Source organism: Micromonospora sp. DT53, assembly GCF_049841535.1.
In the GTDB taxonomy this organism is placed as follows: Bacteria; Actinomycetota; Actinomycetes; order Mycobacteriales; family Micromonosporaceae; genus Micromonospora.
The window spans coordinates 1-57671 of record NZ_JBNCKM010000016.1; the positions used below are offsets into that span (position 1 = coordinate 1).

Consider the following 57671-nt stretch of genomic DNA (forward strand, 5'->3'; position numbering starts at 1 on the left):
CAGCTACGACGCCACGACGAAGCCGAGCAAGCCGCCCACCACGCCATCAACCAACGACCCGACTCACCGGACCTCCATCTTTTACTTTGCTACCTGTACGACGACCAGCACGAGCGCGCCCTGGCCGCCGCCGAGCAAGCCCTCACCATCGACCCAAAACACGAATGGGCCCTGGTCTGGCGCATCACCCAACTCCGACAGCTACGACGCCACGACGAAGCCGAGCAAGCCGCCCGCCACGCCATCGACCAACGACCCGAGTCACCGGACCTCCACCTTCAACTCTGCTACCTGTACGACGACCAACACGACTACCAACGCGCCCTCGCAGCCACCGAGCAAGCCCTCACCATCGACCCAAAACACGAATGGGCCCTGGTCTGGCGCATCACCCAACTCCGACAGCTACGACGCCACGACGAAGCCGAGCAAGCCGCCCACCACGCCATCGACCAACGACCCGAGTCACCAGCCTTGCGAGTAGAACTCAGCTCCGTGCACAACGACCAGCACGACTACGAGCGTGCCCTGGCAGCCGTCGAGCAAGCACTCATGATCGATACCAAGAACGAATGGGCTTTAGGCCGGTGGGTTGGTCAACTTCGACGGTTGCGGCGCCTTGACGAGGCCGAGCAAGCCGCCCGCGAGTCGATTGAGAAGAGGACTCACGCGCCCGCCCTATACCTGCAACTCAGCTATGTCCACGACGACCAGCACGATTACAAGCGAGCCCTCGCAGCCGTCGAGCAAGCACTCACCATCGATCCGAAACACGAATGGGCCCTGGTCTGGCGCATCACCCAGCTCCGACAGCTGCGACACCTCGACGAAGCCGAGCAAGCCGCCCGCCAAGCAATCAAACAACGACCCGACTCGCTAGCCCTGCGACTGGAATTGGCAAGCGCTTTCGAGGACAGGGGCAGGTACCAGTCGGCCCTCGGAGCCATACAGGATGCCCTTGCCCTCGACCCGCAAAATGAGACGGCGCTCGCGGCGCAAATCCGGATGCTGCGACTGTCGCACAATCTCTCAGGCGCGTTGATGACCGCTCGAGCGGCGGTCAACTTGCGTCCTGACAGTTTGGATGTGCTCAGTGAGTTCGGTCAGGTACACGCGGCCCGCAACGACCATCAGAAAGCTCTTGCCGTGTTTGACCGCGTCCTGGCTATGGATCCCGGTCATGTGCAGGTAGTCGAACGGAGGGTGGCCGCACTTCAGCGACTGCTTCGCCACGCCGACGCTGAGCTCTGCGTGCGCAAGGCCATGATGCTGTTGCCAACGGTTGAATCGCTGCACATTATTCTCGGGAGGGTCTTTGAGGACCGACTTCAGACGCGGGAGGCCCTCGCCTGCTACGAGGAGGCTGGACGTCGCAGCCCGTCTGACCCCCGCGTAATGGTGCGACAGTCGACCGCACTACGGACCTTGCATAGCTACGCCGAGGCCGAGCGGCTGATCGCCCCGCGAGTACGTCAACACCCCCACCTACGCGACCTCGAGATGGAGCTGGCGCGGATCCAACACGACTCAGAGAGGTTGCCCACATCTCGAACAACGTTCGCCCGTCTGGAGCGCACGGCCCAGTCGGATGAGGAACGCGCGGCGTCGATAGCTGGGCTCGGGTGGGTCGACTTCACCTGCGGCGACTATGTGGCCGCCGAGGAACATTTTGCACGGGCGGCCGCGCTAGTGCCTCAATACCCCGAACACCAGCTGGCAAGGGCATGGGCGCTCGTACGGCAGGATGAACGTGTCCAGTGGAATCAGGCGGAGCAGATCTGCCTCGAATTGCTCGGCGAGCAGCAGGACGCCACCGTGCTGGTGTGTCTAGGCGTGCTTGATTACCAGTTCGGCCGGCTGCCCGCTGCGGAGTACCACCTGACGAAGGCGCTAGAAATAGACCCGTATAAGGGTAGCCACACGGACCTCGCGGCGCTGTATACGCAGCTTGGCCGATACGACGAGGCAGAGTCACACCTGCGCCTCGCAATCGCGCAGGACCCATACAACGCTCCCGCACAGATCGAGCTTGGCCACCTGCGCCTACTCACGGAGGAGCCGCAGGAGGCGGCCCGCCTTTTCCGGGGCGTACTTCGAGTGGACCCGTCAATGCAGGAAGCGACACTTGGCCTGGCCGAGTCCCTTGCCGCCGTGAGGCAGCCACGGGAAGCGGAGGACGTGTTGCGGGAGGGCTTACGCAGGGCCACCATGCCATGGCGATTGCACCTAGCCTTAGCCCGTCTACTCTTCCACCAGGCCGACACTATGCAGAATGACGACATTTTCGCCGAAGCGTACGCAGAAGCGATCGAGTCGATCAAGAGTGTTCCGACCAGCGAGCCCGACCCGCACTACGTCGCGGCCGTATGCAAGGCTCGGCTCGGTGGGACTTCGTCCGTTGGTGGTGTCGGCGACGCACGCTCACGACGTCAAGCACTGCAACACCTACGCCGCTGTCTAAAGATCGATGAAGGCCACGTGGATGCCCAGCGTGTAGTCCAGCTGCTCGAACGGGAGAACCGAACCGCCCGCACCGCCGCCCTCGGTACAGCCACCGTAGCCACGGTCGCGCTGGGTCTACTCGCCGTGATGTGGACCGCGTTCTTCCTCTCGAACCGCGTCACCGTCGTCATGATCACCACAATTACGCCCATCCTTGTGGGGCTCGTCGCCGTCGCCGTGCTGCTGCCCTCGCTCATCCGGCTCAAACTGCCAGGCTTCGAGGCCGACCTTCAGGCAGGCCTAGGCCAAATCACATCAGGCCCGACCGGCGATGTAGTAATCCGACCAGGAAACCTCGCGATCAGCACTGGGCCAGTCGGCCACGCACCCAATCAGCGCCGATGGGAGGACAGAGAGCGCAGGTGACCCGTCCCGGGCGGCGGCAACTGCGACGTGACCAGCCACTCGGCCCCTGACATGATGCCTTCATGTCGACCACTTGCCTGAGAGCACTTTGATCCACACCTAATGACACCTTCGTACTTGCCCAGGACGCTGCACCCCCTCTGGCGTATGGACACGTGGGGCCGCAGCTAGGGGTGGGTGCAGCTGAGAGACGTTCGATGTCGTTGGGCGCAGCCTGAGGCCGTTCAGGGCGGCCTGCCGCTCCCGCCTGGCGTTGAACTGGTCGCCGGCGATTCGGCCACCGGCCAGCGTCGGGTAGCTAGACGCACAGTGGTGACCCCCTTGATGAAACCCATAGGGACACCCCCGGGTGCCCGGAACTGGCCACCCTGCCCGCACCGAACGGCGACGTCATCGGGACGTGCCCGAGAGGTAGACCCCGAGACCAGCCAGCAACAGGCTGATCAGGCTGGCACCGGCCCGTACCGAGTTCCACCACGTCCAGGCGGACGAGTAGGAAGCCCACACCCGGACCGCCTCCGCAGGATCGGTCGGCACGCCTGCGGCGTCGAGCGTCTCGTTCGACGGCACGTTAACGACCACCGTCGGGATGAACGCGCCCACCAGGTACACCCCCGCGGCCACCAGGAGCAGCACACCCGCAGACCGCTTCCCGAGGATCAACAGGAACACACCGGTCAACGTGGCGGCGACGAGCGGGCCGAAGAACGTGACGAAGAACAGCGGATTCTGGATCCTCTGGTTGATGCTCGTCATGGCCCGGATCGCGGTGCCAGCGTCGGCGGCGTTCAGACCGGGCATCACCGCCACCGAAAAGGCGTAGTACACACCGGTGATCGCACCCGTCACCACTAGGGTCACCGCCGCCGAACAGGCAGCCAGGGTGGCGTTCATGCCCAGTCTCCACCGGGTGACGTGTCCCATGCACCGGCGGCGGCGGCGTCCCGGGCATAGTCGGTGAAGTCGCGCGGCCTGCGGCCCAACGCCCGTTGCACACCATCGGCGAGCTGTGCGTTGCGGCCGTCCAACACCTTGCCGAACAGCTCGGTCAGCACCGCCGCGAGCTCCGCCGGCACGTCGTACCCGGCCATCACGGCGGCGTACTCCTCCGGCGAAACCGATCGGTAGCGGATCTCCCGCCCGAGCGCGTTGCCGATCTCCGACGTCGCCTCGGCGAAGGTGAGAAGCCGCGGGCCGGTCACCTCGTAGAGCTGCCCCGCGTGCCCGTCCTCGGTCAGCGCCGCGACCACGATGTCAGCGATGTCGTCGGCGTCGACGAACGGCTCCGGCACGTTCCCGGCCGGGAGGATGACCTCGCCGCCGCGAATCGAGTCGGTCAGGAAGTCCTCGCTGAAGTTCTGGCTGAACCAGCTCGCCCGCACTATCGTCCAGTCCACTCCGGAGTCCTGGACCACCCGCTCGCTGAGTTTGGCCTCCTCCTCGCCCCGGCCGGACAGCAGAACCAACCGTTCGATCCCGCCGGACACCGCCTGTTCGGTGAACGAGCGGATCGTCGCGAGGGCGTCCGGCGCGACCAGATCCGGGTAGTACACCAGGTAGACCGACGAAACCCCGTCCAGTACGGGTGCCCAGGTGCGCTGGTCGGTCCAGTCGAACGGCGGCTCGCCGGCGCGGGAGCCGACCCGCACCGGCCGGCCGAGTTTGGCGAGTCGGTCCACCACCCGGCGGCCGGTCTTGCCGGTGCCGCCCAGTACGAGGATTGGCTGCTCATCAACGTTCTTCGTCATGCCAACCAGTCAAGTCGAGGGCGAGCGCGCCGGGAATGGGCGAGACTCTCGATCGCATGTCCCGGCGTCTCGACCGCCGACGTCACGGGGCTAACCTCTGCGCATGGATGCGTTCGCGGGGCTGCTGGACGGGCCGAGGGCGCGCGGCGCGTTCCTGATGCGGTCGGTGTTCGACCCGCCCTGGTCGGTACGGATCCAGGATCGCGCGCCCCTCACCCTGGTCACCATGCTGCGCGGCACGGCGTGGGTGGTGCCGGACCGGGGTGCTCCGGTGCCGCTGCAACCCGGCGATGTCGCGATCATCCGTGGCCCGGAGCCATACACGATCGCCGACGACCCGGCCACGGCGCCGCAGGCAGTGATCCATCCCGGAGAGCAGAGCACCACGCCCACCGGGGACGAGTTGTGCGAAGTGATGGACTTGGGTATCCGGACCTGGGGCGAACGCGCTGACGGAACCGCGGTGCTGCTCAGTGGCACGTACCAGTTGCAGGACGAGGTCAGCCAACGGCTCCTGAGGGTCCTGCCCCACCTCCTGGTGCTGCCGGCCGGAGCACTGGACAGCCCGCTCATCCCGTTGCTCAGCGACGAGATGACCAAGGACGAGCCGGGGCAGGAGGTGGTCCTGGACCGACTGCTCGACCTACTGCTCATCGCCGTACTCCGGGCCTGGTTCTCCCGGCCGGAGGCGGCGGCGCCCGCTTGGTACCGAGCGCACGCCGATCCGGTGGTCGGCAGGGCGTTGCGGCTGCTGCACGACCAGCCGGCAAAGCCCTGGACGGTGGCCACCCTCGCGGCCGGCACCGGTATCTCGCGGGCGGTGCTGGCCCGCCGGTTCACCGAACTGGTCGGCGAGCCTCCGATGGCGTACCTCACCAACTGGCGGCTCACGCTGGCCGCCGATCTGTTACGCGAACCGGACGCCACCGTCGGCGCGGTGGCCCGCCAGGTCGGCTACGGCAGCTCATTCGCACTCAGCGCGGCCTTCAAACGGGTACGCGGTCTCAGCCCGGCCGAACACCGGCAGGCCATCGGGTCGCCTGACCTCACACCAGTGGGATGACCGTGCCGAGACTGACCGTGGGCATCCGTTCCTCATCGTGGACTGTTCTCCGGTCAAACTGACCACGCGGCTCGCGCGATGATCGATCTCCTACGCCGTAAGACCGACCCCGCGCAATGGAACCGCGAGCAGTAGTCGGGTTCGTTCGTAGTAACCTCCTCGACCGACGCAACCTCCGTTTCAAGGGGCTAGGTGCTCGTGAGGAACGAGGAGAATTGAACCCACGAAGACCCCATGTCAAGCCTCCTCTGTCAAGGCTTGTCATTGCTTGTCAAAACCCCTTGTTACCATCCGTAGCTATTTCGACCTTGTCATTGGCTGTCAAAAATGAGTGTTGAGCTGCACAGACACGGTCAGAGACTGATCGCCCCTTGTCACTGGTTGTCAACTTCAGGTGGGGGTTTTCGGGGGGTAAACGGGGGCAGGCCGACAGGACGTCGCCAGATCCGACCGTGCCCGGCGCGCCCTACCGTCGGGGCCTCCCGTCACCAAGGGAACGAAGTACCCCCTCACTACCTCGTCGACTGACGACTCCACGAGTCCCGGTGGCCATTCGACCGCCGGGACTCGCTGCGCTGCCGGTCCTGATGGCGGCCGTCAGTGGGCGGCCCGGCCAGCCTGTGTCGGCGCGTCTGCGATGAGCCGCTCGAACTAGCCAGCCGCCTGCCCTGCTGGCCCCGCCACACCGTCACGCGGCGACGGTGCCCTCGCGCCCCCGCATAGAGACCGAATCGGTTAGACGATCTATGGTTAGCGGTCGATACTCATCTGGTGGACCCTCAGCCGGATGCCGTCGCCGCCCGCCCGGTGGCCGTGCTCGTCAACACTGAGGTCCAGTCGCTGGGCGCCCACTACGGGATGACCGTCAAACGCAAGATCCTCGCCGCGATCCTGGCCGCCGACGACGACCGGGCCTGCCGGTTCGCCACCTGGTGGGGAACGCTGGACCTGCCGGCGCGGCGCCCAACATCGGTCGACGCCGCCACCTTTACCCTAGAAGTGGACCCGTCGCTGCTGTGGTCGAGCGCAGCCCAACTGGTCGCCGACGCCGATGCCCGCTGGGCTTTGCCCACCGAAGGGATTCCGTGGCAGCTCGGCTTCAACTACGGGGCCATCTACGTCGGCGTCCTGTCGGCGCTACCCGCCGCGACCTGCGACCGGCTGCACGACGCTCTGACCCCGCAGCCGTGGTACGTCGGCCTGGTCACCGTCAACCCGGCCCACGCGCTGCACCACCGGCTCTTCGACCTCATCGACGGGTGGTCGTACGCGAACGGCTGGGTCTACGACCCGAACCCTAACGACCATATCGACCCGCGCGAAATGTTCACCGGCCTGCCCGTTGACGGGTTCGGCCCCGGCCCGCACCCGTTGACCGGAGCCGAGGCCAGCATCCGCTGGGCACCGGGCCCTGACCATCCCGCCGAGTCGCCGGGTACCTACCAGGAGACGTTGATCGACATGGTGCGCCAATACACCGACGCCGAGCGGCCCCTGGCGTTCGCTGTCGGCCGCCGCCATCCCACCGTGGCCGACCTAGAACCGAAACTCCGCCGCTATGCCCTGGACCCCACATCCCGCGACGGTGCGCCCAAGGCCCGCTTTTTCGCCCAGGCGCTGGGCATCGGTCAGGGCGACTGGCGGTTGCTCGCCATCCAACTGATCTCGGGGCTGCACGCCAGCGCCCCCGCCAAGTTCCGTGACGTGCCCGCCCACGGTGAACGCCAGCACCTGCGGTTCGAGACAACCGGCCCGGTCATCGGGCCCAACGGCCGCACCGCCATGGTCACTGCCGCGTGGAAGGCCGAGGACGACAGCCCGGTCCAACTCGTCACCGTCACCCCCGGCAAGAAACGCACGCCCGAGCCCGGCACAGCCGACGAACCGCCGCCAGCGGACGGCGAGCACATCACCTCGGCTACCGGCGACCTCCCCGGCATCTATGCCATCGCCCATGCCGTGGCTGGGCAGGCCCGCCGCGACTGCCGGCCCACCCCGGTCGTCATCACCGGCGGGCAAGCTCCTAACGTCATCATTACCGAAGGCGCTGCTGGCTACGCATGGGTAAACCTGCCCGCCGGGTCCGCCTTCGCGGCCTGGCTACTCGCGCAAGGTCATGCCCACCGCGGCGACGGTGGCATCACGCAGGTCACCGCGCCGAGCGCCTTCCACGAGCCGGCCCTGGCCTGGGCGAACGGGTTCGCGACGGTGCTACAGGCCGCCGGCCACGACTGCGCCGTCACCCACGCCCTCGATTGACGCCCCGGCTCTTGCCGCAGCGCAGCGGTCACCGTCAAGTGGGTGTCGCCGTCGACACCTCCCTGGGCCAGGTGAGCCCAAGATGAGACCGCCGGCCGCCGACAGCCGGGTCTCCGGTCTCGTCGATCAGCAGGACACCGTCGGGGTGCCCGAGACGAGCCGCGACGAAGTCCCACACGTCAACACGGACCTCGGCGTTGTCCCAGCTGGCCCGACCAATCAGGTCCTGCCTCCCGTCCGGACCGTCGTCACCTGCGTGCTCCGCGATCGTCCAGCAGCTTCTGGTCGCCAGCGGCGCCAGCAACCACGAATCCCGGACCCGACGCCCTGGCTCGGGCTGGCCAAACGCGCCCCGATCATGTCCCTCAGCTCGTCGAACAGCCCAGACCACCGCCGGGCGACCTGGAAAGTACCGACCAGGCTGCGCTGCAGCCCGCACCGGGCGACCCCGACCGTGCAGGCCACCCTCGTCCTACATCGCGTTAAAACCCGACCCACCGAGGATGAAAAAGGCTCAATCCCTTATGGCGTTGGGCGTCCGCTCGGGGAATGCGATCGGTGCCAGAGCCGGCTCGAGGTGCCACACCAGGTAGAACTCGGAGTAGCTCCCTCGTGGCTCGAACTATCGACCGGTCCAACCGTCATCTCATCGGACCGGGACGCCAAGCGGTCCTGGCGCTGGCCGAGCGCCTGTCGGTCCGCGGAATCATCTCAACGCCCCATGCCGTAGTCAATCACCCCGCACTAGCCTACGAAAGTCAACTCGACACGGCCGACCGCATGAGGACAGAAGCTAAGTGATCACCGGTGAACTGAAGAGTAAAATCGACCGCCTCTGGGACGCTTTCTGGTCGGGTGGGATCTCCAACCCGCTGGAGGTCATCGAGCAGATCACCTACCTGCTCTTCATCAAGCGGCTGGACGACCTACACACCCTCGAAGAGAAGAAAGCGATCCGAACCGGCGAGCCAATGGAACGCCACATTTTCCCTGAGAGTTGCGACGACCAGGGATGCAAGTACGACGACCTGCGCTGGTCGCGGTTCGCGCATGCAGCGCCGAGCGAGATGTTCAAGATCGTCAGCGAGCGGGTCTTCCCCTTCCTGAGGACGCTGGGCGGCGACGAGTCGACCTACTCGCACCACATGAAGGACGCCCGATTCACAATCCCCAACCCGGCCCTGCTTTCCCGAGTTGTTGACATGCTTGATGGCCTCCGGATGGACGACCGGGACACCATGGGCGAGCTCTACGAGTATGCACTCAGCAAGATCGCCACGGCTGGCCACAACGGCCAGTTCCGAACCCCTCAACACATCATCCAGTCAGTAGTTGAGATGATGGCCCCGACGCCCACCGACGAGATTTGCGACCCGGCGTGCGGCACCGCCGGCTTCCTAGTTGAGGCTGGGGAGTACGTCCGCCGGACCCATCCCGACGCGCTTTCGGACACCGTCCAGCAAAAGCACTTTCACGAAGGCATGTTCCACGGCTTCGACTTCGACAACACCATGCTGCGCATCGGCAGCATGAACATGCTGCTGCACGGCGTCGAGAACCCGGACATTCGCTACCGCGACTCACTGGCCGAGAACGTCAGCGAGTCGGAAAAATACTCCCTGGTCATGGCCAATCCGCCATTCGCCGGAAGCATTGACACTGACAGCACCTCCAGGGACCTGCAGCGACTGGTCAAGACCAAAAAGATCGAACTACTCTTCGTGGCTCTCACTATCCGGCTACTAAAGCCTGGCGGTCGCGCTGCTGTCATCGTGCCGGACGGGGTCCTCTTCGGTTCAAGCAAGGCGCACAAGGAAATACGTCGGATCCTGGTTGAGGAGCACAGGCTCGACGGAGTCGTAAAGCTACCCAAAGGCACGTTCACGCACCACCTGGGAGTACCGGCAGCGATATTGCTTTTTACGAAAACCAACAGCGGTGGAACTGACCTTGTGTGGTTCTACGAAGTCACGGCCGACGGTTGGAGCTTGGACGGGAAGCAGACTCCCCTGTTGAGCTGGGACAAACTCGGCCCCACTCCTATCACGAAACTGACAGCGACCGAGCATGACATGAGCAACCTTCCGGACCTTGTGGCCCGATGGAAAGAACGCGATAACAGCGAGCGTAAGCGCAATCGGACCGACCAGAGTTTTTTGGTGGAGAAGCACAACATCGTCGCCAACGACTATGACCTCAGCCTCCAGCGCTATAGAGAGAGCAGGGAACAGCAACGGCTCCTCGAAGAAAAAGCATTGCGGCTAGGAGACTTCGCAGAGGTATTCAAGGGGTGGGTTCCGGCTTCCGACCTGGATAGAACGGAGCGCCAAGAAGCAGTGCCAAAGGAGGTGCGGGTACTTCACCCCTCGCTCCTGACCGCAGTGTTGCCGGAGGTAGGACAACTTCCTGTCCGGAAGACAGGACGAGAACCAAAGCGACGTCTAAGTAGCGGCGACATCGTCGGCCGGGATTTAGGCGAATCTCGGCATTGGACAGTACTTCCCGAAACTTATGAAGGGGTCCAAGCCGGACAAGGGTTGGTTGTGATTAGGCCGACGGGCCACGCATTCCCCCCTGAGTACCTGGTCGAGTACCTTTCAAGCAATCAAGCGGAGAGCCAGTTCCCCCGCTACGATGTTGTTCCTAGAATTCGGTCGGGTGGACTAGCCGATATTTTGATCCCGCCTTGCGATGGAAGTCATATTTCCATCACCTCTGCCATGCTCAAGGTGAAGGAGGGGGTGAAGGAAGCTCGCCAAATTCTATCCATGCTAGACGAATCTCGGGTAAAGGTGTTCGATAACTGTACGAGCAGTGAGCGACGGCTCCGGCTAGATGCTGCCGCAGAACTGAGCGCACTGACGGCGCAGAACCTGCGCAAACAGAAGCATCCTTACCAGGCCTTCCAGGACGCGTATCCCTACGCCATCGCTCGGGCTGTACGGCGCTTTCGGCACAGCAGTTCCCTTCAGGAGCGCCACGAGAGCGCAATCCAGTGCGTCGAATCACTTATTTTGTCCCTCGGTATCGTTTCGCTATCGCTCGCAGCAGACAGGGGATGGCAGGATCTGAGCGAGGTCACGAGCTGGTCAGAATCAGTAGAACGGGGTGGCGTGTCCCTCGGCCACTGGCTCGGAGTAATTAGAGCGGCTGGAAACTTCGCGAGGAAGGGCGGCGATGAAGCCGCTGGCTTGGCACAAGCGACAGCCACTCAAAAAGGAGGAAAGGGTCTTATTTCAGATCTCGAATCGCTTGTCTCTTTGAGGAATAAGGTTAGACATGGGGCAGGCCCTCGCACTCAGGCAGAGATTGAGAAGAGTCTCAACAATATCGAACAGCTAATGTTCAGGGGTCTCTCTGCAAGCTCGTTCCTCGCTAAAGCTAAATGGGTTTACCCGACGCGATTGAGCTGGGTGCCAGAGTCCGACAAGTTCCGAGTCTCAGCCCTTGCGATCATGGGAGATCACCCGGACTTCGAGCCGCTAGAGTTCGACGCCTCACAACCCGTGGGTGACCATCGACTTTACGTAGTAAGCGAAAATGGAGATAGGTTTCCCCTAGCCCCCTTCTGCGTCCTGGAGGACTGCCCCTCCTGCCTCACTCCGGAGCTCTACTACCCTGATCGACTTAGTCGATCGACGGCTCTGCTCAAGAGTTTGGATAGAGGGCATGAACTGGAAAGCACGGAAGTCTTCGCGGCTTTGTACTCATGGATGAACCCTTGATGGACTTAGGCATAGGGCGGGTGCGATGAGGCGTAACCGCCCCCATCAACGCGCTCGGTGCACGCCTCAGGTCCGCCAAATGCGCCTTCCCTCGTCTTAGGACCAGTGCGTACTGGGAACGTGGAGTTTTGAGCCCACGAGAACCTCTTGTCGAGCCTCGTTCAAGGCTTGTCATTGCTTGTCATTGCTTGTCAAAACCCCTTGTTACAATCCGTAGCCATCCTGCCCATGTCATTGACTATCAGAAGTACACATTGAGCTGCGCAGACGTGATCAGGCAATGATGTCACTTGTCACTGGTTGTCAACCATGGGCGAGGGTTTTCGGGGGGTAAACGGGGGGCCGACAGGGGCGTCGCCAGTCCACCGCGTCCTGCTCCCCCATCAGCTAGACGCCCGTCACCAAGGGAGCAGTGCGCCCCCTACCCATTTGCTACACGCTGGCCGCAGGCATGGGGGGTCGTGTCGGTGGGGGGACACGGCCCATTGCCCCACCGCCGATGACGCTCAGCGCGACTCTGAAGCTCGCGCAAGTCTAGCTGCGTTGTTGACCTCTTGGGCTTCGTGAACCTGTGTACAACTGGCGCTCTTTGGGGCGGAATCGCTGGGGGTTGCCGGTACTCGGGATGTGATTACGACCGCTGCCTTGCCTGGCGCTCGTACGCCACGACCGCGCTCACCAAGCGCTGCTTCACCGCTTCCACGTAGCTGATGCCCTGATCGAGGGTCATCGTCATCGCTGAGTCGTCCTCCACGGGATCGAGGTCGATGCTCGACACGTACTCGTGGCAGTCGCTCTGCTGGCTGCTGGCTTGGAGGCCATCAGGGACGGGCCAGAAGCGGCCGAGTGTGCCGTCGTCAAGGAGCAACACCGGTGACGCCAGCATCGGTGCGTCCGCTTCCTTGTGCCGGCGTCCATCTACATGAACCACGACCCAGCATGCCCGGCGGGACACCACCCGGTAACGGTTGCCGTCCGCGTCCTGGTAGGGCCGGTGGAGCCCGAGCGGCCTGTACTCAACTCGAACGAACTCCTCGTAGCCGATGTCGCTGAGCCGGTCTGCGGCTTCCTTACACATCGCGGCGACCTCGGCGCGGTCGCGTTGCTCCTTCTCGGCCCGTTGGCGGACGAGAGCGTCGTTGGCTTCGGCCTGACGATGGGCGGCGTTGATTGCGTCTTCCAGACTCACCTCGCCGAGAGTAGCGGCATGCATACAGGACTTGGAAGTACTGGCGCTGGTATGCGCGCCGCCAGCCAACAGAAGTCAGCCGCCTCGCCGGTGCACCCGGCGGTCCTACAGGCAGTTCAGCGACGCGCTTCTGTTGTTTTGAGGACCGGCACCTAAGGCGCCGACCGAGGACTCGCAAGACAACCGGTCATGGCGCCTACGGCGGCAACCCCGAGGTGAACATCCCATACCGCAGGCCCGCCGCGTGGGTGTGCGAGCTACGGGTTGTAGTCGGGCTCGTACCTGAATTGCGTTGCCTGAAGCGCGTCATCGCTAGGCATCCAAGGATCATCGAGCCAGAGGTGCCCGCCGTGAACGGTCCAGGTCCCGTCGGCCCGCAGGGTCAGTTCAAGGTCGTGAGTGATAGCCAGGACCGTGCGGATGCCGTCTTCACGGGCGGCACGTACTTCACCGGCGGTGACGAAGACGGGACCTGGGCCACCCAAGGTGCCTTTGACCTCAACCCGGAGCTTCGGAGCCTGCTCCGGACCGACCTCGTAGTCGTACGGGTGGTATGCCGATGTATTCCGGATGCTGCGGCGGCTGTGCCCCTGGTCGATGAGCCACTGACGCACCAAAGCCATCGCGGCAAGCTCGACTTTGCGCCGTAGCAGTGGATCGTCGAGTCGGCCTTGCCCGCTGGCGCCATTGCCGCTGACGACGAGCTTGTCGATCGCACCCCAGCCGTTCCTGCCGATGCGGTGTTCAGGCGAGCGCGGCTGCATGATCCGCCGGACGGGTCGGTAGGTCCAGCTAAGGAGCCACCCGGAGGTGGGGGCGTTGGTGGTGTATTCCGTGCTTAGGAAGGCGGTCTTGGAGATGCCGAGCTTTTGGATGAGTCGCGCGGCATGATGGTGGTCGTCGTAGCGGTCCTTGACTACATCGAGGACCTCGACCTCCCATGTCAGTACCCCGGCACTGGGGCCACCACCGCTGACAAGAACGACCCGGGTGCCGACGTCAAGTTGCTGGAAGGGCAGCAGACGCCGCTGCCACATGTTCCATTCGATTTCACGTTCGCTTGCATCCGGATCGCCGCCGGCGTTCCATGGCTGGTGCTTCAGCAGAATCGTCATCGGATCACTGCCTCGCTCGCGTCCACAGCGCTACGTCCAGGACCCGCAGCGCCGGATCGTCGGCAGGCAGGTCGCCGACCAAGCCCCGTATCAGCTCGTCGCGCATCAGCTGCTGAAAGATCTTCCAGTCCCGTCGGTAGGAGTACGGCCTCTGCATGCCCAGGTACTGGCGGACTAGCCCATCACGCACCGGTAGCAGCCGCGGGCGCTTGCGGGCGGCCAACTTCGCCGGCGCAACCCACGGGTCCGACCGTACGGCCCGCGGGTCCACAAACAGCCGCCGCAGCGTCTCGTAGAACCTGGCTGCGGCGTCAAGCACGCCATCGTCGGCATCCTCCAGGTCAACGTCCGTCGGCACCGCCTGCAGATCTAGGACAAGCTGTTCATCAGCCAGGACGCGCCGCGCAGCGCCGGCCCCGACGTCGGCGTTGAGCAGCGTCACGGCAAATAGATCCGCAGCTGCCACCTCGGTCGGCACATTCGGGCCGATTGCCAAGAAGGAGCCGCCGGCGAAGTTGCCATCCAGGTCGTAGTAGCCAGCGACACGCGATGCTGCGTCACCGGTGAGAGCATCCAGCGTCGCCGCACGGGCTCGTGCGAACTCGTCCACGCCGGCACGTTAGCGGATCCTTGCGGTTCGAAGCATTCGTTCGAACGCCCGCCTCCCTGCCTCCGTTCGTATGGCCGAAAGCCCAGCAAGCAAGTCGTCGTTCGTGGTCTAGAGCAGGCCGGCGAGGACCTTCTCATAGCGTGGCTGATCCTTGTCAGGCGTCCGCGCAGCTGCATAGTAGAGCACCACCGTCCCGGCCTGGTGCACCCCGATCGCCGCCGAATCGGCATACTTCTGCGCCATTGCCGCGTCTGGGAAAACGTACACAGAGATCGCGTCGGTAGTGAGCAGGTGAGTGCAGCCGAGGGCTGTGCAATTCCCGGAATTGCCGCGAGCGTTGAGCATGGGCCGCCCCGCCTTGTCGAACGCTGCCACCACCTGGTCGGCAGTTGGACCCTCGGACTCAGGCTTCGCAGCTGAGCACGCCCCGGTCGGCGTTGGCCTTTCAATGGGACCCGCGCCCCCACGATCGCCTTACTCGGGTGGTCCCGCCGCGACGTCGATGCCGGCGTTGCCGAGCAGGGTCAGCGCTTCAGGGAAGGGGCTGTTGAGCGGGCCGTGGTGGATGCGCACGCGGCTGGCAAATTGGTTGTCCCGGGCGATGCGGGTGGCGTCGCCGAGCACAGTGAGCCGGTAGTGCCACCATTGCACCGCTCCGTCTCGCTGCTCGACCCGTATCAGGTCCTCCGCGCCCCGAGCGGCTATAGCCCATCTGCCGTTGGCGCTGGTGGCCCACACGGCAGCGACATCGGCGCCGTCGATGGCGTCGAGGGCTTCGGCCGCTGCGGGGAACGGGTTGGTGAAGGTGCCGTCGACGTGGAGTGCGGTGTCGGCGTGCCGGCTTACCCGCCAGGCCGGTCGGCGGTCCTCCAGTCTGTCGATGGCGGTGGCGATCGGGTCGTCGTCGACGATCATCGCCACGGTGCGCATGACGTCGTCCGGGTCGATGGGGAAGCCGCGGCTGTTGCTGATGGCCTCCGCGTGGTCGGCCACGAGAATGGCGTCGGCGGCGACCACGAGGTGAGCGGCTCGGTGGGCGGCTGCCTCGTAGCCCAGGTACTCGGCGGGGCGGCCCGTCGTGGGTAGGTGGTCGCGGATGAGGTAGAGAGCGACGGCAGCCACGCTCGCGACGTTGGCCTCGATGGCCGGTGGGATGTCGTCCAGGTCGAGCGTCTCCACCACCCTGGCGAGCACGCTGATCCATCCGTGTTCGCCGTACGGCGTTGCCCAGGCGCCCAGCTCGACGCCGACGAGCACGAGCGTCCCGACAGCCAGACGGTCGACCGCGGGCATGTGGGCGAGGTGGTTGCGAACGGCACGGGTTAAGACGTGGCCGATGCGTCGCAGCTCGCGCAGCGCTCGCTCGTCGGTGTCGTCGTCTAGGTCGCCCGCGCCGTCCGCATTGCCAGGGCTGTCGACCTCGGCGTTCTCCCCGGTCGAGGGGTCGATGTCGTCGTTGACGGTGTTCGCGTCGTCTCCGTCGAGTCCGGCGGCGCGTTCGTCACTGAGGAGGTCGGTCGGCTGGAGCACGTCGCTGCCGTAGCTCGTGCTGGTGGCGGAGAGGGCCGCGAACCCGCCGAGGGAGAAGTAGAACATGGCTGTGCCGAGCCGGCTTTTAGCGTCGTCGCTGTAGCGCAGCCAGTCCTCGGCGTCGGTGTCGAGCCTCGGCGTGCCGGTAGCTGTCTCCGACTCGCCGGTGCCGCCTGCGGCGGGTAGGGCGATGCTGGCGCGGGCGGCGGCGAGCTGCCGGACCCCGTGGAGCCACCGCTCGACGAGGCGCGCGTCGGCGAGGAGCTCGATCGGCCCCTGGGAGCCTCCCCGCGGCTCGTCGCTCACCCGGAACATGGTCCGTGTGGGATCGGTTACGAACACCATGTTTCCGTCGCGCGTGACACCGTGTTCGGTCCGTGCCGTCCGCACCCGGGATCCGCCAGGCAGATCGACGCCGGCGATGAGGTGTTGGACGGCGTCTTCGGGGACGGCACCGACGTCGGCCCAGGTGTCGAAATCGGTGTGGGTGGAAGCCATGATCCGTACCGGGGATGGTGTGGGGTGCGCGAAGGTGAGGTGCAGTCCGCCGACGGCGCGGGTCGCCGCGAGGAGCGTGGCCCCGGTGGCCGTGTCGACGTGGTTGGTCGTGCTGATCCGGACGGCAGGCACCTCGTCGAGGCGGATCGGGACACCGCCGGGAAACAGCGGCGTGGACGGTCGGGCAAGCACGGCGAGTTCGACGTTTCCGCCGTCGGCGACAGGCTTGAGCAAAGCTGCCGAGGACAGGTTGGGGCTGCCGGTGAGCGTCCAGCATGCGCCGTCGTAGCCGACAGCTTCGACGAGCTTGCCGTGCCGGTAGGAGCGGTGCCGGTCCTCCACCACCTCGAGGTCGATGCCGAGGTCGCCGATCACACGGGCTATCGCCTCGGGTTGCACGACGGTCCGATGCCCGGATTGCACGGCGAGCGTGACACGTGCCGGGGCCAGACGCAGCGCCAGCTCCTGGATCGCCTCGGCGCGCGCGTCGTGGAACGGCGCGTAGAGCCGCAGGCACTCCACGGGCGTGGCCGGAAGCTGGTCGATGATGGGAGCCTTGGAGGTGTGTACCAGCCGGTGACCTGTGTCAATGAAATGGCCGCCGCTCAAGGCTTCGAGGGCGGCGGCGGTGCGACCCATCGCGTCTGCGGCGGGCGGGCTGATCGCGCAGAGCCGGGCGACGCTCCGAAGCCATTCCGCTGCGTCGACGACCAGCCGGGGACACCTGTCCCGATCCGCTGCGGCGATCGTCCAGGTCTCGGCGTTGAGGTGCCAGCCGCCGACCGAAAGGTTGCCCGAACCGATGGCCACCAGCGCTCGCGCGGGCCCCACGATGACGGTGAGCTTGGGGTGGAATGCCCTCCCCGCGGTTGGGGGTACGGCCAGGCCGTGTACGTAGCGGGTGCCGGCGTTTCGGGCGGCGCGCGGGTCCGGCTTGGACATGCGCAGATCGCCGACGACCGTGACGCGGGCGCCGGTCGCCTGGGTAACGCCCAGCACGGCCCGCTCGAAGAAGCCTAGATCGGCGTTGAAGGTGCAGAAGAGCGCCTCACGGGCCTGCCGATCGGCGTGTTTCTCCTCGGCGAAGATGTACGGCAGAGGCGACGGCACTGTCACGACGTCGCCGGAGTTCTGGTGGCCGGCACTGCCGTCGACGTCGAAGGCCCGGTCAGGCAATGAGGTCACCCCGGTCACCGATCTCCCACACGCCGTCGGTGCGGGCGAGCAGGCCCATGCCGGCGAGGATGCCGGCCAGTTGGTCCCACCGAAGAGAGGCGGAACCCGCAGTCTCGTCGGAGTCGCGGAACAGGAGGTCATCGCGTAGATGCACCCGGGTGGGAATCTTGAGAACGCCCTTCCGGGGATCGAGGCGGGCCTTGGCCAGCGCGAGTCGCTGGGACCGGTCGACCATTGTGTCGGTAAGCCATCGGGCAAAGTCGCGCAGCGCCCTGTCGTGCCATCGGTCAAGCTGGTCGGCCAACCACCGCGGCGCCAGCTCCTCGTAGCGATCCTGCGCCTCGTGTCCCTCGAAGCCGTGCAGCTCCCGGCCGGCCAGCTCACGCACACGGCGAGCGCCGAGGGCCAGCACGCTGAGGTCCCGCACGGGAGTCTCCAGGCCCAACAGCCCCGGATCGTGCTCGGCGGGCACCGGCTGTCCCGCGCTGTCCATGGTTCGTGGCAGCCCATCCCGGAACGCCCCCACGGTGCTGTCGGGTAGCAATTCCGCGAGATGCGCGGCCAGCTCCGCGCGGGGCGTGATCCCTTGGATGCCGTTGACAAGCCAGGCCCAGAGACTCCGCCACGCCGTAACGGAGTAGTTGCGCAGGATGAGGCCACGCCATTCGTCGGACAGCTCCAATGCGGACAACACCGGGTCGCTCATCGCCTCTGGCTCGAATGCCAGAAACCGGGACACGTCACGGGTTACCCGGCGGACCTCCGTCAGCTGAATGACACGCGCGATCATGCGCAGCGTCTGCCGGCGGACACCGGCCCGCGTCGCGGGCGTCTCGGCGTCCGACGCGGCGAACAATCGGGCGAGCCAAGCGCCGTCCGCGCTAGTGGCCGAATGGCAGACGCACAGCGACTCGTACGCGTCGAGCGTCGCGTCGTCGAGCGTCCGCCTGCCGACCAGGTCGAGCACGTCACCGAGCCCATGAGCGACAGCGCCGGTATCCATCTGGTCACCGGGACCAATGTCGTCGGCTCTGGTCACGATTCGGAGCAGAACCTCGGAGCCCCGGTACGCCGGCCAAAATCCCCAATTCGGCTTGGCGTAGACACCCGGCGCGGCCAATTCCGCCACATCCACACCGCCGTCGGACGCCCGCCTCAGGATCTCGTCATATCCATGTGGTCGGGACAGCGCCTCGTGCGCGGAGCCAGCGCCGCGGTAGTGACGCGCCGACACCGCCCCAACGACGACCTCAGCCCGGCGCAACAGACTCTGTGCCGCGCCGCGGGCCAGGCCCCGCCTCCGCGCCTCCACGGAGATCAGGCCGTGGAGCGCGTAGTAGCGGGCGTTGAGAGTAACCGTCGTGACCCCGGGGACAAGCCGATCTACAACGTTCATGGTGAACCGCTCCACCGACAGCGGAAACCGGCCCGCGTAAGTCCTTGATCCTGAAGACGACCACGCAGGACCAGTCACCACAGCCGCCAGTCTGCCGCCGGCTCCGACTCGGCGCAAGCACGGACGAGCGTCGAGGTGAGAGCCAGGGTGACGACCGAGCTCATGAACACGATGACCAGAAACGCAAGAACCACGTCGGCGGTGACTCCTTCGGATCCGCCGAAGAGGTCTCAGCCTGACGGGATTGGTCAGGGGGTTGCCCGTCGGATCGGTGTCTCAGATGGCGGAACCGCTGCAGACTGCAGCAAGCTCACCCGCAACGCTTCACATGGACCACGCCGACGGCCGGGCGAGGGTAGCCCGCTTGGCGAAACGAGATGCATTCTTTCCGACTCCGGCAAGTCCGACTTTCGTGACTATCTAGCGGCACACCTGGTGCCGGCCGCTTGCCGGCTAGCGGCCGGCACCGCAGGCGGCGGGTGCGGCAGAGTTACCTTGAGTTCTGTGTCGATTTTCCCGATGGCCTCGCGCAGGTGTGCACTCTCGATTGCGGCGCTTCTGCTGGCGAGCGGAACTGGCACCGCCGCATGGCGGATGGCCGCGAACGAGTCTGCTCCCGCACCACGGATCCAGCATCCTGGAACGATCGCGATCGCTGCGGTGACGGCCAGCGCACAAGACCCGATCTCCGTCCACGTCGAGTTTGACGGGTCGGTCGGTGTACGGCACACGAGGATGACGATCGTGCTCAACCAGGAGCGAGATCCGCACGCGGAGCCCGCCCCACCTCCACGCCTACTCGTCTTTTTGTGCGGAAGTATCGCGGAGGCCGTTGACTTTCAGAACAAGAACGGCCAAGAGGTGCTGTGGCATCGGACGCTGCTTGACGGCATCCACGCCAGCATCCTGGGGAGCCTCTCGGAATGCGTCTACAGCCCGGTAGTCCTCGACGGAGCCGCGCCCTTCCGACAGGAGATCCTGACCGGCACAACAGCGGCGCACACCAGCAACACTGCTGCCTCGAAAGTAATCTACGCGCTGCCCGCAGTCGTCCCCTGGCCCCGCGTCCTCTCCGTGAATGGCCTCCTACTGTCGCAGTTCCCCAAGGGCTCCGAGGCCGAGGTCCAGTTAATTAACCCGCCATCGGACCTGCAGCCAACCTTCGCCAGCCCGGAACTACCCGAATCCGGTGTCCTTCGGTGGGGTGCCGCGCTTGACTCCTTCGCCGACGCGCGCAACGCGTACCGGCTCAGCGGTGACCTTGTCGACCGACATGCAGCGGCCCAGCAGGACCTGTTCCTAGCCGGTGCCCTCGCCGGAGTCGCTGGTGGTGCTCTCGTCTGGTTTCTCGAACTGACACTCGGCGCGCTGTCGCGCCCTACGTCCGACGCCCGGGGCGCTGGCGCCAGTCCGCAGGCAGGGCGATCAGTCCGGCAGAGCTGGCGGCCATCGAGTTCCACGCTAGCCGCCGGCCCAATGCGTTGGAAGAAGCGAGCGGCTGACGCGTCCCGTGCTCGCGCCCGATGCGGCCGCTGACGCGAGTGGAGAATGTTGCAGCCGCACAGGCGCCCCGTCGATCGTCGTCTTGTGGTGCCTTCAGGGCTCGGGCGATCAGCCGATAGCCGTCCCGCCTGCCACCACTACACCTCGCCAGACCGTCGGCACACCCATCGCCGGCGATGGGCGGCAGAAGAGAGGCTAAGGAGTGCACCGCCTGCCGTTGCCGCCGGTCGATAGTGTCGTCGGTGTGCAGCTGCACTGTAGACGCTAGACCCGCGGGCATCGGGAGGGCGCATGATGCACGTCATCGTCCCTGCAACGGTTGGAGCTCTCGCGTCGTTGGCCGTCGCGATGTTGTCGGCATACCTCGCTGCTCGCCAACAGCGACGCAGCGCCTTAGACGTCGAGCACCGGCTGCTTCGTGAGTCGTACTTGAACCCGTTGCGCTTCCATCTGGTCGAGAACCATTTCCGTTTGGTCGACACGGTAGAGCGCGTCGAGGCAGCGGGCGGGCGGTTCGCTGAGGTGGACGTCGTGTCCGCACCGGAGGAGATCTCCAGCAAGAGTGCAAGCTGGTTCACTGGTGAAGGTGCACGCCTGACCTCAGCGGTATATTTAAGCGCATGCCTTTTCGTGCACACGGCGAGAGTTCGGGACAACGTGCCCTACCTACGCTTGACCGCGTCGGTGGACACCAGGCTCGCGGAGCTGCTGCTGCAGGTTCAGATCGGATTCCTCAAGGACCGAGGGATCCCTTACGTGTTGCAGAACAGCATCGGTCACGACCTATGGCACCGAGAGGATCAACGCCTGCGGAGCTACCGAGAATTCTGCGACCTGCTCGCCGATCCGAGCACCAGGGTTTGGTTCGACCCTCTAATCCGAGTTCACCTTGAGACTGGGCGGGGTGAGAAGCTCTATCGGATACGCGTACTCCTCGACGCCATCGAGCAGTTGGCGCGCTTTCTCGACGACTGCGTGAGTGGCGGCAGATCCGTCACGAGCCGATCCAATACAGAACGGGTAGCCCGGGCCAGCTATCAACGGTCTCTCGCGGATCCGGGCGTCAACCTGCATACCCAGCAGGCTGACCGAGACACGGCTCGCTAGCCAGCTGCGCCGTCCGACCCTCGAGGCGGTCGCCCTCGCCACTACCGCAGTCCTACCGGCCCTTGGGCACTCCCGCGCGGTCGGTGACGCATGGGGCTTGCACCCCGGGGTGGCAGCTCACCTCGGACAGACGCGTTGGCGGACGCCCTCTACCGGTGAAAGGCCGAGCGTTCGCGACGTCGGTCCTCAGTATCGCCTCGCCGCCGATACTGGTCGTCGTCGACGAACTACCCCGTGCTTTTCGATACGGACCCCGGCGCCGCCTGGCAGAGCTGCCGCGACGTCGCGCTCACCAGCGGACCCTGGTGGCCCTTTCCCGAAACCGTGGTCATGAGTGAGCGGCCCACCCTGCTCACGCTCGACGAGCAGGACCGTCTCCATGCCGACGACGGGCCAGCCATCCAATGGCCCGACGGCCACCAAGTCTGGGCCCGCGACGGCGTTCTCATCGGCCCACCTCGCTCAGGGTCGGCAACGCGCGGCGCATGATCCCAGAAGCCCGCAGTGATCATCTGGTTATCCACAGGCACCTGAGTTGTCCACAGCTGATGCGGTCAGGGATTGATCGGTTGGGCCACCGCTGCTGAAGTACCTCCGTAGGGACGACGCCAGGTCCCATCCAATGACGAAGGAGCGCAGCCATGACCCGGGGTGGACGCAGCCGATCACGGCGCACGGACAGGCCAACACCGCTGGAGCACCTCGCCGGTGCCACCGGCCTCATTAGCGCAACGGCCGCCCTCCTCGCCGCCATCGCCGGGCTGCTGACAGCCGCCTCCACACTGACGGTCAGCCGCTGATGCCCGCCGTCGAGGCATGGCTGCTCGGCGGACCTGCGGACGGCCGCATCACCCACATTGAAGTTGACGACGACGGATCCCTTCCGCAGGCCATCGTCCTGCCGCAGAGCGGCGCCTACCTCGGGGCCCGCGAGCATCCCAGCCAGCCGGTGCAGCACCGCTACCTCCGCTGCGCCGGCGAGGTCGACCCGTCAACCTTCTGGTACGACGGCCCCGTCCCCCAGGACCAGTGACGTCAGCATGGGCGGCCAACCGCGCGAAGCCGGAGCGGCCGGTGTTCCGACCAGAGAACAATACCGCTCGAGCCCGACCACTCCGCTACCCGACATCATCCGCTGATCGAACACTTGTACGATTGCCTGGTGGAGGACATCGCGGCGCGCTGGTGGAACGGGATCTGGGGTCGCCTGGGCCGCCGCGATGTGTGGCTCGTCCGCGAGGTCCGGTGGAAGGTCGCCGCCCGAGCCGGCGACAGCGAGACCGGCCGGGTGCTGCGGTGGGAGTTCGACACCGAAGAGGAGGCGCTCGCCATGGTCAAGCGTCTGCTCGCCGCCGACGCGGGCGGCCAGTGGCGCAAGCAGTCCGGCGACAGCCAGCCGCCGCAGCAGACCTAGCACCGGGCTGACGGCCCGCACCTCGGACGCAGACCGTCAGCCGGACCGTCGTCAGGAGCTACAGGTGTTGAGCATGCTCTGCAGGGCCGACTTCTCCGACGACTGCAACGTCAGACCCCAGTTGTATTTAACGGTGATCCACATCTTGCTGTAGGTGCACCGGTACGACGACAGCGGCGGCTGCCAGGTCGACGGGTCCTGGTCGCCCTTGGACTGGTTGACGTTGTCCGTCACCGCGATCAGCTGCGGGCGGCTCAGGTCGTTGGCGAAGCTCTGCCGCCGGCTGGTCGTCCACGAGTTGGCACCGGAGCGCCACGCCTCCGCCAAGGGCACCACGTGGTCGATGTCGACATCGGAGGCCGCCGTCCACGTGGCGCCGTCGTACGGGCTGTACCAGCGGCCGGAGGTGGCCGCGCAGGAACTGTCGACGACGACGGAGGTGCCGTCGCGCTTGAGGACCTGCTCGCGGGTGTTGCAGCTACCGCTGATCGTGATCCAGTGTGGGAACAAGTCACGGGAGTAGCCGCTGGTCGAGCCTTGGGTTGCCACGGTCAGGGCGTTGAGCTGCGACTGGGCCGTCACCTTCGACGGGATTCCGGGGGGTGTGGCGGACGCGGGCTGTGCGCTGATGCCCACCAGGGCGGCGGCGAGGACGACTGCGGCGGCGTGGCGCGTGATGCGTGGGAAACGGGCTGAAACTCGGGTTACCCGCATGGGGGCCTCCTCGGCGCTGGGTGGACGGCAACCGTCTCTGACGATCATGTCCATCGAAAGGCGTGTTTGTGAAGAGGCGAGAAGCAGCCACGGAATTTCGAAGCACTTCACCGGTGTGCGGGCACAAGCTGGCCCAGCGGGGCGTGTGCCGCCTTTTCGTTGCGGATGCCGCCATCGAACTTTCGGCATCATCCAGCACCACCGCAGGGACCCGCCTGCTCTCAGCCAGCCGTGCAGTGCGGTGGCGTCCGTCGGGACCGCACCGCGGATGGCAGCCAAGGCGGGGCCGGCTGGCTCCAGGATTGGCGGCTTGCTGATAGTTGCTGCCCGCTTGGGCGGGTGAACCGTATCGTCAAGCTCATCTAAGGGCCGATCCATGGGCAGTGGGAGCGGGCGGTAGCTGTGAGGATCGCGACGTTCAACGCCAACAACCTGTTCTCCCGCTGGTCGTTCCAGGCGGAGCTTTCCCGGACCGTAGCGAATTCCCCGCTCGCCGAGATCGCCACCGACGCTACGCCGGACGTGGGCGGGCCGAGCAACGAGCAACCGTCAGTGGTCGAGGTGGTCCTGCCTGACGGCACCCACATGAGCGGGATCCTGCGCACCTTCGGCGGCAGACTCGTGAAGGGCAAGGACCCAAAAGCCCGGGCGTGGATCGCACGACGCATCGCCGCCCTGAACGCCGACGTGCTGTGCCTGCAGGAAGTCGAAGACCAAGACGCCCTTGACACGTTCCACCGCGACGACCTGCACCCCCTGGGCATCGACTACCGCTACCGCGTAGTCGTGGAGGGCAACGACCCCCGCCGCATCGACGTTGCCATCTGCTCCCGCCACCCGATCACCCGTATCAGCTCCTGGCGGTTCTGGCCCAACCCCAACGGGGAACCGGTGTTCGGCCGCGACCTCCTTCAAGCCGAGATCGCCGCCCCGGACGGTAAACCGCTGCACGTGCTGGTCAACCACCTCAAGAGCAACTTCATCACCGACGAACACACCCTCAGTCCCGCCGAGGTCGCAGCCGCTCGACAAGCGATTGCCGAACGACGCCGCGACCAAGCCACGGCGATCGCCAAGATTTTGCGCCGGCAGCGGCTGACCCGCCGCGTTGTGGTGACCGGCGACTTCAACGACGCCCCTGCCGCCGAGACCCTCGCCGCCCTGCAACAAGCGAACCTCACCGAACACATCCAACGGGGCACCACGATCGCCGGCCCCAACCGCGACGGGACCCTCGTCGACGACAAGTTCGCCGACCTGTCCCCCACCATCTGGACACACCGGCACCGGGCAAAGGGCGTCACCACCTTCGCCCTCTACGACCAGATCTGGACGACCCCCGACCTGACCGTCACCGCCGCGCACGTGATGCGCCGCACCCAGATCAGCGGTGACGGGTCCGACCACGATCCCGCATACATCGACCTTGTCTTCAGCTGACGCTGCACCACTCACCGGAGGCTCCGCCACTGAACGGTCAGCGACGCGCCGCAACGTCGACAGTTGCACCCGCTCGGCCGGCTCGATCCACGCCGCAGCACGCCTGACTGGAAGTTGTCCTCGTCGGGGGTCACCGGAATGTACCGGTCGGCGCCGCGGTCCCTGCGGACATGACAGCGGCATCGGTCGAACTGCTCACCTCAGGGGTTAAGTGAGGGCTACCAGCAGGCCGATGGGCACCGACGTTTGGGGCGGGGAGAAAGCTTGCGGTGGCAGGCCAGCAAGGGGGACCCGGGGGAGCCACTGCCGTCATGCCACGTCTACGAGATCCGAACCACGCGTGCCTGGGACCACGCCCGATCCACCGCTGTGGGTCATGCGCCTTACCTGGAAACAGAAAAGCATGGCATGGACCCGCTGCTGGCGCCCCGAGGCCGGGGCCTCCGCAAGCCCCGCCAGCACGGCAGTCGAACCTTCCCCTCTTCCAACTATCGGGAGGTTGGTTTCCCCGCCATGCCCGACCGACTGTGACTCCGCATCGACAGGCCACCAGCCGACTCGGTCGATCAGCCCGACGATCCAGTGTTCTGATCCGACTGCCTGGTCAGAAGAGCGGAGAGGGCTGGACTGCGCTACGGCCCGTCGTCAACGATTAAGGTGGCGCGTTCGTTTGCTCGCTTTAAGGAGGTTTAGCGTGTCAACGAAAGCTCGGCAGGTTGCCGGCTTGGTCGTGGCTGGTATGGCGTCAGCATGCGCAGCGGTGGTCACTAACGTTTTGACTGATCGCTGGAGCTGGACCCTGTTGGTGGCTCTGGGAGCCCTGGTGCTTGTCGGCCTGGGCGGACAACTGCTGGCGCTGGCATCTCCGAGCGATGACACCGGCGTCGGCGTGCGTGGAGGCGGTGCCGGCTCGGTGGTGATCGGCGGCGACAATTCGGGATCTATTAGCGTCCGTGTCAGCCAACCGCGCCGCGAACTGCCGCCTTACTCGGACACCGTCTAAGAAGGGGTGGCGATGACCTTCGGCAGGCGCGTGTCCGGCGGCGAGTCCGGATCGGTGGTGATCGGGGGCAACAACGTTGGACCGATCACGACGACGGTGGTGCAGGGGGCAAGCCGCCACCTTCGCGACGTGTACCTGGATCCGAGCGCGACGCTGGGCGGACTCGACCTGGACGAAATCGTTGGCCGCGACTGGGCATATCGGGCCATCGACGAGTTCGTCCGGACACAGCCGCGGGGGTACTTCCTTATTGAGGCCGCAGCGGGCATGGGCAAGACGACGCTCGCGGCGTCACTGGCGTTGAAGAACTCCTTCCCGGCACATTTCGGGGAGGCGACCCGCCGGGATCCCACCGGCGTGGCCCTTGCGAATCTCGCTGTTCAGTTGATCGAGGCCTACGAGTTGGAGGAGTTTGCGCCAGGAGGAGCTTTGCCGGCCAGTGCCGCCGACCCGGTCTGGTTCGGTAGCGTCCTGGCCGCGTCGGCGGAGGTAGTTCGCCGCGATAGCGGTCGACTGATCCTGGTGGTTGACGGTGTGGACGAGATGATGGCCCACCCGTCGGGCCGTCCGCTCGGGTTGCCGCTGGTCCTGCCCGACAGCGTCTACTTCGTTCTCACCTGCCGCACAGGAACGCGACTGAGTCTGGGGTCACCCTCGAAGTACATGCAGATTTCTGCGAACCAGAGCGAGAACCTCGCCGACGTCCGACTCTTCGTTGAACGGTTCGCCCGCAAGCATCTTGTCGATAAACTCGGCCGAAGCGGCATGAGCGAGTCCGGCTTTGTCGAGTCCATAACAGCAGCGAGTGGTGGGCTGTGGGTATACCTGAAACACCTCTGCGATGATGTACGCGAGGGCCGTCAACGCCCCGACGGCCTTGACGGACTGCCGAAGGACCTGAGCCAGTACTACATCGACTACTTACACCGCTGTCTGGTCGAATGCGCCGACCGCGGCGACGCGGTGCGGCTCTTCGCAGCGTTGGCTTCAGCGCGGGATCCCGTGTCGGTGGAGACCCTCGCAGCCTTCTCCGGTGTCGCCAGCCAGGACGTTTCGAGCATGTGTCGTGGGCCAATGATGCCGTTGCTGCGCGAGCGGCGCGACACCGACCTTGTCCGCTACTCGATGTACCATCGGAGCTTGGTCGAGGCCCTCACCGAAACGACACCCGCAAGCAGCAGCGGCCACCAGGCAACCGTGGATGAGTTACACGAGGCCCTGCCTCCGGCCCACCTGCGCATCGCCCAGCACTACCTGCGCCTCTTCGGCGGCCTTGACGAAGGCCTACCAATACTCGCGAACGATCCTACGGCAGCCGAAGTCGATCAACGATATCCGCTGCACCACCTCGTCGAGCACCTCAACGTCTCCGGGGCGCAGGACCGACTACATCGTTTGCTCACCGTCGGAGCACCATCGCGAGCCGCCTGGGCGGGCGTCTGGTTCATCGCTCACGAGCAAGCGGGAACGCTCTATCGCTACCTGGCCGACGTGGATATGGCCTGGTCGGCAGCCGAACGGGAAACCGAGCAGGCCCTCGCCCGCAACGGTATCGCGAAGTCCCTAGGCTCCGAAGTATGGTATGCCGTGCTCGCGGCCATGGCGGCCGACCGTGTGCAGCAGATTCCGAAGGCGCTGCTTCGACGGCTCGTTGAAGCCGGCCAATGGGACCTGTCGCAGTCCATCGAATACGCGTTGGCGCTGCACGAACCCGCTGAACAGATCGACGCGCTCACTGAGCTGTACCCGCTTGCGCCGTCGGCCGAACAGGATCGCATCCGCTCTATCATCCTGCAGAGCCTCCACCATCTACGGCTGGACGCGCGGGCACCCGGGGGCCTGGGCACGCTGGAATCCGTAGCCCGGACGCTCCCAGAGAATGACCTGCCTCGGCTTTTGGACATGGTCCGTCGGCGATCGCGGCGCGCCGTCTTCGACGTCGAGCATTTCCTACGCGCCGTCACGTCGAGCCATCCCGCTAAGGTGGCCGAGCTCGCCGAGGCCACACCGATGTTTGGCAGGGACCGTGTGCTGCGCGAGCCGCCTACAGCGACGGGCGCAGTCCGATGGGCAACGAAGACCCTCGTTCACCACAGCGGGCTCGTGTCTTCCGACGACCTACGGGTGACCGCAGCACTGGTGCTCGCCGGTCGCATGCCGACGCCAGAGTCCGATGACGTCGTCGCCCTTTGTGCGGCATTCGCCAGCAGCCAGGCGAGACTCTCCGATCAGGCGCGTTGCCTGGCCCCACTGTTGCGCTTGGCGCCCAGCGACCCCATCACCCAGATGGCTGCCGACTTGCTCGTCCGCTGCCGCGACACCGACGACTACGAACGAGCCAGCATCCTTCGCAATATTATCGCCGATCTGCCCGGGGACCTGCTCCCTTCGGCACTCGCCGCTGCTCAGACTCTCCCGCTGGCTCTTGCCGCACCAATACTCACCTCGCTGGCACCCAGACTCAACCCAACCGAATTCGTTAGTGCAATGCAGACGATCCAGGCACTACCACCTAGTCATGCCGCGACGCAGGCTCTCGCCACGATCGTTGGTTCGGTACCGGCCCGACTATTCCCCGACGCGCTGGCCGTGACTACTGACCTCGGCGATGAGAACCAACGCGACCAAGTGATGGCAGTGCTAGCGGGTAATACGCCAGCCGAGCACGCCGAAACCATGTTGGACCACGCGCGACGCGTCACCAGCCCTGAATATCGCAGCCTCGCGCTGGCCCGCCTGCTACCGCACATGCACGCCCGACAGGCCAGGAAGGTGGGCTCCCAAGCAATTGAGGCGCTCACCGAACTACACCTCTTCGAGCGAGCCCGTTCAGCCAACATCGTGGTCCCGCTGCTGCCCACAGCGCTTCTTCGGGAAGCCCTTGTAGCTCTACAATCCCGCGACCACTACGAGTATTCACGGATCGTGGCGGGCGCCGCCCTGACCCCGTACCTAGCCGAATCGCGGCGAGAGCGGGCCTGCACGCGGCTACTGGCCGGGCTGGTTCCATACGCGAAGGGGGAAAGCACCCACCGCGCACTCAAGGAGATCACAGCTCAGTTGCCGGACAGCGCGCTCGAACGCGCTGCCGAACTCGCGCGCTCTATCTGGTGGAGAGACCTCCGACAGATCTCACTCAGCCGCGTCGCGGCACGGGCGCAGGGGGAACTTCGGCAGCGGATACTGGGCGAGGTGTTGCCGAGCCTCGAAAGCGGCTGGCAGCCCGCGGCGTTCCGGCTCGTCGCCCCGATCATCACCGAAGAGCAACGCGACAAGCTGGTAGCGGTGGCGCTGAAGTCCGTCACAGACAGCACCGACAAAGAAAGATGGTCGCTTTTACGGGATGTCCAGGACTGGGTCACGGAGCCCGAGCGGGGCAGCCTTGTCGAGCAGGCCGTAAACGAAGCCATCAGCGCACCCAGCGAAATGGACAACGAGGCGCTCACCGCTGTGACGCAGTTGACGGCGACGCACATGCCCGGACGCCTCGGCGACCTACTGGATGCCCTCGCAGCAATCCCGGACCCCTATAAGTGCGGCGCGGCCTTGTGTGCCATCGCAGACGCACTCACCGAGGATCAAGCCAGCATCGCGCTCCTCCTGATCCAACATTTCGACGGCCATCAGCAGCGGGACGTGATCACCGCGCTCGCTCCACGGCTACCCCGAGCCATTATCGAGACCATGTACTCCGAGCTGCTCGCCAAATCTTCGACCTGGATCAATAGGCACGATGCTGAGAAGAGCGCTCGGAGATTGGTCGCCTACTACCTGGCATTGATGGGTAGCACATCCGGGGCCGACACAGCAGGAGCAAGCCGAAAGATCCTTGACCTAATATCGAGACTTGAAGATCATGCCGAGCGCGTCGACCTGGTTGCAGCACTCATTCCGACACTATCTGTTGGCATTCTCGACGAAGCCATACAACTATGCTGCACCGCCACACCCACTACCCCCCTTGAGCGATCAAGACTCTCGTCGTCGTTAGCACGGGCCGCACGAAACGCCCACCTCCGCGCCGGCGGCATAGCCGATCCACAAGTACGCCGACTATTCCGCCACGCCTTGCGCACCGCAGACAGCCTCAACCTGCTCCAAACGGTAATCCCCGAGACTGCTGCCTTGATCGCCGACTACGGCGGCGACCGAGCGATCGAAAACTGCATGCCACTCGCGTGAATCCACGCCATACCGAAGGACGGTGGCCCCACTGACCACGTCGACAACAACGTCGACGAGGTCGGTTGGTGTCAGTTTCGCGATGAAGTTGGGTTGCGACGCCTTAAGTTCGTCAACACCGCCCAGCGGCAGCCTTCACCGTCCATCACCCCGTCACGTCGCCTCGTTGGTGAACCAGAGCGGCCAACCTGCCTGCTGCGTCCATAAGGGGGGTTTTCGGGGGACGGTTCAAAACCCCATAGACAAACTTAAAGCCCTGACCAGCGTTTCCGCTGGTCAGGGCTTCTTCTCTGTCGGGACGGCCGGATTCGAACCGACGACCCCTTGACCCCCAGTCAAGTGCGCTACCAAGCTGCGCCACGTCCCGCCCCCGCGTGGTTTCCCCCGCGGCAGCCGGTACAGCTTAGCGCAGCAGCTCCGGCCCGTCCGCACAGGCCCCACCGGCGTCGCGACGCAACCGAACCACCCCACAAGGAGCCACCGCACAACCCCTAAAGCGTCCTAGGAGGGTGGGGTTGGGTAGGGAAATGCCGGATGGGCAGGATCGCCCATCCGGCATTCGGCAGAACTGGAGCGCGTCAGCCGTGCGCCTTGCCTCGGCCGCCGGGGCCGAGCTTCTTGCGCGGGCGGACCGAGATCTCGATGGGGCTGCCCTCGTACCCGAATTCCTCGCGGAGCTTGCGCTCGACGAAGCGCTGGTAGCCGGCGTCCAGCGGGCCCGTGGTGAAGAGCACGAACCGTGGCGGCGCGACACCGGCCTGCGTCGCGAACAGGATCCGCGGCGCCCGTCCACCACGGACCGGGTGGGGGGTGGCCTGCACCAGCGCGGTCAGCCACTGGTTGAGGTGCGCGGTCGGCACGCGGGTTTCCCAGCTGGCCAGCGCCTTGTTCAGGGCCGGTGCCAGCTTGTCCACGGCACGGCCGGTCATCGCCGACAGGTTCAGCCGGATCGCCCAGGGGATGCGGCGCAGCTCCCGGTCGATTTCCTTGTCCAGGTAGTACCGGCGGTCGGCGTCGACCAGGTCCCACTTGTTGAACGCGATAACCAACGCCCGGCCCGACTCGGTCACCATCGACAGGATCCGCTGGTCCTGCTCGCTGATCGGCTCGCTGGAGTCCAGCAATACCACGGCCACCTCGGCGGCCTCGATCGCGCCGGCGGTACGCAGGCTGGCGTAGTACTCGGTGCCACTGGCCTTGCCGACCCGCTTGCGCAGCCCGGCCGTGTCGACCAGTTGCCAGGTCTGACCGCCGATCTCGACCAGGCTGTCCACCGGGTCCACAGTGGTGCCCGCCACCGAGTCGACGACCGCCCGCTCCTCGCCGGAGAACCGGTTGAGCAGGCTGGACTTACCGACGTTCGGCCGCCCGACCAGCGCCACCCGGCGCGGTCCGCGCGGACGGTTCTCCACGATCGCCGGTGCCTCCGGCAGCGCGGCGAGGATGGCGTCCAGCAGGTCGCCGGAGCCGCGTCCGTGCAGCGCGGACACCGGGAACGGCTCACCGAGGCCCAGCGACCACAGCGACGTGGCCTCCATCTCGATGGAGGTGTTGTCGGCCTTGTTCGCGATCAGGATCACCGGTTTGGCGCTGCGCCGCAGCATCTTCACCGCGGCTTCGTCCACGTCGGTGGAGCCCACCATCGCGTCGACCACGAAGAGCACCACGTCGGCGGTGACGACAGCCGTCTCGGCCTGCGCCGCGATGGCCGCGGCCCGGTCCTTCGCGTCCGGTTCCCAGCCGCCGGTGTCCACCACGGTGAACGCGCGGCCGTTCCACTGCGCGTCGTACGGGACCCGGTCGCGGGTCACACCGGGGACGTCCTCGACGACCGCCTGCCGGCGGCCGATGATCCTGTTGACAAGCGTCGACTTGCCCACGTTGGGGCGGCCGACGACGGCCACCACCGGCTGGGGGCCGGTCGGTTGCTCGACGATGACGTCGGGCTCCCGCAGCTCGACCCACCCACCACCATCGCTACTCATGCCACGCCCCGCTCGGTGAGCAGGTCGCGCAGCCGTGCCACGACCTCGTCGATGCCCAGCTCGGTGGTGTCCAGCACCACCGCGTCGGGCGCCTGGGCCAGCGGGTTGACCTTGCGGGTCGAGTCGAGACGGTCCCGCCGCGCGAGGTCGGCGGCCGTGGCCGCCACGTCGGCGGCGTCCTCGGCGCTGCGCCGGGCCGCACGGGCCGCCTCGGAGGCGGTCAGGAAGACCTTCAGGTCAGCGTCCGGCGCCACGACGGAGCCGATGTCGCGACCCTCGACCACCATCCGACGAGCGTTGGCGATCATCTCGCGCTGTCGGGTGACGAGCAGCTCACGGACGGCCGGCACGGCGGCGACGGCGGAAACCGCACCGGTCACCTCCGGGCCCCGGATATCCGCGTCCACGCCCGTGCCGTCGACGGTCACGGCGTACCCCTGCGGGTGGGTGCCGATGTGCAGCTTGACCCCGCTGGCGACCTTGGCCACCGACGCGGCGTCGGCGAGGTCCACGCCGGAGCGCAACACGGCCCACGTGATCGCCCGGTACATCGCCCCGGTATCCAGGTAGCGCGCACCGATCGCGACGGCGAGCCGCCGCGACACGGTGGACTTACCCGAACCGGACGGCCCGTCCACAGCGACCACACATCGCCCGGTCCGTACGTTTTCCTGCACCGTGTCCTCCTCAGCCCGTACCTCACGGATCGCCCGGTGAGCTGGCGCCGCAAGCGGTTGTCAATCGTCATCAATCATGCCCGGGTCCGCTGACGGACCCACGCGCGACGCCGCCGGAGGCGACCCACGCCACCCGGACGGCCGCGTCCCGGCCATCGGTGGAGCCTACCGGCTGCCCTACCCCGAACTCGGGGGTCAGTCACCCACCGCGTTGAACAGGGCGGCGACCTCGGCGTTGGTCAACCGCCGGATCCGCCCGGTCCGCAGTTCACCCAGCCGGATGGGCCCGATCGAGGTACGCACCAGCCGGGTGACCGGGTGGCCGACCTCCTCCATCAGCCGCCGGACGATGTGCTTGCGGCCCTCGTGCAGGCTCAGCTCCACCTGGGCGGATTTACCCAGAGTGTCCACCACCCTGAACGAGTCGACAGTGACCGGCCCGTCCTCCAGCTCGACGCCGGCCAGCAGCCGCTTGCTCAGGTTGCGCGGGATCGGCCCGACCACCTCGGCGAGGTAGGTCTTCAGCACCTGGTACGACGGGTGCATGAGCTTGTGCGCGAGGGTGCCGTCGTTGGTGAGCAGCAGCAGGCCCTCGCTGTCCGCGTCGAGCCGCCCGACGTGGTAGACCCGCTGCTCCAGCCGGGCGCCGATGAAGTCGGACAGCTCGTTGCGGCCCTTGTCGTCCGCCATGGAGGTGACCACCCCGCGCGGCTTGTTCATCGCCACGTAGACCAGGCGGACGTCGACCTGGAGGCGCTCCCCGTCCACGTGGATCACGGAGGTGGCCGGGTCGACCTTGTCGCCGAGCTTGGCGACCCGCCCGTCCACGGTGACCCGGCGACGGAAGATCAGGTCCTCACAGGCGCGCCGGGAACCCACGCCGGCGGCGGCGAGCACCTTCTGCAGGCGCTCAGCCCCCTCGTAGACGGGAGCGTCGGGTTTCGGGGAACGGTTATCGGGTCGCATCAGCAAGCTCTTCTACGTCGTCGGGCAGGAAGGGTGCGAGGGGCGGCAGCTCGTCGACGGTGTTCAGCCCGAGCTTCTCCAGGAACAGCGTGGTGGTCCGGTACAGGAACGCCCCGCTGTCCGTTTCGGTGCCGCACTCCTCGATGAGGCCGCGGGTGACCAGCGTACGGATCACCCCGTCGCAGTTCACACCCCGGATGGCTGAGATTCGCGAACGGGTCACCGGCTGCTTGTACGCAACCACGGCGAGCGTCTCCAACGCCGCCTGGGTCAGTCGCACGGACTGCCCGTCCAACACGAACCGCTCGACGTACGTAGCGTATTCCGGCCGGGTGTACAGCCGCCACCCGCCGGCCGCCCGGCGCAGCTCGAACCCGTGCCCGGCCGCGGTGTAACCGGCGGCGATCTCGTCGAGCATCGGCCCGACCCGCTCGGCGGGCTGCTCCAGCACCTGGGCCAGCACCAGCTCGCTGACCGGCTCGTCGACGACAAGCAGGATCGCCTCCAACGCGCCGCGCAGCTCGGTGTCGGACAGCTCGGGCGCGGGCTCCGGCGCGGCCGTCGCCCGCCGCCGCCCCGCCACCTGCCGCCGGGGTACGTCCCCAGACGCGCCCGGCTCCACCGGCTCCCCCGCCGAGCCCTCGGTTGCCCCCGAGCCCAAATCCGACTCCGGGCCCGACGCGTTCCCGTCCGGCTCAGCGGAAATCTTGGAAGCTTCCGGCCCTCGGAGGGGCGGCTTCCCTCCAAGATCTTCCTGATCCGGCAGCGGAGCCGGGGTCGACTCGTTCGACGGTGGGGCTGACGCGTCTGAGGTGGGGGTTGCCTCGTCTGGGATGGGGGTTGGCTCGTTCGGGAGGGCTTCGGTGTCGGCGGGGGCGCTCGCGGCGGCGGGCGGGCGGGGGCGGTCCCACGGGGGCACCCAGGCGGCGGCCTGGTCGGCCAGCGAGTCCCCGCGTTCCTCGTCACTCATCCCGCTCATCCTCCGCCGTCCCCGTCCCGTCCGGCCCGTCGGCCTCCCCCGTCACCTCAGGCTCAGCCCCACCCAGCTCAGGCTCAGCCCCAACCAGCTCAGCCCCAACCAGCTCAGGCCCAACCAGCTCAAGCCCGGGCCCGGTAGGGTCCGGGTCGGCCGGGGCGCCGGCGTACTCGTCGACGTGCAGTTCGGTGTCGCCGTCGGTCGGGCCGGTCCAGCGCACGGTCAGCTCCTCCAGGGCCTGCTCCTGCACGAAGGACACCAGGCCCTCCCGGTACAGCTCCAGCAGCGCGAGGAACCGGGCCACCACCTCCAGGGTGGCCTCGCAGTCGGCGCACAGCAGCGAGAACGTCGCAGTCCCGGCCCGGCGCAGCCGGGTGGCGAGGATGGCCGCGTGTTCTCGGACACTGACCCGGACCATGTGCACGTGGGCGATGGAGACCTCCGGCACCGGCTTGGGGGTCATCGCCTTCACGGCCAACCTCAGCAACCGCTGGGGGCCGATGCCGAGCACCAAATCGGGCAGCGCCTCGGCGTAACGGGCCTCCAGGCTCACCGCGCGCGGATACCGTCGGCCGCCGACGGCCTCCAGCTCGGCGATGTGCGCCGCCGCCTCCTTGTACGCCTTGTACTGCAACAGCCGGGCGAAGAGCAGGTCCCGTGCCTCCAGCAGGGCGAGGTCGGCCTCGTCCTCCACGTCGGCGGCGGGCAGCAGCCGGGCCGCCTTCAGGTCGAGCAGGGTCGCGGCGATGAGCAGGAACTCGCTGGCCTCGTCCAGGTCCCAGTCGTCGCCCATCGCCCTGATGTAGGCGATGAACTCGTCGGTGACCGTGTGCAGGGCCACCTCGGTGACGTCGAGTTTGTGCTTGCCGATCAGTTGCAGCAGCAGGTCGAACGGGCCGGTGAAGTTGGCCAGCCGGACCGTGAACCCAGCGGGCTGCACACCGTCGACCACGGCCGCGGCGGCGGTCTCGGGCGGGTCGATGGGTGGCGCGGTCACCGGACGACCGTAGTCCACGAGGCGGGCACCGGGCGTTCCGGCTACCGCTCCGACTGGGCGGCGATCACCTCGCGGGCCAGCTGACGGTAGTTACGTGCCCCGGAGGAGGCCGGGTCCATCGTGGTGATGGGAGCACCGGCCACGGTGGACTCGGGGAACTTCACCGTCTTGGTGATGACCGTCTGGTAGACCTTGTCGCCGAACGCCTCCACCACCCGCTGCAACACCTGGCGGCAGTGCGTGGTGCGGCTGTCGTACATGGTGGCGAGGATGCCTTCGAGCTCCAGGTCGAAGTTGAGCCGCTCACGCACCTTGTCGATGGTGTCCAGCAGCAGGGCCACACCGCGCAGGCTGAAGAACTCGCACTCCAGCGGGATGAGCACACCGTGCGCGACGGTCAACGCGTTGATCGCCAGCAGGCCGAGCGACGGCTGGCAGTCGATCAGGATGTAGTCGTACTCCTTGCGGACCGTGCGCAGGACCCGGGCCAGGGCCATCTCGCGGGCGACCTCGTTGACGAGCTGGATCTCGGCGGCGGAGAGGTCGATGTTGGCCGGCAGCAGGTGCAGCCCCGCGACGTCGGTCTTGATGACCACGTCCTCGGCGATGATGTCGTCCTGCATGAGCAGGTTGTAGATGGACAGGTCGAGGTTGTGCGGGTTGACGCCCAGCCCCACCGAGAGCGCGCCCTGCGGGTCGAAGTCGACGAGCAGCACCTTGCGGCCATATTCCGCGAGCGCCGCGCCCAGGTTGATGGTGGTCGTGGTCTTACCGACGCCACCCTTCTGGTTGGCCATCGCGATGATGCGCGCGGGGCCGTGCCGATCGGTGGGCATCGGCTCGGGGATGGGCTTGCGCATCGTGTAGGCAGCCGGGTCCGCGGGACCCAGGTCCGCGCCGAGCGTGGCCTGCTGCTCGCGGAGCTCCGACGTCCAGGTCTCGGCACGGTCACCGTTGCCAGCCATGTGCTCGTTGCCCCCTCCCGACGACCCCACCCGGCGTCGGAGCCGTCCGACGTCCTTCGCGGCGCCGCTGCGCACCCCGGTCGTGTCGCCCCAGGAGGTCCGCGCCGATGCCGACTGTACGCCACCGACCAGCAGGGGGTTCGGCACCGGCCCGGCGTGTCGAGGCCGACCGCGACCGGTTCAGCCCCGGGCGCGCGGATGCGCGGTGGCGTACACCTCGCGCAACCGCTCCACGGTGACCAACGTGTAGACCTGCGTGGTGGTCACCGACGCGTGGCCGAGCAGTTCCTGGACCACCCGAACGTCGGCGCCGCCGTCGAGCAGGTGGGTGGCGTACGAGTGGCGCAGGGTGTGCGGGGAGACCGCGGCGGGCCCGTCGACGGGGAGCCCGGCCCGGTCGGCGGCGCGGCGCAGGATGCCCCAGGCGCCCTGGCGGGACAGGGCACCGCCGCGGGCGTTGAGGAACACCGCAGGGGTGCCCCGGCCGGCGGCGGCCAGCCCGGGACGTGCCCGGACCAGGTAGGCGCGGACCGCGTCGACGGCGTACCCGCCGATGGGCACCAGCCGCACCCGGCCGCCCTTGCCGCGCAGCACCACAGTGCCCTCGTCGGTGTCGAGGTCGTCCACGGCGGCGTCGGTTGCTTCGGAGATGCGCGCGCCGGTGCCGTACAGGAACTCCAGCAGCGCCCGGTCGCGCAGCGCGAGGGGCGCGTCGTCGCCGGTCGCGGTGATCGGGCCGGCGGTCTCCAGCAGCCGGATCACGTCCTCGACCGGTAGCGCCCGGGGCAGCCGCCGGGGCGGCGTGGGTGGGCGGACGTCGCGGCTCGGATCGGCGCCGGCCAGGCCCTCGCGCAGCGCGAAGCGGTGCAGGCCGCGGACCGCGCTGGCCGCGCGGGCGGCGGAGGAGACCGCCAGGGGCGGGTGCGCGTCGTCGCCGGCGCGCAGCCGCGCCAGGTGCGACTCGACGAGGCCGGCGCCGACCGACGCGAGGTCGGCGACGCCGGCGTCGGCCAGGGTCGCGAGATAACGCTCCAGATCCCGACGGTACGAGGTGAGCGTGTTCGCAGAGAGGCCACGTTCGACGGTCAGGTGGTCGAGGTACCCGCGAACGGCACGGCGCAGCGCCGGCGTGGGTGGTGTGCCCACGCCGGCGGAGTCCGTGCCGCCGGTCAGCCCGCCACCGTTCGGGCCAGCGCGTCGGCCAGCGGGAGCACGTCCATGCCGTGCGCCTCGGCGACCGGGCCGTAGGTGACCTGACCGGCGTGGGTGTTGAGGCCCAACGCCAACGCCGGGTCGTTGCGCAGCGCCTCGCGCCAGCCCTGGTTGGCCAGTTCCAGGGCGTACGGCAGGGTGACGTTGGTCAGCGCGTACGTGCTGGTGTTCGGCACCGCGCCGGGCATGTTCGCGACGCAGTAGAAGATCGACTCGTGCACCTTGTAGACCGGGTCGGCGTGCGTGGTGGGACGCGAGTCCTCGAAGCAGCCGCCCTGGTCGATGGCGATGTCGACGAGCACGCTGCCCGGCTTCATCCGGGAGACCAGCTCGTTGGAGATCAGCGTCGGGGCCTTCGTGCCGGGCACCAGCACCGCGCCGATGACCAGGTCGGCGTCGAGCACGGCCCGCTCGACCTCGTACGCGTTGGAGGCGACGGTCTGCAGGTGACCCCGGTAGATCGCGTCGGCCTGCCGCAGCCGGGCGACGTTCTTGTCCAGCAGCAGCACCTCGGACTGCAGTCCCAGCGCGATCGCGGCGGCGTTCATGCCGGAGACGCCGGCGCCGATGACCACGGTCTTGGCCGCGTACACGCCGGAGACACCGCCGGGCAGCACACCGCGCCCGCCGCCGGTGCGCATCATGTAGAAGGCGCCCATCTGCGGTGCGAGCCGGCCGGCCACCTCGGACATCGGGGCGAGCAGCGGCAGCGACCGGTCGGGCAGCTCGACGGTCTCGTAGGCGATGCCGGTGACCCGGCGGTCGATCAGCGCGTCGGTGCACTCCTTGGAGGCGGCCAGGTGCAGGTAGGTGAAGAGCACCTGCCCCTCGCGCATCCGGTGGTACTCCTCGGCGATCGGCTCCTTGACCTTGAGCACCAGCTCCGCGGTCTCCCACACCTCGTCGGCGGTGGCGAGGATCGTCGCGCCGGCGGCGGCGAACTCCTCGTCGGTGATGCTGGAGCCAACCCCGGCGCCGGACTCGACGAAGACCTGGTGGCCGCTGCGGGTGAACTCGTTGACACCCGCTGGCGTGATCGCCACGCGGTACTCGTGGTTCTTGACCTCGCGTGGGATTCCGACCTTCACGATGCAGACACCTCTCTTCGGGGCTGCTCTCCCCCGACTGCTCGGTGCCACGACGGCCCCTTTGCCGCCGCGGTACACCGGTCCCGCGGCGGCAGTCTAGGCGCGCCCACCGCCGCCGCGAGCCAGCACAGTGGCATCCGGTGCGCGGGTGTCCTGACGAAGTGTCAGGGCGCCGCCCGGCTTCGGCGGCCGAGCGTCACCTCAGCCAACAGGACAGTGTTTCACCATTATCGTCCCATCTGCCGGGTGGCGATGCGGACAGCCGACGAGTGGATCACTAATGTGTCCGCCCATGACCACTCCTCCGTACCAGCCCGGGTACCCCCAGCCGGGGTACCCGCAGGGCGTTTCCGACAAGAGCAAGCTCGTCGCGGGCGTCCTCGGCATCCTGCTCGGCACCTTCGGCGCCGGTCGGTTCTACACCGGCCACACCAAGATCGCCGTTCTCCAGCTCGTCGTGAGCCTGGTGACCTGCGGCTTCGGCTCTCTCTGGGGCCTCATCGACGGCATCCTCATCCTGGTCAACGGCGGCACGGACGCGCAGGGCCGCCCGCTGCGCGACTCCTAGACCAGACCACGACAGGGGCCCCGCGGCTGACCGCGGGGCCCCTGTTCGCGTACCTGGATCGCCGGCTGGACCGGCGGCGACGCTCAGCGCGGCAGCGGCGCGTCCGCCCGGCGCAGCTGCGTGAAGCCGGTGTCCCGGGCCCGGGCCGCGGCCAACAGCCCGGCCACCGCGGACGCGTTGGTGATCTCACCGGCCAGGACCATGGCGACCGCCTCGTCCAGGTCGATCCGCACGACCTGGAGGTCGGCCTCCTCGTCGTGGCGCTCGTGCCGCTCGTCGGCCGGCACCTCGCCCAGATCACGGGCCAGGAACACCCGGACGATCTCGTTGGTGAAGCCCGGCGAGCTGTGCAGGTCGACGAGCACGTCGACCCGCCCGGCGGTGAGGTCGGCCTCCTCCGCCAACTCCCGCAGCGCCGCCGCCGGCAACTCCTCGCCGGAGACGTCCATCAGACCGGCCGGCAGCTCCCACAGGTGCCGCCCGACCGGGTGCCGGTACTGCCGGATCAGCACCACCTGGCCGGCGTCGTCGAGCGCCACCACGGCCACCGCCCCGACGTGCCGGACGAGGTCACGCAGCCCGGTCCCGCCGCCGGGCATGGTCACCTCCTCGGTGACCACGTCGAAGATCCGCCCCCGGTACCGCTCCTGCCGGGAACGCACCTCGTACCGGTGCTCGAGGTCGCTCACGAGGTGGACGCCGCCTTCGTCGCGGCGCCGTTGCGGGCGGCCTTGCGCGTCGTCGGGGCCTCCGCCGCCGCGTCCAGGTCGACCGGCAGCTGGTCGGCCTGCGAGTACGTCACCGCGGCCTTGACGAACGAGGCGAACAGCGGGTGCGGGCGGGTCGGGCGGCTCTTCAACTCGGGGTGCGCCTGGGTGGCCACGAAGAACGGGTGCAGGTCGCGGTCCAGTTCGATGAACTCGACAAGCCGGCCGTCCGGCGAGGTGCCGGAGATGTGCAGGCCCGCCTTGGTCAGCGCGTCCCGGTAGGCGTTGTTCACCTCGTACCGGTGCCGGTGCCGCTCGCTGATCTCGGTGCTGCCGTACGCCTCGGCGACGATCGAGCCCTCGGTCAACGTCGCCGGGTACGCGCCCAGCCGCATGGTGCCGCCCAGGTCGCCCCGGCCGGCGACGATGTCCTCCTGGTCGGCCATCGTGGCGATGACCGGGTGGACCGCCTGCTCTTCGAACTCCAACGAGTTGGCGCCGTCCAGACCGGCCAGGTGCCGGGCCACCTCGATGGTCATGCACTGCAGGCCCAGGCAGAGGCCGAGCAGCGGAATGCCGGCCTCGCGGGCGTACCGGGCGGTGCCGATCTTGCCCTCGATGCCGCGCACGCCGAAGCCGCCGGGGATGAGGACGCCGTCCACACCGGCCAACGCCGCGGCGGCGCCGGCCGGGGTGACGCACTCGTCGCTGGGCACCCAGCGCAGCTGCACCCGGGCCCGGTGGCCGAAGCCCGCCGCCCGGATCGCCTCACTCACCGACAGGTACGCGTCGGGCAGGTCGACGTACTTGCCGACCACCGCGACGGTGACGGTGTGCCGGGGCCGGTGCACCCGCTCCAGCAGGTCGTCCCAGCTGGCCCAGTCCACGTCCCGGAAGGACAGGCCCAGCCGACGCACCACGTACGCGTCGAGCCCCTCCCGGTGCAGCACCTTCGGGATGTCGTAGATGCTCGGGGCGTCCGGGGCGGCGACGACCGCCTCGGTGTCCACGTCGCAGTAGAGCGACAGCTTCTCCTTGAGCTTCACCGGGATCTCCCGGTCGCAGCGGAGCACGATCGCGTCCGGCTGGATACCGATGTTGCGCAGCTGCGCCACCGAGTGCTGGGTCGGCTTGGTCTTCAGCTCACCCGAGGGCGCCAGGTACGGCACCAGCGAGACGTGCAGGTAGAAGCAGTTGTCGCGGCCCAGGTCGTGGCGAACCTGACGGATCGCCTCCAGGAACGGCAGCGACTCGATGTCGCCGACCGTGCCACCGACCTCGGTGATCACCACGTCGGGGAGTTGGCCGTCCTCGTCCGGGTCGGCCATCGCCAGGATCCGCGACTTGATCTCGTTGGTGATGTGCGGGATGACCTGGACCGTGTCGCCCAGGTATTCGCCCCGCCGCTCCTTGGCGATCACGTCGGAGTAGATCTGGCCGGTGGTGACGTTCGCCTTCCCGGACAGCGCCCGGTCGAGGAACCGCTCGTAGTGCCCGACGTCGAGGTCGGTCTCGGCGCCGTCCTCGGTGACGAAGACCTCACCGTGCTGGAACGGGTTCATCGTCCCCGGGTCGACGTTCAGGTAGGGGTCGAGCTTCTGCATCACCACGCGCAACCCGCGCGCGGTCAGCAGGTTGCCGAGGCTGGAGGCGGTGAGGCCCTTACCCAGCGAGGAGGCGACGCCCCCGGTGACGAAAATGTGCCTGGTCGTCCGTGCTGATGGGGCCAAGGCCTGCTCCCGTGTCGTCTGTCGCGGTCATGCAGACCGCCGTGCTTGATCAGCAAAGTGATCACGCGATCCACGGGATTCGACGGTAACACCTCCCGGGCGGGTACCCGCAGGCCGCACCCCGGCTGCGACACCTCCGGGCCATCCGGGCGAGGCCCGGCGCTCAGGACGCGGCAACCTCCGTCGATGACCGGGAGACCTGCCGGGGCGGCACGGGCGCCGTCGGCGCGGCCTCCGGCGTCGACCCGCTCGCGGACGGCTCGGCCGGTTCGTCGGCGTCCCCACGGCGGTCGCCCGGCGTCTCCGACGCCGGTTGCGCGACAGTCGCCGGCGCGCTCGCGGCCGGGCCGCTGATCGGACGCGGGTGCACGGCGCCCAGTGGCCCACCACCGCCGGTCGGGCCGTCACCCCCACCGACCGGGCCGACCCCGCCCGACCCCGAGTCGTCGTCGGCGCCGTTGGCGGGCGAGCGGCCCGGTGCCGGCCGGGTCCGGTCCGCGGCGTGCCCGAGCACCCGCAGCGACGCCAGGGCGGCCATCGGCACCACCACGGCGGCGGCAGCGCCCATCAGGTCCAGAGCCGCGCCGTCGAGCACACCACCGAGCACCGCGGCGACCACCGTGCCGGCCAGCGCGGCCCGCACCGCCGGGTAGATGCCGAACAGCCGCATCAGCCCACCCCACGGCTGCAACAGCGCGAACCACACCAACAACCCGCCGGCCAACGCCAGCACGGTCAACGGGCTGTTGACCAACGTCTCGAAATTCTCGGTGCTGGACCTGTGCACGGCGAACCCGCCGGTGCCGTCCCCGAGCGCGGAGAGGAACCGGCCCAGGCTGCCCCGCTCCGCCGGAGGACGCCGCAGGTCCACCACCGCGAACCCGATACCGACCGCCAGCGCGGCCATGGTGGCCCAGGCCAGCCGACTGACCGTCAGCCAACCGCCGGCGCTGATCACCGCGGCGACGCTCACCCCGGCGGTGAGGGCGATCGCGCCGACCGGGTCGGCACCCAGGTACGGACTGCCGACCACCACCACGGCGAGGCCACCCACCGCCACCATCACCGCCGGCCGCCAGCCCCGGTGCACCCGTTGGGCGAACCAGCCGCCGGTGACCAACGCGCCGGCGAGGAACACTCCCAGCCCCACCGTGCTCAGCCCGGCGTACCGGCCGCCCTGCAACGCGGAGTAGCCGACCACGCTGTTGAGCTGCAGACGGGCCCCGGTGAGCACGTCCAGCCCGACCACGAGCGTGGTCAGGCCGGCCACCGCGCCGACCGGCCCGAGGGTGCCCGCGTACCCGGGCGCGAACCGCACCGCCGCGGTGCCGGCGGCCACCAGCAGCGCGGTCACCCCGGCGAAGATCCACCCGGGGTGCTCGCCGCGCCACCAGGGCACCGCGTCGGCCAACAGCGCCGCCGGCACCGTCAACGCCGCGGCGACCAGCAGCAGCTCCACCACCGCCACGATCCGCTTGGACACGGGCGTCGGACCGGCCGGCCCGGCGTGCGGACGGGCCCGGCGCAGCAGCGGCAGGATCGCGAGCGCCAGCAACACCTGCACCCCGGCGAGCAGCGCGAAGAACACCCCGGAGACCGAGCGCTGGGCGGCCGCCTCCCGGTCGGCGTTCGCCGGGGCGTTGATGGCGTCGGTCAGGTCGGCCGGGCGGCCACCGGCGCTGATCGCCGGCCGGCCCAGGAAGAGCCGCTCCGGCATCGGCCGACCCAACGCGGCGAGGGCGGTCGGCGCGAGGTCGACAAGTTGCAGGTACCCGTCCCGGCCGGTGCTGGCCGAGGTGAGCCACCCCCGCTCCCAGCCCGGCCCGTCGGCGACCGCCACGTGCAGCCGCGACGGCTGGGCGGTGTCGGAGATCCCCGCGACCAGCACCAACGACCGTGGAGGCCGCGCCGCCAGCACCCGGGCCAGCTCGGCGTCCGCCGCACGGGCCTGCACGGCGCGGGTCGCCGGATCGGCCCCGCCGACCGTGCCGAGGTCGACGATACTCAGCACACACGAGCCGAGCAGCGGCCGCGGGTCGGCCGGCAGCGCCGGAGCGTACCTGTCGACGCGGCCGAACGGTCGGGCGGCAGCCACCGCCGCGCCCGGGCCCACGGCGACCGAGCACCGCACCGACTCCGACAACGAGCCGGGCATCGTCCCCCACGGCAGCCGCTGCTGGTTGTACTGGACCACGCTCTCCTGGTCGGGCAGGTTCGCGCCGATGCCGTCCGGTTGCTCCACGGTCACCGCCGCCGACGGGCAACCATCGGCCGACCGGCTGCCGTTCCACGCCGCGAAGCTGCCCGCGCCCAGGGTCAACCAACCGTCCACCGGGCAGGTGGGCCGGTGCGCGGAGCGCACCGACAGTGAGCCGATCGACCCGCCCTGGGCCATCCGCCACAACGTCGGGGTGCTCTGCGGATCCACGTCCTCCCAGCGCAGCCCGGCGATCCCGGCGAGCACCACGAAGTCGGCGGTGCGGTGCGGGGCGCCCTGGGGTGGGCGGGCGGCGAGCGCGGTGACGCCCAACGCCACCACGAGCACTGTCAACAGGGCGGGGGCGATTCGGCGCAGCATCACCGGTGTCCCGTTCTCGGGGCGTCGGAGTCCGGGGCGGCCGCCGGACCGCCGGGACTCCCGGCCAACTCGGCGTAGACGGCGACGAGCGCGGCGACGGTGTCCTCCTCGGTCGGCCACGTCGCCGCCCGTTCGGCGCCCCGCCGGCCCAGCTCCGCTCGCGCCGCCGGGTCGTCCAGCAACGCGCGGACGGCCGCGTCGACCGCGTCCACGTCGCCGGCGGGAACCAGCGTGGCCGCGTCGCCGACCAGGTCCGGGAGCCCGCCCACCGCGGTGGCCACCAGCGGCACCCCGGCGCGCAGCGCCTCCTGCGCGAAGAGCTGCCGCGCCTCCCAGTCGCTGGTCACCACCGCCAGGTCGGCGCCGGCGAGCAGGTCGGCCACATCGGTGCGGTGCCCCAGCAGGGTCACCGGCGCGCGCGCCGCGGAGGTCCGTGCGGCGAGCGGCAGATAGGCCGGCCCGCTGCCCGCGATCACCACGACCGGCGGCGGGGTACGCGTACGCCAGCGGGCCGCCGCGTCGATCAGCACGTCGTAGCGCTTCTGCGGGTGCAGCCGACCGACCGAGACGATCAACGGCTGGTCCGGGCGGACGCCGAACTCCGCGCGTACCGCCGCCGGACGTCGACGCGGCGCGGGCAACGTCGGCGCGGCGACCGGGGCGAGCCGGGCGTCGGTGGCGCCCACCTCGGCGGCCCGTCGCACCAGATCCGCGGAAGCGCCGAGCGCGACCCGGACGCCCCGGGCCACCACCCGTTCGACGAACCGGGACACCCCACCCCGCAGGCCGCCCGCGAGGACCGCGTTGTGCCAGGTGACGATCAGCGGGGCGGCCGGACGGGCCAGCACGGCGACCAACCCGGCCCGCAGGCCGTGCGCGTGCACCACGTCGACCCCGGCCGCGCTGAGCGCCCGACGCAGGGTGAGGACCGCCCGGGCGTCGGCCGGAGTCGGGCTGGCCGGGATCTCCACCGGCGCGAACCGCGCACCGACACCTGTGAAGTCGAACTGCTCCTGGGTGGCGGCGGGCCCGCAGACCAGGACCGTGGCGCCACCCGCGACGAGGCCACGGGCCACCGAGCGGACGTGCTGGCCGACGCCACCGGTGCTGGACGCGAGCACCAACGCGACGGTGCCCGACCATTCGGCAGGCAGAGCTGGCTCAGTCATCGCGTCGCCGTCTCCTTCCCGTCGCCCCGCTGCGCGGAGCCCGCGTCCGGCGGCGCACCGCCGGACGGCCCCCGCCGACCCAGGCGCCGCAGCACCCCGGCGAGCAGTGGCTGTACGTCCCGCCGGTCGACGAACCAGACCACGGCGAGGAACACCACCCCAACCAGAACCCCGGACAGCATGCCCTGACCGACCGCCGCCGCCATCGTCGGGGTGCCGCCGTCCGACTGGTCGAGCCAACGGGTGAGGCCGAACCCGGCCAGCCCGGCGAGCACACCGGCGAGGCCACCGGACGCCCCGGCCCGGGCCGCGCCGGCCAGGGCGGAACGGCCGGCGCCGCGCCGCACCGCCAGGAGCAGCAGCGCCCCGAGCACCAGCATCCCCACCGAGTTGGCCGACGCCACCGCGAGCACCCGGTCGGCGCTGGGCAGCAGCACCGTCAACGGCAGCGCCACGGCCGGGACGACCAGCCAGCCGACGGTGATCGCCACCGTCGCGGCCCGGGTGTCGCCGCGGGCGTACAGCGCGCGGGACAGGACCGCGAACAGGCCGTAGCCGAGCAGACCCGGCGCGAACCCGCTGATGGCCGCGGCCGTGGACGCCGGATTGTCGGGGTAGAAGAGGGCGGCGATCGGCTGCGCGGTGCCGATCAACGCCGCGACGCCCAGGCAGCTGAAGAGCAGTACGCCACGCACCGCGCCGGAGAGGGTCCGTCGATAACCGTCCTCGTCACCGGCGGCGCTGGCGGTGGCCAACGTGGGATAGGACGCCACCGCCAGCGGCACGGCGAGGACCGCCCACGGCAGCAGGTAGATCGCCTGGGCCAGGTTGAACACCTGCGGGGAGCCGGTGGGGCCGCCGGAGACCCGGTTCAGCACCACCAGGAGCGCGACCTGCTGCGCGGCCACCGTGACCGCGCCGGCCGTGGCGAGCCCACCGATCCGCGCCCGCGCGTCAGCGGTGAAGGCGTACCCGAACCGGGGCCGTACCCGCAGCCGCCGCAGCGGGATCAGCAGCGAGAGCGACAGCACGACCACACCCACTGTGGTGCCGCCGGAAAGGAGCAGCTCGCCGCTGCGGCCGACCTGGGCCACGGACACGCCCCGCCCCTGGGCGGCGCCGAAGGCCACATAGACGACGACCACGGTGAGGCTGGACAGCAGCGGCGCGATGACGGGCCAGGCGAAACGTCGGTGCGCCTGGAGGACGCCGGTGAGCACGATGCCGATCCCGTAGAGCGGCAACTGCGGAGCGAACACGCGCAGCATCCGGGCGCCCGCGGCGAGTTCCGACGCCGACCGCCCCTCGCTGATCAGCGAGATGATCGGGGCGGCGAACAGGACGACGAGCACGGCGAGGGGAACCAGCAGGCTCACCGTCCAGGTGAGCAGGGCGCCGGTGGTTGCCGCCACCGCCCGCCGGTCCCCCGCCGCGACCGCCCCGGCCAGCAGTGGCACGACCAGGCTGGCCAACGCCCCACCCGCGACGATCTCGAAGACGATGTTCGGCACCGTGTTGGCGATGACGTACATGCCACCCAGGTCGCTCTGCTCGACCACCCAGGTGAACACGGCGGTACGGCCGAAGCCGGCGAGTCGGCTGGCCACGGTGAGGACGGCGATGAGCGCGGCTGCCCCGGCCACCCGGCCGGCGCCGGCGAGGGGTGCCGGTCTGGTCACGTCAGTCGGCGCGTCGGCCCAGTGCGTCGAGCTCGCGCAGCCCCGGGGTCCGCTGGATCACCGCCGTGAAGCTGACCTTCTCGCTGGCCGCGGTGAGCCCGGCGAGGACGGCGAGCAGACCGGCCCGGCCGAGCGGGCCGGTGCGGGCGGCGAGGGCGACACCGAGCAGCGCACCGAGCGCGTTCGCGCCACTGTCGCCGAGCATCACGTCCTCGGCCAGGTCGTCGCGGAGCAGGCCGACGGCGGCGCCGGCCGCGCCCGCGGCGATCCCGCCCTGCGGGCCGCCGCTCAGCGGCGCGGCGAGCAGCAACCCGGACTTGATCGCCCGGCCCGGCCGCAGATCGAGCAGGTTGAGCAGGTTGGCCGTGCCGGCGATCACGCCGGCGCCGAGCAGCACGTCGACACCCCGGCCGAACGCGCCGTGGCGCTGCCGGCGGGGGTGCGCGGCGACCCGAGGGTCGGCGGCGAGCAGCGCGGCGGCGCCCAGCCCGGCGACGCCCACCCCGACGACCTTGACCAGACCGGCGGTGACCCGCCCCTCACGCAACGCCGCGAGGTGCCCGGCGAAGCCCTTGGCCGTCTTCTGCTCCGGCCGCGCGCCGACCACGTCGTCGTACAGCCCGACGCCGCCCGCGCCGAGACCGGCGACCAGGGCGGCCCCACCGGCCGCGCCGCCGGTGGCACCGAACGCGCCGGCGGCGGCCGCACCGGCGGCGAGCGCCGGCCCGGCGGCCAGGCTCACCGTGCGGCCACGGAAGTTGGTGCGCTCCAATGCGGGCCCGGCCGGCGAGGTACGAGCCTCACGCAACGCGTAGCGGGCCGCCGCGGCGCCCGCGCCGGCGATCAGCAGCCGGCCCAGCGTGCTCACGCCGCCACCTCGCTCGCTCGGTCACGCGCCACCTGGTCGGATCCGGACACGGGGGTACGTCGTTCGCTCACTGGGGCAGTCTAGGCAACAGGCCGGAGGCGGCGTTGTCGCCGACGCCGTACTGGCCGGCCTTCTTCTCGGTGAGTTGCTCCACCAGGGCGAGGGTGGTGACCACCTGGCCCTGCACCGTGTTGGCGTTGTCGACCGTGGAGATGGTCTGGGCGAGCACCGGGTCGCCGCGTACCACGCCGACCAGGTTGCCGCCGACGGAACCGTTGCCGGCCACCACGATCGAGCCGGTGCGGTCGAACTGCTCCGCGATCTTGACCACCGACTCGTCGCGCCGGTCGGAGTCCTTGTCGACGTACGGCTGACCGCTGACCACGACGACCGCCTCCGCCGAGGCGGTGACCTTGTTGCTGTCGGTGGTCAGGTAACCGGCGTTGTTATAGGCGGCGAGCACCGCCCGCCGGTCGGCATCGGTGACCGGCGTGACGCCCTGGGCACGGTCCAGCAGGACGCTGGCCAGCAGCGCGCTGGAGGTCTCCACGCCGTGCCCGTTGCCGGGCAGGCCGGTGGTCTGCGCGGTCGGGCGGGCCGCGGTGACGGCCAACTCCAGCAGGTTGGAGTTGTTGTCCGGGTTGATGAACTTGTCCTGCAACTCGACCTGGCCGGTGATGGTGGCCCCGGCCTGCTGGAGCTTCTTGAGCACCGCCTCGGTGTGGTCGCGCCCGTTGGGCAGGCTGAGCACCACGACCCGACGCCCGGTGAGGGTGCCGGGCAGGAGGAGCTGGGAGGTCGCCTCGGCGAACTCCTCCTCCAGCGCGAGTTGCTTCTCCATGTTGCTGACCGTCTGACGCCAATGTTGGTTGTCCTTGCGCAGCCCGGTGACCTGCCCCTCGAGCGAGTCGGCGAGCGGGCCGTTGAGGGCGGCTGTGCCGACCACCAGACCGATTGCCAGAGCCAGGAAGACCGCGGTGAGGGACACCACGTGGTAGCGGAAGTTGATCACGCTTGCAGCCTCTTGATCGGTCGGGAACTAGAAGAGCCGGTACAGCTGGAACACGAGATTGTCCCACCACTCGGCGACCACGCCCAGGTACGCCTTCCCGACTGTCGACACGGCCACCGCGGACGCCATCGCCGCGACCGCCGACAGGACGAGCAGCAGCAGCGACGAGCCGGAGATGCTCTGCCGGTAGAGCCGGCTGACCCCCTTGGCGTCGACCAGCTTGCCGCCGACCTTCAGTCGGGTCAGGAACGTCGAGGCCATTCCGCCGCGCCCCTTGTCGAGGAACTCGACAAGGGTGGCGTGGGTGCCGACCGCGACCAGCAGCGAGGCGCCCTTCTCGTCGGCGAGCAGCATGGCGAGATCCTCGCTGGTCGCCGCGGCCGGGAAGGTGATCGCCGGCACACCGAGGCCGTTGACCCGGGGCAGGCCGGGCGCACGACCGTCCGGGTACGCGTGCACGATCACCTCGGCGCCGCACCGCAGCACGTCGTCGGTCACCGAGTCCATGTCCCCGATGATCATATCGGGGGTGTAGCCGGCCTCGACCAGGGCGTCCGCGCCGCCGTCGACGCCGATCAGCACCGGCTTGAACTCCCGGATGTACGGGCGCAGCACGTCCAGGTCGGCCTTGTAGTCGTAGCCGCGCACCACGATCAGGCAGTGCCGACCCTGGATCTGGGTCTCGATCTCCGGCACCCCGACGCCGTCGAGCAGCAGGTCGCGTTCCTGACGCAGGTAGTCCATCGTGTTGGCGGCGAACGCCTCCAACTGCACCGACAGACCCTCCCGCGCGTCAGCCATCGCCTTGCCGACCGACTCGGCGTCCTGCAGGCTGCCGTGGGCCACCGGCTCGTCACCGGCGAAGACCGTGTTGCCGTCGATGCGCACCTGGTCGCCCTCGCGGATCCGCTCGAAGACGCCCTCACCCAGGTCGTCGAGGAGCGGAATGCCGGCGGCGATCAACACCTCCGGGCCGAGGTTCGGGTAACGGCCGGAGACCGAGGGCTTGGCGTTGAGCACCGCCGCGACACCGACGGCGACGAGCGAGTCGGCCGCCACCCGGTCCAGGTCGACGTGGTCGATGACCGCGATGTCACCGGGGCGCAGCCGACCGACCAGGCGTTTCGTCCGGCGATCAAGGCGCGCGGTGCCGAGGACTCTGCCGGGTTCGGAGTTCCGGTTCCGGCGCAACGTGGGTAGACGCATCGTGACCATCCTGGCATGTGAGGCAGGCTTTTCTGTCGCGACATGCCTGAGCAGGGCCGCCTACCCAGGGAAGCACACGTCGGCACAAGCCGGTGTGCTTGCGCTCACAATACGCGGCGTCACAGCCGCCTTTCCTTGGCGGCCACGGCCAGAAGCTCCTCGGCGTGGGCGATACCCAGATCTGAATCGGGCAAACCCGCCAGCATGCGCGCCAACTCCCGGGCCCGCTCGGTGTCCTCCACCACACGCACCCCGCTTGTCGTCACCGCGCCGCCGGTGTCCTTCGCCACCACCAGGTGCCGGTCGGCGAAGGCGGCCACCTGCGGCAGGTGCGTGACCACCAGCACCTGGTGGCTGCGAGCCAGCCGGGCCAGCCGACGGCCGATCTCCACCGCCGCCTGACCGCCGACCCCCGCGTCGACCTCGTCGAAGACCAACGTGGGCGGCCCGCCCGACCCGGCGAACACGACCTCGATGGCGAGCATCACCCGGGACAGCTCACCGCCGGAGGCGCCGCGCTGCAACGGCAGCGACGGCGCGCCCGGGTGGGCCAGCAACCGCAACTCCACCTCGTCACCGCCGTCCGGGGTGACACCCACCTCGACGCCGTTGACCGACAGCGTCGGCTCGGCGCGCCCGGCCGGACGGGGCAGCACCGCCACCTCGATCCGCGAGTGCGGCATGGCCAGCCCGGCCAACTCGACGGTGACCTGGTCGGCGAAGCGGACCGCCGCCTCCTGCCGGGAGATGGACACCCGCCCGGCGAGGTCGGCCACCTCGACGGCGAGCCGCTGGCCCTCCCGCTCCAACTCGTCGAGCACGTCGTCGGACATGTCCAGATCGGACAGTCGGGTGCGCGCCCGATCGGCCCAGGCGATCACCCCGTCGACGTCGTCGGCGTACTTGCGGGTCAACGCGCGCAACGCCGCCCGCCGCTCGTAGACGTGCTGCAACCGGGCCGGGTCCGCATCCAGCGTCGCCAGGTACGCCGACAGCTCCGCCGACACGTCGGTGACCAGCGTCGCCGCCTCCTCCAGGCGGGCCGCCAGCTCACCGAGCGCCGGATCGGTGCCGGACTGCGCCTCCAGGGTCCGCCGGGCGGTGCCGAGCAGCACCGCCGCGTCCGGGGTCTCGTCGGCGGCCTCCGCGCCACCGGCCACGCACTGCTGGGCGATCTGCGCGGCCGTCCGCAGACCCTCGGCGTGCTCCAGCCGCTGCGCCTCGGTCTTCAGCTCGTCGTCCTCACCGGGCTGCGGATCCACCCGGGTGATCTCGTCGAGGCCCAGCCGCAGCAGGTCGGCCTCCTGGTTGCGCTCGCGGGCGTTGCGCCGCCGGTCGGCCAGGTCGTCGACGACCCGACGCCACCCCGTGTACGCCTCGCGCAACGCGTCGAGCAGCTTCTCGTGCGCCGGGCCGGCGAACCGGTCCAGCGCGGCCCGCTGCTCGGCCGGACGCAGCAGCCGCAGTTGGTCGGACTGGCCGTGCACGGCCACCGCCTGCTCGCCCACCTCACCGAGCATCGACACCGGCATGCTCCGACCGCCGACGTGGGCGCGCGAGCGCCCCTCCACCGTCACCGTGCGGCTCAGCAGCACCGAGCCGTCCTCGTCGGGCTCGCCACCGGCCTCGGTGATCCGCGCGTGCACGGCGTCGGCGACCCGCCCGCGCAGCCGCAGCCGCCCCTCCACCACCGCACGGCCGGGTTGGGCGCGGACCCGCCCGGCGTCGGCCCGGCCGCCGAAGAGCAGACCGAGACCGGTGACCACCATCGTCTTGCCCGCACCGGTCTCGCCGGTGATGACGTTCATGCCGCCGGCCAACGGCAGCGTGGTGTCCTCGATGACGCCCAGCCCGGTGATGCGCAGCTCTTCCAGCACAGCCACCGACAGTAGACGCGAGGCACGACAATTGACCAGCCGACGGGCCCGGGCGCGACCCGTACCCGGCCGACGTACAGTTCTGCCCCGTGTTGGACGTGATCGGCCTGACCCCGGCTGAGGAGGAGCTCTACCGCTGCCTGCTCCAGCTCACCACGGCCCGCATCGACGAGTTGGTCCGTCGCCTGCACCGACCCCGTGAGCAGGTCGTCGCCCAGGTCGAGGCGCTGCGCGGCAAGGGCCTCGTGCAGCCCACCGACAACGACCCGGACGCCCCGCTACGCCCGACCGCCCCGGACGTCGCCCTCGGCGGGACGCTGCTGCGCCGCCAGGAGGACCTGGAGACGGCCCGCCGACTGGTCACCCAACTGGCCGAGGAGTACCGCTCCGGGCTGCGTCGACACCACGTCGACCACCTCGTGGAGGTGATCACCGGCGCCCGGGTCCTTCGGGACCGGCTACGCGACCTGCAGAACTCGGCGCGTACCGAGGTGCTCTGGTTCTGTCGGGCCAACCCCCTGGCCATGGCCGGCCCGGAGAACATCGAGGAGTTCGACGCGCTGGCCCGTGGGGTGAGTTACCGCGCCATCTACGAGCGTGACCTGCTGCTGGAGCCGGGCGCGTTGGCCGACCTGGCCAAGGGGGTCGCCGCCGGTGAGCAGGCCCGCGTCCTGGACCGACTGCCGGTCCGACTGGCCATCGTGGACGCCCGCACGGCCATCTGCCCGTTGGTGCCGGACCGCGACGGCGGCGAACCGAGCGCCGCCGTGATCGGCCGCAGTCAACTGCTCGACGCGCTGCTCGCCCTGTTCGAGAGTCACTGGCGGGTGGCCACCCGGCTACGCCTCGACGACCCCCTCGCCGTCACCGCCCCCGAGGCTCGACGGCCGGAGCCCGCGGAGAATCCGGGCGACGGTTACCAGCCCGACGCCGACGAGGCGCGGCTGCTGTCGCTGTTCGTGGCGGGCGTACCGGACAAGTCCATCGCCTCCCAGCTCGGGGTGAGCAGGCGGACCGTGCAACGGCGGATCGCCGACCTGATGGCCGCCGCCGGTGTGGACACCCGGCCCGGGTTGGCGTTCCAGGTGGCCCGACGCGGTTGGCTCTGACGCCGCACGGGGTCCGCCGTCGACCGACGGCGGACCCCACCCGGGAGGACGGGCCGGCCAGGCCGCCCCGCCCCTGCCCGAATCAGCGCAGCCCGTACGCCCCGAGCACCGTCTGATCGACGGTGTTGCCGGCCTTGTCGGCGGCGTGCACCCGCAGCGAGACCGTTCCGCGCCCCGAAGGCACGGTCGCGGTGTAGCGGGTACCCGACCCCGTCGTCGGCGCGTTACGCCAGGTGACGCCCCCGTCGAAGGAGACCTGCACCCGGACGCCGGCACCCGTCGGCGCCGGCACCCCGGCCGGCTGCCGCAGCGTCAGCCCGAGCTGGTGCGGCCGGCTGCCGCGTACCGTTCCGAGCAGGTCGGCCGGCACCCGGTAGTCGACCTGGAGCAGCGACAACGGCCTGGCGGCGTCGCCCGCCGGTCGGGCCGAGGTGAACTCCCAGGCCGTGTCGGTCCGCGTACCGTAGCGCCACTCGGCCGAGGAACGCTGGGTGGTCACGTCCAGGCGGTAGCGGGCCGCCCCGGCGGTCGTGGGCACCGGCGCCCAGCCACCGGAGAGGTCGGCGATCTGCTGCCCGTTACGGCTGACCCGGACGTCGACGGTGTCCGACTCCTCACTCCCGCCGGCCACGCTGTAGTGCCCGTCGGCGTCGACGAACTCGGGCACCCGCAGGTCCAGGTTGTCACCGGTGCGCGTGGGAACCGGCACCCCACCGGCCGGTACGGCCGGGCGGACCACCGGCGCATGCCAGGCTTCGGTCTCCCGATCGTCGGCGCCGTAGCGCCGGGGCTCCTGGTTCAGGCCGCCGGCCAACTGCCCCCACTGCAGGTACATGAGCTTGTGCTGCACCCGGTGCTGCCACCAGTTGTCCCCGGCGCTGACGAACTCCTGCCGGGTGGTGCCGTTGCGGACCATGCGCTGGTCGTCGTTCCAGGAGTACTCCTGCCACGGACGCCAGCCGAAGCGCTGCTCACTGGCCCAACCCGCTCCCATGTCGCCGTAGCTGGCGGTCACCTCGGCCGTGTTCTTCGCGGTCACGGTGTGCACGATCCGCTCCGGCACCCGACCCTTCGACACCTGCCACACGTCGTACAGGTACGGGCTGTCCACGGTCAGCGTCAGGTCCAGCGTCGCCCGGCCCTTCCGGGCCGCCGCGATGAGCCGCTGCCCGTCGTCGTACGCAACCGCCATCGACGGGATCGGCAGTCGATCCCCGATCGGGCGCCACACCGTCCACGCGGAGAAGTCCGCCGACCGGACGACCAGCACCGCCGCGGCACCGGCGGCCGCCGCGGCGGCGATCTGCTCGTCCTCGGAGCGGTTCGGGTCGGTGGCGAGCAGCGCAGCGGCGCCCCGCACCCGGGTCAGCTCGGCGGGGGTCCCGGTGCCGGCCCAGACCAGCGCCAGCTTCCGCCGGCCGGTCGGCGCCGGTGACGTACCCATCAGGTTGATGTCCAGCGGACCGGACACGCCGCTGATCTTCGCGTCCACCATCGGGGCGACGAGCTGCCAGCGCGAGGCGAACTCGAACGCGCCCCGGCGCACCTGGCGGGTCGGCGTGACGTTCAGCTGCTGAACCGTGCTGTAGGCCATCACACCGTGGTCGATCTGCCGGCCGTTGCCCAACACCCGGTGCACGTAGTAGCTGAGCGTGGCCTGCTGCTCGCTGGGTTTCGGCGTCTCGATCCGCACCGGCGTGCCCTTGCGGGCGTCGAGCACCACTGTCAGGTCCCGGTCGACGGTCAACTCCGGCTCGACGACCTCGGTCAGTTGCTCGTCCAAGGGAGCGCCGTGCTCGACCATCGCGTTCAGCAGGTAGGAGCCCTCCTCGACCTGCAGGGTGCCCTCGCCCGGCCACCAGCCCCAGTAGTCCGACTCGGGCTGCTCACCGAAGAGGGTCAACCCCGGCGAGAGGGTCAGCTGACCCTGCCGGTCCAACACCTTGACGGTTACCTGGTGCAGCTTCCCACTCAGGGTCAGCCCGACCGGGGTGCGCACCGCCACGCCGTTCGCGCCGGTCGCCACCAGCCAGCCACCGTGGGGGCCGCGGGCCAGCTTCGCCGGGTCGGCCAGCACCGGCACGGCCACGCTGCCACCCGCCGGCACTGTCACCTCGGAGCCGACGGTGACCCCGTCGGCCTCGACCGCACCGGTGTCCAGGTTGCGCACCTCCAGGGCCAGCCGCAGGGTCTGCGCGGCGTTCGTGCCATTGGTGTACGTCGCGGTCCGCTCGACCGCCGTCCCGCCCGTGGTGACCCGGCCGAAGTCCACGATGGCCGAGGCGTACACCCGCTGCCCGAGCGCCCGCGCCACGTCGACGCGACCGCCGCCCTGCTCGAAGACGGTAAGCGCCGGGTTGGCCTTCGTGGTGCTCACCAGCGCGTCCTTGAGCTTGCCGGCGTTCCAGTCCGGGTGTTCCTGGGCGAGGATCGCCGCCGCTCCCGCCACGTGCGGGGTGGCCATCGAGGTGCCGGACGCGGTCGTGTACGCGTCGCCCACCGGCGTACCCATGGTGGTGCCGGCGGCTCGCGCGGCGATGATCCCGACGCCCGGCGCGGTGATCTCCGGCTTCAGGCCGTTGTCGCCAAGCCGTGGGCCACGGCTGGAGAACTCCGCCAGGTCGTCGTCGCGGTCCACCGCGCCGACGGTCAGCGCCGCGGCGGCCGCGCCCGGCGAGCCGATGGTACGCGCGGCGCCCGAGTTGCCGGCGGCGACCACGAACAGCGCACCGGTCTCGGCGGTCAGGTCGTTCACCGCCTGGCTCATCGGGTCGGTGCCGTCGGTCGGGTCGCCACCGAGGCTCATGCTGACCACCTTCGCGCCGGAGTGGGCGGCCCACTCCATGCCGGCGATGATCGACGAGTCGTAACCGGAGCCACCGTCGTCGAGCACCTTGCCGATCAGCAACTGCGCGCCGGGGGCCACGCCTTTGCGCAGCCCGGCGGAGGCCGCCCCGCTGCCGGCGATGGTGGACGCCACGTGGGTGCCGTGGCCGTGCCCGTCGCGGGGGCTGCCGCTGTTGGAGAAGTCCTGCGCCTCGGCGATCCGCCCGGCCAGGTCCGGGTGGGTGGCGTCGACGCCGGTGTCGAGCACCGCCACCTTCACGCCGGTGCCGTCACGGCCGGCCGCCCACGCCGTCGGGGCGCCGATCTGCGGCACGCTGTGCTCCAGCGTCGGGTGGACCTTCCCGTCCAGCCAGATCCGGGCGATGCCGGCGCCGAGCTTGGCCGGCGTTCCGGCGGCGACACGCTGCGCGGGCGTGCCGGCGAGCGTGGTCCACAGGCCACCGAGGTCGCCCTTGCCGACCCGCAGCGCCGCGCCGTTGATGCTTCCCAACGGCCGGGCGTCGGTGGCACCGGTGAGCGGCTTGACCCGCCCTGCGGCCTGCTCCTGGTAGCGCACGATCAGTGGCAACGCGCCCTGCGCGGCGTCGCCGTACCCGTCGGCGGCCAACTCCTGCACGTCGAACAGCTTGGCGTCGAGGACCCCGCTCGAGACGTAGGGCAGGGCGTCGCTGGGCAGCACCCGCAGCCGGCCGTCGACCTCCAAGGTCTGGAAGATGACCCGCTCGCGCCCGGGTCCCGGGCGGACGGTGGCGGCGACCCGACCGGGTGCCGCCTGCACCAGGTCGACCTGGTCGCCGGTGATCAGGGTGATGCGGACGGGTGCGTGCTGGGCGGGCGTGCCCGACGTCGGGCCGGTGGGCCGGGCGGGCGGGTCGGCGGACGCCGGTGCGGCGACGCCGAGCACCAACGCGCCGA

At 69.0% G+C, this 57671-nt stretch carries 42 protein-coding genes and 1 tRNA gene (1 of these 43 running past the window's edge); 15 read left to right on the plus strand and 28 right to left on the minus strand.

Features of this window, described 5'->3' with window-relative positions; genetic code table 11:
- A partial coding sequence (locus ACLQ3B_RS32900; protein ID WP_425784565.1) for a tetratricopeptide repeat protein occupies positions 1 to 2868 on the plus strand: 2868 nt, incomplete at its 5' end.
- Between the two features lie 390 nt (positions 2869 to 3258).
- Here the strand turns inward: ACLQ3B_RS32900 and ACLQ3B_RS32905 are convergent.
- The gene (locus ACLQ3B_RS32905; RefSeq protein WP_266302937.1) at positions 3259 to 3762 is read right to left on the minus strand and encodes a DUF1772 domain-containing protein; all 504 of its coding nucleotides are present in this window, start codon (positions 3760 to 3762) and stop codon (positions 3259 to 3261) included.
- Positions 3759 to 4616, minus strand: a complete 858-nt coding sequence (locus ACLQ3B_RS32910; RefSeq protein WP_266302938.1) for an NAD(P)H-binding protein — start codon at positions 4614 to 4616, stop codon at positions 3759 to 3761. Before ACLQ3B_RS32910 ends, ACLQ3B_RS32905 begins: the two co-directional genes overlap by 4 nt.
- A 103-nt stretch (positions 4617 to 4719) precedes the next feature.
- Here ACLQ3B_RS32910 and ACLQ3B_RS32915 point away from each other — a divergent pair, with 103 nt between their 5' ends.
- The 3 genes from ACLQ3B_RS32915 (at position 4720) to ACLQ3B_RS32925 (ending at position 11663) form a co-directional block, all read left to right on the plus strand.
- Complete coding sequence (locus ACLQ3B_RS32915; RefSeq protein ID WP_425784566.1) at positions 4720 to 5679, plus strand: AraC family transcriptional regulator; 960 nt, start codon at positions 4720 to 4722, stop codon at positions 5677 to 5679.
- Between the two features lie 807 nt (positions 5680 to 6486).
- Positions 6487 to 7938, plus strand: a complete 1452-nt coding sequence (locus tag ACLQ3B_RS32920) for a DUF6883 domain-containing protein (RefSeq protein ID WP_425784567.1) — start codon at positions 6487 to 6489, stop codon at positions 7936 to 7938.
- A gap of 797 nt (positions 7939 to 8735) precedes the next feature.
- Entirely contained in the window at positions 8736 to 11663 is a 2928-nt protein-coding gene (locus ACLQ3B_RS32925) for a type I restriction-modification system subunit M (protein WP_425784568.1), read from the plus strand.
- 631 nt (positions 11664 to 12294) lie between these two features.
- On the opposite strand, the gene ACLQ3B_RS32930 is transcribed toward ACLQ3B_RS32925, so the two are convergent.
- From ACLQ3B_RS32930 to ACLQ3B_RS32955, 6 genes are all read right to left on the minus strand, one after another.
- Positions 12295 to 12852: a hypothetical protein gene (locus ACLQ3B_RS32930; protein ID WP_425784569.1), complete on the minus strand. Its 558-nt coding sequence runs from the start codon at positions 12850 to 12852 to the stop codon at positions 12295 to 12297.
- 257 nt (positions 12853 to 13109) lie between these two features.
- The gene (locus ACLQ3B_RS32935) at positions 13110 to 13967 is read right to left on the minus strand and encodes a protein NO VEIN domain-containing protein (protein ID WP_425784570.1); all 858 of its coding nucleotides are present in this window, start codon (positions 13965 to 13967) and stop codon (positions 13110 to 13112) included.
- Between the two features lie 4 nt (positions 13968 to 13971).
- Positions 13972 to 14577, minus strand: a complete 606-nt coding sequence (locus ACLQ3B_RS32940; RefSeq protein WP_425784571.1) for a DUF6308 family protein — start codon at positions 14575 to 14577, stop codon at positions 13972 to 13974.
- A 108-nt stretch (positions 14578 to 14685) separates the two neighbouring features.
- A complete protein-coding gene (locus ACLQ3B_RS32945; RefSeq protein ID WP_425784572.1) occupies positions 14686 to 14952 on the minus strand; it encodes a hypothetical protein in 267 nt (88 codons plus the stop codon).
- Positions 14953 to 15051: 99 nt separating this feature from the next.
- Positions 15052 to 17790 (minus strand): hypothetical protein, encoded by a 2739-nt coding sequence (locus ACLQ3B_RS32950; protein ID WP_425784573.1) that lies wholly within the window; start codon positions 17788 to 17790, stop codon positions 15052 to 15054.
- Positions 17774 to 19192, minus strand: coding sequence for a hypothetical protein (locus tag ACLQ3B_RS32955; RefSeq protein WP_425784574.1), 1419 nt, complete (start codon positions 19190 to 19192; stop codon positions 17774 to 17776). Before ACLQ3B_RS32955 ends, ACLQ3B_RS32950 begins: the two co-directional genes overlap by 17 nt.
- 489 nt (positions 19193 to 19681) lie before the next feature.
- Here ACLQ3B_RS32955 and ACLQ3B_RS32960 point away from each other — a divergent pair, with 489 nt between their 5' ends.
- From ACLQ3B_RS32960 to ACLQ3B_RS32985, 6 genes are all read left to right on the plus strand, one after another.
- A complete protein-coding gene (locus ACLQ3B_RS32960) occupies positions 19682 to 20713 on the plus strand; it encodes a hypothetical protein (protein ID WP_425784575.1) in 1032 nt (343 codons plus the stop codon).
- A 258-nt stretch (positions 20714 to 20971) separates the two neighbouring features.
- Entirely contained in the window at positions 20972 to 21787 is an 816-nt protein-coding gene (locus tag ACLQ3B_RS32965; RefSeq protein ID WP_425784576.1) for a hypothetical protein, read from the plus strand.
- Positions 21788 to 22021: 234 nt separating this feature from the next.
- Entirely contained in the window at positions 22022 to 22276 is a 255-nt protein-coding gene (locus tag ACLQ3B_RS32970) for a DUF6745 domain-containing protein (RefSeq protein WP_425784577.1), read from the plus strand.
- Positions 22277 to 22428: 152 nt separating this feature from the next.
- The gene (locus ACLQ3B_RS32975; RefSeq protein WP_425784578.1) at positions 22429 to 22587 is read left to right on the plus strand and encodes a hypothetical protein; all 159 of its coding nucleotides are present in this window, start codon (positions 22429 to 22431) and stop codon (positions 22585 to 22587) included.
- Complete coding sequence (locus ACLQ3B_RS32980) at positions 22587 to 22820, plus strand: hypothetical protein (protein ID WP_425784579.1); 234 nt, start codon at positions 22587 to 22589, stop codon at positions 22818 to 22820. The genes ACLQ3B_RS32975 and ACLQ3B_RS32980 overlap by 1 nt, the downstream gene beginning before the upstream one ends.
- A gap of 129 nt (positions 22821 to 22949) precedes the next feature.
- On the plus strand, positions 22950 to 23201 hold the full coding sequence (locus ACLQ3B_RS32985) for a hypothetical protein (protein ID WP_425784580.1): 252 nt from the start codon (positions 22950 to 22952) through the stop codon (positions 23199 to 23201).
- Positions 23202 to 23252: 51 nt separating this feature from the next.
- Here the strand turns inward: ACLQ3B_RS32985 and ACLQ3B_RS32990 are convergent, their stop codons facing one another.
- A complete protein-coding gene (locus ACLQ3B_RS32990) occupies positions 23253 to 23915 on the minus strand; it encodes an HNH endonuclease family protein (protein ID WP_425784581.1) in 663 nt (220 codons plus the stop codon).
- Between the two features lie 402 nt (positions 23916 to 24317).
- Between ACLQ3B_RS32990 and ACLQ3B_RS32995 the strand changes: the two genes are divergently transcribed.
- From ACLQ3B_RS32995 to ACLQ3B_RS33005, 3 genes are all read left to right on the plus strand, one after another.
- Positions 24318 to 25355, plus strand: a complete 1038-nt coding sequence (locus tag ACLQ3B_RS32995) for an endonuclease/exonuclease/phosphatase family protein (protein WP_425784582.1) — start codon at positions 24318 to 24320, stop codon at positions 25353 to 25355.
- Positions 25356 to 26049: 694 nt separating this feature from the next.
- Positions 26050 to 26358 (plus strand): hypothetical protein, encoded by a 309-nt coding sequence (locus ACLQ3B_RS33000; RefSeq protein ID WP_425784583.1) that lies wholly within the window; start codon positions 26050 to 26052, stop codon positions 26356 to 26358.
- Between the two features lie 12 nt (positions 26359 to 26370).
- On the plus strand, positions 26371 to 30540 hold the full coding sequence (locus ACLQ3B_RS33005; RefSeq protein WP_425784584.1) for a hypothetical protein: 4170 nt from the start codon (positions 26371 to 26373) through the stop codon (positions 30538 to 30540).
- Between the two features lie 293 nt (positions 30541 to 30833).
- On the opposite strand, the gene ACLQ3B_RS33010 is transcribed toward ACLQ3B_RS33005, so the two are convergent.
- From ACLQ3B_RS33010 to ald, 9 genes are all read right to left on the minus strand, one after another.
- Positions 30834 to 30907, minus strand: a tRNA-Pro gene (locus tag ACLQ3B_RS33010).
- 211 nt (positions 30908 to 31118) lie between these two features.
- The gene (gene der / locus ACLQ3B_RS33015) at positions 31119 to 32525 is read right to left on the minus strand and encodes a ribosome biogenesis GTPase Der (protein ID WP_425784585.1); all 1407 of its coding nucleotides are present in this window, start codon (positions 32523 to 32525) and stop codon (positions 31119 to 31121) included.
- On the minus strand, positions 32522 to 33202 hold the full coding sequence (gene cmk, locus ACLQ3B_RS33020) for a (d)CMP kinase (protein ID WP_425784586.1): 681 nt from the start codon (positions 33200 to 33202) through the stop codon (positions 32522 to 32524). Before cmk ends, der begins: the two co-directional genes overlap by 4 nt.
- 195 nt (positions 33203 to 33397) lie before the next feature.
- Positions 33398 to 34168 (minus strand): pseudouridine synthase, encoded by a 771-nt coding sequence (locus ACLQ3B_RS33025; protein WP_425784587.1) that lies wholly within the window; start codon positions 34166 to 34168, stop codon positions 33398 to 33400.
- Complete coding sequence (scpB, locus tag ACLQ3B_RS33030; RefSeq protein ID WP_425784588.1) at positions 34155 to 35138, minus strand: SMC-Scp complex subunit ScpB; 984 nt, start codon at positions 35136 to 35138, stop codon at positions 34155 to 34157. The genes ACLQ3B_RS33025 and scpB overlap by 14 nt, the downstream gene beginning before the upstream one ends.
- Positions 35131 to 36141, minus strand: coding sequence for a segregation and condensation protein A (locus ACLQ3B_RS33035; RefSeq protein WP_425784589.1), 1011 nt, complete (start codon positions 36139 to 36141; stop codon positions 35131 to 35133). Before ACLQ3B_RS33035 ends, scpB begins: the two co-directional genes overlap by 8 nt.
- 41 nt (positions 36142 to 36182) lie before the next feature.
- A complete protein-coding gene (locus tag ACLQ3B_RS33040; RefSeq protein WP_030487987.1) occupies positions 36183 to 37106 on the minus strand; it encodes a ParA family protein in 924 nt (307 codons plus the stop codon).
- Positions 37107 to 37286: 180 nt separating this feature from the next.
- Entirely contained in the window at positions 37287 to 38252 is a 966-nt protein-coding gene (locus tag ACLQ3B_RS33045) for a site-specific tyrosine recombinase XerD (protein ID WP_425784590.1), read from the minus strand.
- A 23-nt stretch (positions 38253 to 38275) separates the two neighbouring features.
- A complete protein-coding gene (ald, locus tag ACLQ3B_RS33050; RefSeq protein WP_425784591.1) occupies positions 38276 to 39406 on the minus strand; it encodes an alanine dehydrogenase in 1131 nt (376 codons plus the stop codon).
- Between the two features lie 280 nt (positions 39407 to 39686).
- Between ald and ACLQ3B_RS33055 the strand changes: the two genes are divergently transcribed.
- Positions 39687 to 39974, plus strand: a complete 288-nt coding sequence (locus tag ACLQ3B_RS33055; RefSeq protein WP_425784592.1) for a TM2 domain-containing protein — start codon at positions 39687 to 39689, stop codon at positions 39972 to 39974.
- Positions 39975 to 40057: 83 nt separating this feature from the next.
- Here the strand turns inward: ACLQ3B_RS33055 and ACLQ3B_RS33060 are convergent, their stop codons facing one another.
- From ACLQ3B_RS33060 to recN, 9 genes are all read right to left on the minus strand, one after another.
- The gene (locus ACLQ3B_RS33060; protein WP_425784593.1) at positions 40058 to 40663 is read right to left on the minus strand and encodes an NUDIX domain-containing protein; all 606 of its coding nucleotides are present in this window, start codon (positions 40661 to 40663) and stop codon (positions 40058 to 40060) included.
- A complete protein-coding gene (locus ACLQ3B_RS33065) occupies positions 40660 to 42411 on the minus strand; it encodes a CTP synthase (RefSeq protein ID WP_425784594.1) in 1752 nt (583 codons plus the stop codon). Before ACLQ3B_RS33065 ends, ACLQ3B_RS33060 begins: the two co-directional genes overlap by 4 nt.
- A gap of 163 nt (positions 42412 to 42574) precedes the next feature.
- A complete protein-coding gene (locus tag ACLQ3B_RS33070) occupies positions 42575 to 44989 on the minus strand; it encodes a hypothetical protein (RefSeq protein WP_425784595.1) in 2415 nt (804 codons plus the stop codon).
- The gene (locus ACLQ3B_RS33075; protein WP_425784596.1) at positions 44989 to 46158 is read right to left on the minus strand and encodes a glycosyltransferase family 4 protein; all 1170 of its coding nucleotides are present in this window, start codon (positions 46156 to 46158) and stop codon (positions 44989 to 44991) included. The genes ACLQ3B_RS33070 and ACLQ3B_RS33075 overlap by 1 nt, the downstream gene beginning before the upstream one ends.
- Positions 46155 to 47837 (minus strand): murein biosynthesis integral membrane protein MurJ, encoded by a 1683-nt coding sequence (gene murJ / locus ACLQ3B_RS33080; protein WP_425784597.1) that lies wholly within the window; start codon positions 47835 to 47837, stop codon positions 46155 to 46157. The genes ACLQ3B_RS33075 and murJ overlap by 4 nt, the downstream gene beginning before the upstream one ends.
- Before the next feature lies 1 nt (position 47838).
- Positions 47839 to 48705: a hypothetical protein gene (locus ACLQ3B_RS33085; RefSeq protein ID WP_425784598.1), complete on the minus strand. Its 867-nt coding sequence runs from the start codon at positions 48703 to 48705 to the stop codon at positions 47839 to 47841.
- A 67-nt stretch (positions 48706 to 48772) separates the two neighbouring features.
- On the minus strand, positions 48773 to 49717 hold the full coding sequence (locus tag ACLQ3B_RS33090) for a copper transporter (RefSeq protein WP_425784599.1): 945 nt from the start codon (positions 49715 to 49717) through the stop codon (positions 48773 to 48775).
- Between the two features lie 27 nt (positions 49718 to 49744).
- A complete protein-coding gene (gene steA, locus ACLQ3B_RS33095) occupies positions 49745 to 50923 on the minus strand; it encodes a putative cytokinetic ring protein SteA (protein WP_425784600.1) in 1179 nt (392 codons plus the stop codon).
- 119 nt (positions 50924 to 51042) lie between these two features.
- Complete coding sequence (gene recN / locus ACLQ3B_RS33100; protein WP_425784610.1) at positions 51043 to 52800, minus strand: DNA repair protein RecN; 1758 nt, start codon at positions 52798 to 52800, stop codon at positions 51043 to 51045.
- Between the two features lie 89 nt (positions 52801 to 52889).
- On the opposite strand from recN, the gene ACLQ3B_RS33105 reads away from it, so the two are divergent.
- On the plus strand, positions 52890 to 53909 hold the full coding sequence (locus ACLQ3B_RS33105; protein WP_425784601.1) for a helix-turn-helix domain-containing protein: 1020 nt from the start codon (positions 52890 to 52892) through the stop codon (positions 53907 to 53909).
- A gap of 82 nt (positions 53910 to 53991) precedes the next feature.
- On the opposite strand, the gene ACLQ3B_RS33110 is transcribed toward ACLQ3B_RS33105, so the two are convergent.
- Positions 53992 to 57671, minus strand: partial view of a S8 family serine peptidase gene (locus ACLQ3B_RS33110; protein ID WP_425784602.1) — the 3' portion only. It continues 37 nt past the right edge of the window; 3680 of the gene's 3717 nt are visible here — the last part of the coding sequence; its start codon lies beyond the right edge, outside the window; the stop codon is at positions 53992 to 53994.

Coding starts and splice junctions, on each gene's coding strand:
- ACLQ3B_RS32905 (WP_266302937.1), bottom strand. CDS start 3,762: ATGAACGCCACCCTGGCTGCCTGTTCGGCGGCGGTGACCCTAGTGGTG.
- ACLQ3B_RS32910 (WP_266302938.1), bottom strand. CDS start 4,616: ATGACGAAGAACGTTGATGAGCAGCCAATCCTCGTACTGGGCGGCACC.
- ACLQ3B_RS32915 (WP_425784566.1), top strand. CDS start 4,720: ATGGATGCGTTCGCGGGGCTGCTGGACGGGCCGAGGGCGCGCGGCGCG.
- ACLQ3B_RS32935 (WP_425784570.1), bottom strand. CDS start 13,967: ATGACGATTCTGCTGAAGCACCAGCCATGGAACGCCGGCGGCGATCCG.
- ACLQ3B_RS32965 (WP_425784576.1), top strand. CDS start 20,972: ATGATGCACGTCATCGTCCCTGCAACGGTTGGAGCTCTCGCGTCGTTG.
- ACLQ3B_RS32975 (WP_425784578.1), top strand. CDS start 22,429: ATGACCCGGGGTGGACGCAGCCGATCACGGCGCACGGACAGGCCAACA.
- ACLQ3B_RS32980 (WP_425784579.1), top strand. CDS start 22,587: ATGCCCGCCGTCGAGGCATGGCTGCTCGGCGGACCTGCGGACGGCCGC.
- ACLQ3B_RS32990 (WP_425784581.1), bottom strand. CDS start 23,915: ATGCGGGTAACCCGAGTTTCAGCCCGTTTCCCACGCATCACGCGCCAC.
- ACLQ3B_RS33005 (WP_425784584.1), top strand. CDS start 26,371: ATGACCTTCGGCAGGCGCGTGTCCGGCGGCGAGTCCGGATCGGTGGTG.
- der (WP_425784585.1), bottom strand. CDS start 32,525: ATGAGTAGCGATGGTGGTGGGTGGGTCGAGCTGCGGGAGCCCGACGTC.
- ACLQ3B_RS33025 (WP_425784587.1), bottom strand. CDS start 34,168: ATGCGACCCGATAACCGTTCCCCGAAACCCGACGCTCCCGTCTACGAG.
- scpB (WP_425784588.1), bottom strand. CDS start 35,138: ATGAGTGACGAGGAACGCGGGGACTCGCTGGCCGACCAGGCCGCCGCC.
- ACLQ3B_RS33040 (WP_030487987.1), bottom strand. CDS start 37,106: ATGGCTGGCAACGGTGACCGTGCCGAGACCTGGACGTCGGAGCTCCGC.
- ACLQ3B_RS33055 (WP_425784592.1), top strand. CDS start 39,687: ATGTGTCCGCCCATGACCACTCCTCCGTACCAGCCCGGGTACCCCCAG.
- ACLQ3B_RS33070 (WP_425784595.1), bottom strand. CDS start 44,989: ATGCTGCGCCGAATCGCCCCCGCCCTGTTGACAGTGCTCGTGGTGGCG.
- ACLQ3B_RS33075 (WP_425784596.1), bottom strand. CDS start 46,158: ATGACTGAGCCAGCTCTGCCTGCCGAATGGTCGGGCACCGTCGCGTTG.
- steA (WP_425784600.1), bottom strand. CDS start 50,923: ATGCGTCTACCCACGTTGCGCCGGAACCGGAACTCCGAACCCGGCAGA.